At 64.4% G+C, this 56340-nt stretch carries 46 protein-coding genes, 2 tRNA genes and 2 riboswitches; of the genes, 27 read left to right on the top strand and 21 right to left on the bottom strand.

Annotated elements, in window-relative coordinates; genetic code table 11:
* The first annotated feature begins 331 nt into the window (after window positions 1–331).
* Both DMX12_RS22775 and DMX12_RS22770 read left to right on the top strand, forming a co-directional pair.
* On the top strand, window positions 332–1639 hold the full coding sequence (locus DMX12_RS22775; protein ID WP_110679508.1) for a substrate-binding domain-containing protein: 1308 nt from the start codon (window positions 332–334) through the stop codon (window positions 1637–1639).
* A gap of 178 nt (window positions 1640–1817) precedes the next feature.
* Window positions 1818–2858 carry a TerC family protein gene (locus DMX12_RS22770; RefSeq protein ID WP_110679507.1) on the top strand — a complete coding sequence of 347 codons (1041 nt, stop codon included), beginning with the start codon at window positions 1818–1820 and terminating at the stop codon, window positions 2856–2858.
* A gap of 22 nt (window positions 2859–2880) precedes the next feature.
* Here the strand turns inward: DMX12_RS22770 and DMX12_RS22765 are convergent, their stop codons facing one another.
* On the bottom strand, window positions 2881–4110 hold the full coding sequence (locus DMX12_RS22765) for an acyl-CoA dehydrogenase (RefSeq protein WP_054914005.1): 1230 nt from the start codon (window positions 4108–4110) through the stop codon (window positions 2881–2883).
* A gap of 139 nt (window positions 4111–4249) precedes the next feature.
* Here DMX12_RS22765 and DMX12_RS22760 point away from each other — a divergent pair, with 139 nt between their 5' ends.
* The gene (locus tag DMX12_RS22760; protein ID WP_009686428.1) at window positions 4250–5176 is read left to right on the top strand and encodes a LysR family transcriptional regulator; all 927 of its coding nucleotides are present in this window, start codon (window positions 4250–4252) and stop codon (window positions 5174–5176) included.
* A 210-nt stretch (window positions 5177–5386) separates the two neighbouring features.
* On the top strand, window positions 5387–6541 hold the full coding sequence (locus tag DMX12_RS22755; protein WP_110679506.1) for a cysteine desulfurase family protein: 1155 nt from the start codon (window positions 5387–5389) through the stop codon (window positions 6539–6541).
* Between the two features lie 441 nt (window positions 6542–6982).
* On the opposite strand, the gene nfsB is transcribed toward DMX12_RS22755, so the two are convergent.
* Window positions 6983–7636 carry an oxygen-insensitive NAD(P)H nitroreductase gene (gene nfsB, locus DMX12_RS22750; RefSeq protein ID WP_110679505.1) on the bottom strand — a complete coding sequence of 218 codons (654 nt, stop codon included), beginning with the start codon at window positions 7634–7636 and terminating at the stop codon, window positions 6983–6985.
* Between the two features lie 104 nt (window positions 7637–7740).
* Here nfsB and DMX12_RS22745 point away from each other — a divergent pair, with 104 nt between their 5' ends.
* Genes DMX12_RS22745 through DMX12_RS22735 form a run of 3 tightly spaced genes read left to right on the top strand, consistent with a single transcriptional unit; the run spans window position 7741 to window position 10177 of the window.
* Window positions 7741–8664, top strand: a complete 924-nt coding sequence (locus DMX12_RS22745; RefSeq protein WP_009683964.1) for a LysR family transcriptional regulator — start codon at window positions 7741–7743, stop codon at window positions 8662–8664.
* 48 nt (window positions 8665–8712) lie between these two features.
* Window positions 8713–9543 carry an AraC family transcriptional regulator gene (locus DMX12_RS22740; protein WP_009683965.1) on the top strand — a complete coding sequence of 277 codons (831 nt, stop codon included), beginning with the start codon at window positions 8713–8715 and terminating at the stop codon, window positions 9541–9543.
* A 49-nt stretch (window positions 9544–9592) separates the two neighbouring features.
* Window positions 9593–10177: a LysE family translocator gene (locus DMX12_RS22735; RefSeq protein ID WP_110679504.1), complete on the top strand. Its 585-nt coding sequence runs from the start codon at window positions 9593–9595 to the stop codon at window positions 10175–10177.
* Between the two features lie 52 nt (window positions 10178–10229).
* On the opposite strand, the gene DMX12_RS22730 is transcribed toward DMX12_RS22735, so the two are convergent.
* Window positions 10230–11429 carry a sugar transporter gene (locus tag DMX12_RS22730; protein WP_110679503.1) on the bottom strand — a complete coding sequence of 400 codons (1200 nt, stop codon included), beginning with the start codon at window positions 11427–11429 and terminating at the stop codon, window positions 10230–10232.
* Window positions 11430–11631: 202 nt separating this feature from the next.
* On the opposite strand from DMX12_RS22730, the gene DMX12_RS22725 reads away from it, so the two are divergent.
* On the top strand, window positions 11632–12948 hold the full coding sequence (locus DMX12_RS22725; RefSeq protein ID WP_110679502.1) for a hypothetical protein: 1317 nt from the start codon (window positions 11632–11634) through the stop codon (window positions 12946–12948).
* Between the two features lie 70 nt (window positions 12949–13018).
* Here the strand turns inward: DMX12_RS22725 and calA are convergent, their stop codons facing one another.
* Window positions 13019–14071 (bottom strand): vanillin reductase, encoded by a 1053-nt coding sequence (gene calA, locus DMX12_RS22720; protein WP_029884986.1) that lies wholly within the window; start codon window positions 14069–14071, stop codon window positions 13019–13021.
* Window positions 14072–14251: 180 nt separating this feature from the next.
* Between calA and DMX12_RS22715 the strand changes: the two genes are divergently transcribed.
* Window positions 14252–15157 carry an AraC family transcriptional regulator gene (locus DMX12_RS22715; RefSeq protein ID WP_029884985.1) on the top strand — a complete coding sequence of 302 codons (906 nt, stop codon included), beginning with the start codon at window positions 14252–14254 and terminating at the stop codon, window positions 15155–15157.
* 25 nt (window positions 15158–15182) lie between these two features.
* Here the strand turns inward: DMX12_RS22715 and thpR are convergent, their stop codons facing one another.
* The gene (thpR, locus tag DMX12_RS22710; RefSeq protein ID WP_110679501.1) at window positions 15183–15749 is read right to left on the bottom strand and encodes an RNA 2',3'-cyclic phosphodiesterase; all 567 of its coding nucleotides are present in this window, start codon (window positions 15747–15749) and stop codon (window positions 15183–15185) included.
* A 159-nt stretch (window positions 15750–15908) separates the two neighbouring features.
* Here thpR and lpxO point away from each other — a divergent pair, with 159 nt between their 5' ends.
* From lpxO to DMX12_RS22670, 8 genes are all read left to right on the top strand, one after another.
* On the top strand, window positions 15909–16808 hold the full coding sequence (gene lpxO, locus DMX12_RS22705; RefSeq protein WP_110679500.1) for a lipid A hydroxylase LpxO: 900 nt from the start codon (window positions 15909–15911) through the stop codon (window positions 16806–16808).
* Between the two features lie 136 nt (window positions 16809–16944).
* Entirely contained in the window at window positions 16945–17289 is a 345-nt protein-coding gene (locus DMX12_RS22700) for a carboxymuconolactone decarboxylase family protein (protein WP_029884982.1), read from the top strand.
* 75 nt (window positions 17290–17364) lie between these two features.
* On the top strand, window positions 17365–17934 hold the full coding sequence (locus DMX12_RS22695) for a GNAT family N-acetyltransferase (protein WP_029884981.1): 570 nt from the start codon (window positions 17365–17367) through the stop codon (window positions 17932–17934).
* Window positions 17935–17978: 44 nt separating this feature from the next.
* Window positions 17979–18187: riboswitch (cobalamin riboswitch) on the top strand.
* Window positions 18188–18297: 110 nt separating this feature from the next.
* Window positions 18298–20424, top strand: coding sequence for a TonB-dependent siderophore receptor (locus DMX12_RS22690; protein ID WP_110679510.1), 2127 nt, complete (start codon window positions 18298–18300; stop codon window positions 20422–20424).
* Window positions 20425–20560: 136 nt separating this feature from the next.
* Window positions 20561–21727 carry a DUF1624 domain-containing protein gene (locus DMX12_RS22685; protein WP_110679499.1) on the top strand — a complete coding sequence of 389 codons (1167 nt, stop codon included), beginning with the start codon at window positions 20561–20563 and terminating at the stop codon, window positions 21725–21727.
* A 28-nt stretch (window positions 21728–21755) separates the two neighbouring features.
* Window positions 21756–21954: riboswitch (cobalamin riboswitch) on the top strand.
* A gap of 109 nt (window positions 21955–22063) precedes the next feature.
* Window positions 22064–23074: an ABC transporter substrate-binding protein gene (locus tag DMX12_RS22680; protein ID WP_110679498.1), complete on the top strand. Its 1011-nt coding sequence runs from the start codon at window positions 22064–22066 to the stop codon at window positions 23072–23074.
* Window positions 23074–24090, top strand: a complete 1017-nt coding sequence (locus tag DMX12_RS22675) for an iron ABC transporter permease (RefSeq protein WP_029884977.1) — start codon at window positions 23074–23076, stop codon at window positions 24088–24090. The genes DMX12_RS22680 and DMX12_RS22675 overlap by 1 nt, the downstream gene beginning before the upstream one ends.
* On the top strand, window positions 24087–24875 hold the full coding sequence (locus tag DMX12_RS22670) for an ABC transporter ATP-binding protein (protein WP_054905220.1): 789 nt from the start codon (window positions 24087–24089) through the stop codon (window positions 24873–24875). Before DMX12_RS22675 ends, DMX12_RS22670 begins: the two co-directional genes overlap by 4 nt.
* A gap of 41 nt (window positions 24876–24916) precedes the next feature.
* Here DMX12_RS22670 and DMX12_RS22665 read toward each other — a convergent pair whose 3' ends face one another.
* Window positions 24917–25414 (bottom strand): GNAT family N-acetyltransferase, encoded by a 498-nt coding sequence (locus tag DMX12_RS22665; protein ID WP_009683983.1) that lies wholly within the window; start codon window positions 25412–25414, stop codon window positions 24917–24919.
* Window positions 25415–25544: 130 nt separating this feature from the next.
* Between DMX12_RS22665 and DMX12_RS22660 the strand changes: the two genes are divergently transcribed.
* The 3 genes from DMX12_RS22660 (at window position 25545) to DMX12_RS22650 (ending at window position 29178) form a co-directional block, all read left to right on the top strand.
* Window positions 25545–26024 carry a hypothetical protein gene (locus DMX12_RS22660; protein WP_110679497.1) on the top strand — a complete coding sequence of 160 codons (480 nt, stop codon included), beginning with the start codon at window positions 25545–25547 and terminating at the stop codon, window positions 26022–26024.
* 58 nt (window positions 26025–26082) lie between these two features.
* A complete protein-coding gene (locus DMX12_RS22655; RefSeq protein WP_110679496.1) occupies window positions 26083–27654 on the top strand; it encodes a sensor domain-containing diguanylate cyclase in 1572 nt (523 codons plus the stop codon).
* Between the two features lie 186 nt (window positions 27655–27840).
* On the top strand, window positions 27841–29178 hold the full coding sequence (locus DMX12_RS22650) for an MFS transporter (RefSeq protein ID WP_110679509.1): 1338 nt from the start codon (window positions 27841–27843) through the stop codon (window positions 29176–29178).
* Between the two features lie 919 nt (window positions 29179–30097).
* Here the strand turns inward: DMX12_RS22650 and DMX12_RS22645 are convergent.
* The 3 genes from DMX12_RS22645 to DMX12_RS22635 are packed head-to-tail and all read right to left on the bottom strand — an operon-like array spanning window position 30098 to window position 35706.
* Window positions 30098–33244, bottom strand: a complete 3147-nt coding sequence (locus DMX12_RS22645) for an efflux RND transporter permease subunit (RefSeq protein ID WP_110679495.1) — start codon at window positions 33242–33244, stop codon at window positions 30098–30100.
* Between the two features lie 16 nt (window positions 33245–33260).
* A complete protein-coding gene (locus DMX12_RS22640) occupies window positions 33261–34460 on the bottom strand; it encodes an efflux RND transporter periplasmic adaptor subunit (RefSeq protein ID WP_054911915.1) in 1200 nt (399 codons plus the stop codon).
* Window positions 34453–35706: a TolC family protein gene (locus DMX12_RS22635; RefSeq protein ID WP_110679494.1), complete on the bottom strand. Its 1254-nt coding sequence runs from the start codon at window positions 35704–35706 to the stop codon at window positions 34453–34455. Before DMX12_RS22635 ends, DMX12_RS22640 begins: the two co-directional genes overlap by 8 nt.
* A 237-nt stretch (window positions 35707–35943) precedes the next feature.
* Here DMX12_RS22635 and aroQ point away from each other — a divergent pair, with 237 nt between their 5' ends.
* Window positions 35944–36393 (top strand): type II 3-dehydroquinate dehydratase, encoded by a 450-nt coding sequence (gene aroQ, locus DMX12_RS22630; protein WP_029884970.1) that lies wholly within the window; start codon window positions 35944–35946, stop codon window positions 36391–36393.
* The gene (locus tag DMX12_RS22625; RefSeq protein WP_009682786.1) at window positions 36390–37238 is read left to right on the top strand and encodes a shikimate dehydrogenase; all 849 of its coding nucleotides are present in this window, start codon (window positions 36390–36392) and stop codon (window positions 37236–37238) included. Before aroQ ends, DMX12_RS22625 begins: the two co-directional genes overlap by 4 nt.
* A 54-nt stretch (window positions 37239–37292) precedes the next feature.
* On the opposite strand, the gene DMX12_RS22620 is transcribed toward DMX12_RS22625, so the two are convergent.
* The 4 genes from DMX12_RS22620 to DMX12_RS22605 all read right to left on the bottom strand — a co-directional run bounded on the left by DMX12_RS22620 (window position 37293) and on the right by DMX12_RS22605 (window position 47132).
* The gene (locus tag DMX12_RS22620) at window positions 37293–37844 is read right to left on the bottom strand and encodes a DUF4174 domain-containing protein (RefSeq protein ID WP_009682785.1); all 552 of its coding nucleotides are present in this window, start codon (window positions 37842–37844) and stop codon (window positions 37293–37295) included.
* A gap of 206 nt (window positions 37845–38050) precedes the next feature.
* Window positions 38051–42478 (bottom strand): NEL-type E3 ubiquitin ligase domain-containing protein, encoded by a 4428-nt coding sequence (locus tag DMX12_RS22615; protein ID WP_110679493.1) that lies wholly within the window; start codon window positions 42476–42478, stop codon window positions 38051–38053.
* 78 nt (window positions 42479–42556) lie between these two features.
* Window positions 42557–44917 carry a DNA polymerase II gene (locus DMX12_RS22610; protein WP_110679492.1) on the bottom strand — a complete coding sequence of 787 codons (2361 nt, stop codon included), beginning with the start codon at window positions 44915–44917 and terminating at the stop codon, window positions 42557–42559.
* Between the two features lie 106 nt (window positions 44918–45023).
* Complete coding sequence (locus DMX12_RS22605; RefSeq protein ID WP_110679491.1) at window positions 45024–47132, bottom strand: TonB-dependent receptor; 2109 nt, start codon at window positions 47130–47132, stop codon at window positions 45024–45026.
* Between the two features lie 151 nt (window positions 47133–47283).
* On the opposite strand from DMX12_RS22605, the gene DMX12_RS22600 reads away from it, so the two are divergent.
* Complete coding sequence (locus DMX12_RS22600) at window positions 47284–47526, top strand: DUF1654 domain-containing protein (protein ID WP_009682781.1); 243 nt, start codon at window positions 47284–47286, stop codon at window positions 47524–47526.
* Window positions 47527–47605: 79 nt separating this feature from the next.
* Here the strand turns inward: DMX12_RS22600 and DMX12_RS22595 are convergent, their stop codons facing one another.
* From DMX12_RS22595 to DMX12_RS22575, 5 genes are all read right to left on the bottom strand, one after another.
* Complete coding sequence (locus DMX12_RS22595) at window positions 47606–48388, bottom strand: EAL domain-containing protein (RefSeq protein ID WP_009682780.1); 783 nt, start codon at window positions 48386–48388, stop codon at window positions 47606–47608.
* 87 nt (window positions 48389–48475) lie between these two features.
* On the bottom strand, window positions 48476–48901 hold the full coding sequence (locus DMX12_RS22590) for a hypothetical protein (RefSeq protein WP_009682779.1): 426 nt from the start codon (window positions 48899–48901) through the stop codon (window positions 48476–48478).
* Window positions 48902–48998: 97 nt separating this feature from the next.
* On the bottom strand, window positions 48999–49568 hold the full coding sequence (locus tag DMX12_RS22585) for an SPOR domain-containing protein (RefSeq protein ID WP_029884966.1): 570 nt from the start codon (window positions 49566–49568) through the stop codon (window positions 48999–49001).
* Window positions 49569–49700: 132 nt separating this feature from the next.
* Window positions 49701–49777, bottom strand: a tRNA-Val gene (locus tag DMX12_RS22580).
* Between the two features lie 155 nt (window positions 49778–49932).
* Window positions 49933–50009 (bottom strand) — tRNA-Val (locus DMX12_RS22575).
* Window positions 50010–50210: 201 nt separating this feature from the next.
* Between DMX12_RS22575 and DMX12_RS22570 the strand changes: the two genes are divergently transcribed.
* Window positions 50211–51494, top strand: a complete 1284-nt coding sequence (locus DMX12_RS22570; RefSeq protein ID WP_110679490.1) for an FAD-binding oxidoreductase — start codon at window positions 50211–50213, stop codon at window positions 51492–51494.
* Window positions 51495–51601: 107 nt separating this feature from the next.
* Here DMX12_RS22570 and DMX12_RS22565 read toward each other — a convergent pair whose 3' ends face one another.
* Window positions 51602–52333, bottom strand: a complete 732-nt coding sequence (locus DMX12_RS22565) for a peptidase C39 family protein (RefSeq protein ID WP_110679489.1) — start codon at window positions 52331–52333, stop codon at window positions 51602–51604.
* A gap of 166 nt (window positions 52334–52499) precedes the next feature.
* Between DMX12_RS22565 and DMX12_RS22560 the strand changes: the two genes are divergently transcribed.
* Window positions 52500–52679: a hypothetical protein gene (locus DMX12_RS22560; RefSeq protein WP_110679488.1), complete on the top strand. Its 180-nt coding sequence runs from the start codon at window positions 52500–52502 to the stop codon at window positions 52677–52679.
* 52 nt (window positions 52680–52731) lie between these two features.
* Here DMX12_RS22560 and DMX12_RS22555 read toward each other — a convergent pair whose 3' ends face one another.
* Both DMX12_RS22555 and DMX12_RS22550 read right to left on the bottom strand, forming a co-directional pair.
* Window positions 52732–53484, bottom strand: a complete 753-nt coding sequence (locus tag DMX12_RS22555) for a TerC family protein (RefSeq protein ID WP_009682773.1) — start codon at window positions 53482–53484, stop codon at window positions 52732–52734.
* 28 nt (window positions 53485–53512) lie between these two features.
* The gene (locus tag DMX12_RS22550; RefSeq protein ID WP_054905235.1) at window positions 53513–53752 is read right to left on the bottom strand and encodes a hypothetical protein; all 240 of its coding nucleotides are present in this window, start codon (window positions 53750–53752) and stop codon (window positions 53513–53515) included.
* Window positions 53753–53885: 133 nt separating this feature from the next.
* On the opposite strand from DMX12_RS22550, the gene nhaR reads away from it, so the two are divergent.
* A complete protein-coding gene (gene nhaR / locus DMX12_RS22545; RefSeq protein ID WP_110679487.1) occupies window positions 53886–54779 on the top strand; it encodes a transcriptional activator NhaR in 894 nt (297 codons plus the stop codon).
* A gap of 129 nt (window positions 54780–54908) precedes the next feature.
* A complete protein-coding gene (sstT, locus tag DMX12_RS22540; RefSeq protein WP_029884964.1) occupies window positions 54909–56120 on the top strand; it encodes a serine/threonine transporter SstT in 1212 nt (403 codons plus the stop codon).
* Window positions 56121–56340: the final 220 nt, after the last annotated feature.

Here is a 56340-nt window from a genome sequence, read left to right as displayed (position 1 = left end):
GCGCCGTACAAACAAGGCGGCCGCGCGCGCCTGTCACAGGCGTTACTGGCCCGAAACAAACGTAGGAGCGAGCGCAGCTCGCGATTGCGCCGCGCGGGCGGCGCTCGATCTCACAGGCGCTGAAGATACTGCGGCTACCCTTGCCAGAAACCATAGAATCTCCCACAACGTACAGCACAGGTCTTGAGAACATTGCTATCGGTGTGGGAGCCGGCTTGCCGGCGATGGGCTGCACAGCAGCCTCGACAGCCTCAAGCCCATTGACTGTCACATTATCATCACGCCCCTGTCGTAATCTGCCGGCCAACTCTATGCCACAGGGCCACCCGGCATGCCGCGCCTGCTTGTGCTACTGCTCACCGTGCTACCACTGGCCACCGTGGCCGAACCGGTTCATTTGCGTGTGCAAGGCTCCAATACCATTGGCGCAGCCCTGCTGCCGGCGCTGGTGGAGGGCCAGCTCCGTGCGCAGCAAGCCAGCGCGATCGAACGCCGGGCCGGCAAGCTGCCCAACGAAACCGTGATCACGGCCCGCGACACGCAGGGCCAACCGGTACGCATCGACATCGCTGCCCACGGTTCCAGCACCGGCTTCACCGCCCTGGTTGAGGGCGAGGCCGACCTGGCGGCCGCCTCACGGCCGATCAACGACAACGAAGTACTCCAGTTGCGAGCGTTGGGCGACCTGCGTGCTGCCGCTTCCGAGCAAGTCATTGCCCTGGATGGTGTGGCGGTCATTGTCCACCCCGATAACCCGCTGCCGCAGCTCAGCACAGGGCAACTGGCGCAAGTTTTCTCTGGTCAGATCCAGCGTTGGGAAGAATTGGGCATTTCCGGCGGGGCCATTCACCTGTACGCCCGTGACGACCGCTCCGGCACCTTTGAAACCTTCAAGGCACTGGTACTGGCGCCACAGCACGCGGCACTGTCAGCCCAGGCCCGGCGCTTCGAATCCAGTGACGAACTGGCCGCAGGGGTGAGCACCGACCGCCAGGCCATTGGCTTCAGTAGCCTGGCCGCCATTCACGGGGCCAAGGTGCTGGCGGTGGCTGAAGGGGACGCCCCGGCCATGCTGCCAGCGCGCGCCCTGGTGGCCAGCGAGGACTACCCCCTGTCACGGCGCTTGTACTTCTATCTGCCGGCCAACCCCAAACCACCCGCCAAAGCCCTGGCGGACTTCGCCCAAAGCCCGGCAGGCCAGGCCATCGTCGCCCAGCAAGGGTTCGTTTCGCAGCAGATACAGGCCCTGCCAGTGCCACCACAGGCAGGCATGCCGCCGCGCTACCGCAACCTGGCCAGGCAGGCACAACGGCTGAGCGTGAACTTTCGCTTTCAGGCAGGCAGCGCCAACCTCGACAACAAGGCCCTGCGTGATGTGCGAAGGGTCGCCGATTACCTGCACCAGGCCGGCAAGCTACAAGGCAAGACAGTGCTGGTTGGCTTCGGCGACCCCAAGCTGACCCCAGGCCGCGCTGCGCTGCTGTCGCGCTTGCGGGCGCAGGCGGTGCGCCGCCAGTTGGCACGTAACGGCGTCGCAGTGCTGCAGGTGACCGGCATGGGCGCTGAATTGCCTGTGGCCGGCAACGAACGTGAACAAGGGCGGCTGCACAACCAGCGTGTGGAGGTGTGGGTGTACTGAGCAACAGGGTGATGCTGTTCACGGCCGCCTGGCAAACAAATGTAACAGCTCCGGATTCGGCAGCGCAGGCAAACAGGTCTAGCCTTAACCCTATGTGATACCGGGCCCCTCTGACGGCTGCCACGCCGTGATGTCGGATCACTGTTGCCACGCAACGTCGACATTCAAGGAGAGGCTCATGACAGCTCTACAGGCGTTTCTCACCACCCCGTTCCTCGGTACCAGCACCTGGCTGTGGCTGGTGTTCATGGCCATCGTCATCGGCCTGCTGGTACTCGACCTCGGCATACTGCACCGTCACGAACGTGAAATCGGCATGCGCGAAAGCCTGCTGTTGTACTCCGGCTACTTCAGCATCGGCGTGCTGTTCGGCGGTTGGGTCTGGTTCCAGCTAGGCGCGCAATCGGCGCTGGAGTTCTACACCGGCTTCCTGGTCGAGCAATCACTGTCGATGGACAACGTGTTCGTCATGGCCATGATTTTCAGCTATTTCGCCATCCCCCGCCGTTACCAGCACCGCGTGCTGTTCTGGGGCATCCTCGGGGTGGTGATCCTGCGCGCGATCATGATCGGGGTGGGCGCAGCACTGGTGCAGAACTTCGCCTGGGTGCTGTACCTCTTCGGGGCCTTCCTGCTGTTCACCGGGGTGAAGATGGCGCTGGCCAAAGAAGACAGCCATCCAGACCTGGCCAACAACCCAATCCTCAAGTTCGTGCGCCGGCACCTGCGGGTGACCGACGAGATCCATGGTTCGCATTTCTTTGTCCACCAGACACCCCCGGGGCAGAACAAGGCCCTGCGCCATGCAACGCCGCTGTTCCTGGCACTGGTGCTGATCGAGCTGGCCGACCTGGTGTTCGCGGTGGACAGCGTACCCGCGATCTTCGCCATCACCCAGGACCCGTTCATTGTCTACACCTCGAACATCTTCGCCATTCTTGGCCTGCGCTCGCTGTACTTTGCCTTGTCGGCGCTGATGCACCGGTTCGTATACCTCAAGTACGCATTGGCGCTGGTGTTGATCTTCATCGGCTGCAAGATCTTCTACCATGGCATGGTCGGCAAGGTGCCGGCGTTGCTGTCGTTGGGTGTGACGTTCGGGCTGTTGCTGGGTGGGGTGGTGGTTTCGCTGCTCAAGACGCGGGGGCAGAAGCCGGCTGTGGTGGGTCAGCCGCCGGCACACGGCACCCCCCAAGCCAATGCCGGCCACAAAGAGTAGGCCTGACGAGAATCAGCCTGCCTCACCGCCCGCTGCGCAACATCTCTGCCGGCACATACTTGCCAATCTCATACTTGCCGATCGCCGCCCGGTGCACTTCATCGGGTCCGTCGGCCAGGCGCAGGGTGCGTTGCATGGCGTACATGTACGCCAGCGGGAAATCGCCGCTCACCCCTGCCCCGCCATGCAGCTGGATCGCCCGGTCGATCACCTTCAGCGCCACGTTCGGCGCCACCACCTTGATCTGCGCGATCTCGCTGCGCGCGACCTTGTTGCCGACCGTGTCCATCATGTACGCCGCTTTGAGCGTGAGTAGCCGGGCCATGTCGATTTCCATGCGCGAATCGGCAATCTTGTCGACGTTGCCCCCCAGGCGTGCCAGAGGCTTGCCGAAGGCGGTGCGCGCAACCGAGCGCTTGCACATCAGCTCCAGCGCCCGTTCGGCCATGCCGACAGAACGCATGCAGTGGTGGATACGCCCAGGGCCCAGGCGCCCCTGGGCGATCTCGAAGCCGCGGCCCTCGCCGAGGATCACGTTTTCGTAAGGCACCCTTACGTTCTCGAACAGCACCTCGGCGTGGCCATGCGGGGCATCGTCGTAGCCGAATACCGGCAGCGGGCGAACAATCTTCACACCAGGCGTATCGGTTGGCACCAATACCATCGAGTGCTGCTGGTGACGCGGGCCTTCCGGATTGGACAGGCCCATGAAGATCATCACCTTGCAGCGCGGGTCGCACGCACCAGACGTCCACCATTTGCGCCCATTGATCACCCACTCGTCACCGTCACGCACCGCGGTCGCGACCATGTTGGTCGCGTCCGAGGAAGCCACATCCGGTTCGGTCATGGCGAAGGAGGAACGAATCTCACCCCGCAGTAGCGGCTCCAGCCACTGGCGTTTCTGCGCCTGGCTGCCGTAGCGCACCAGCACCTCCATGTTGCCGGTATCCGGGGCCGAACAGTTGAACGGCTCCGGGCCGAGCAGTGAGCGGCCCATGATTTCGGCCAGCGGCGCGTACTCCAGGTTGCTCAGGCCAGCGCCGTACTCCGACTCGGGCAGGAACAGGTTCCATAGCCCCTCGGCGCGGGCCTTGGCCTTGAGCTCTTCCATGATCGCGGTGGGCTGCCAGCGGTCACCCTCGGCGACCTGGCGGTCAAACACCGCCTCGGCGGGGTAGACATAAGCATCCATGAACGCAGTGACACGCTCGCGCAGTGCCTGGACCTTGGGCGAATAGGCGAAATCCATCGGGGTTACCTTCACGGTTCGAAGAACATGGCCAGAGCCTAGAGCAGCGCAACCCGATCCACCTAGTCTATTTTCAGCGTGTATGAACATTCATAACCGATATATGATCGGCAGATAACTCCAACAAAGAGCGGCGCCCATGAACCTCAGCAAGGTCGACCTCAACCTGTTCATCGTGTTCGATGCGATCTACACCGAAGCCAACCTCACCCGCGCCGGGCAGATCGTCGGCATCACCCAGCCGGCGGTGTCCAACGCCCTGTCGCGCCTGCGCGAAACCTTCAACGACCCGCTGTTCGTGCGCACTGCGCAAGGCATGGTGCCCACGCCCATGGCGCAGAACATCATCGGCCCGGTGCGCAACGCCCTGGCGCTGCTGCGCACCTCAGTACAGGAAAGCCGCATTTTCAACCCGCAACAGGCCAACAAAACCTTCCGTATCAGCATGACCGACCTGACCGAAGCGGTCATTCTGCCGCCCCTGTTCCAGCGGCTGCGCCGCCTGGCGCCGACGGTGCTGATCGAGAGTTTCCTGTGCAAGCGCCGTGAAACCACCAAGGAGCTGGCCGCCGGCCGCCTGGATTTCGCCATCGACGCGCCGTTGAACACCGACCCCCAGGTCCGCCACGTGAAGTTGATGCAAGACCGCTACGTCTGTGCCCTGCGCCAGGGCCACCCGCTGGCGGACAGCAAACTGACCCTCGACAGCTACCTGGGCATGACCCATATCCACATTTCCAGCCGCCGCAACGGCCTGGGGTATGTCGACCTGGCGTTGGGGAAGATGGGCGTGCAACGCAAGGTCGCCCTGCGCTCGCAGCACTACCTGATGGCCTCGCAAGTGTTGCAGCAGACCGACATGGCAATGACCGTCCCGGAGCGTTTCGCTCGCCGTCATCAGCTGCGCTACCACCCGCTGCCGGTGGAGGTCCCGGCTCTGGAAACGCACCTGTACTGGCACGAAAGCACCGACCAGGACCCGGCCAACCGTTGGATGCGCGAGCAGATCACCGAGCTGTGCCAACGTGTGGTAGCCGACGAAGAAAAAGCGCTTGAACCTGCCTAAAATGCGCGCTGAAACCGGTCGATGCGTATCACGGTGTGCTGTGCGAAAGAATGAATCGAGAAAAATATTCTCCAAAAAGGCAATCAAATAGAACAAGCATGCAAATACGCCACAAATAGCTCAGCGGGAAGCGAAAAGCATCTTTCGACCGCACGATAGGCTGATGCCAACGATCGCCGACCCCACGGCGACAGACATGGACATGCCCCGATGCCTAACGCCCCGCTGTACTTCGATTACGCCGCCACTACCCCGGTCGATGACCGGGTGGTCGAAACCATGCTCGCCGGCCTTGGCCGCCAGGCCAACTTCGGCAACCCGGCCTCCAGTGGCCATGCCTACGGCCAGGCCGCCCGCAGTGTGGTGGACCAGGCCCGCCAGCAAGTGGCCGAGCGCATCGGCGCCCCGGCCGAAGCGCTGGTATGGACCTCTGGTGCCACCGAGTCGAACAACCTGGCGCTCAAAGGCGTTGCCAACGGCATCGACCACCCGGGGCACCTGGTCACCAGCCTGCTGGAACACAAAGCCGTACTCGACACCGTGGCCGAACTGGAGCGCCAAGGCTGGGCGGTCACGCGCCTGGCACCTGATGCCCGTGGCCTGATCCAGCCCGCGGCCGTACAAGCCGCGTTGCGCGCCGATACCCGCCTGGTATCGCTGATGGCCGTCAACAATGAACTCGGCACGGTCACCGACGTTGCCGCCATTGGCGAGTGCGTTCGCGCGCATGGCGCCCTGTTGCACGTGGACGCCGCACAGGCAGTGGGCAAACTGGCGATTGACCTGCGCGCGATGGCTGTCGACCTGATGTCGTTCTCGGCGCACAAGGTCTATGGGCCCAAAGGCATCGGCGCCCTGTACGTCGGGCCTCGCGCCCGCCCGGTACTGCGCGCACAGATCCACGGCGGTGGCCATGAGCAGGGCCTGCGTTCCGGGACCTTGGCCACCCACCAGATTGCCGGCATGGGCAGTGCGTTCGCCCTGGCCGGGCAGCCCGGCGACAGCGAGTACCTGCGCCTAGCGCAGCTGGCCACGCGGCTGCAGGAAGGCTTGCTGAAGTTGCCCGGGGTCAGCCTCAATGGCTGCGCCACGCAACGCATCCCGCACACCCTGAACCTGTGCATCGACAGCCCGGGCTTCAACAGTGCGGCGCTGGCCAGCGAACTGGCGTTGTCCACCACCTCGGCGTGCAACTCGGCCAGCAACATGGCGTCCCACGTGCTGCTGGCGCTGGGGCTGAATGAGCACCAGGCGCGCAACAGCGTGCGCCTTAGCATCGGCCGTTTCAGCACCGACGCCGAAGTCGACAAGGCGCTGGAGGTGTTTGCCAGGGTAGTGGCTGCGGCGTCGGCAGCCTTGTGGTAACCCGCCTCTTGCGCGGGCCCTGTGGGAAATTCTATGGTTTCTGGCAAGGGTAGCCGCAGCATCTTCAGCGTCTGTGAGATCGAGCGCCGCCCGCGCGGCGCTTCGCGAGCTGCGCTCGCTCCTACGTTTGTTTCGGGCCAGTAACCCCTGTGCCAGATGCGCGCGGCCGCCTTGTTCGTACGACGCGATTTTGAGGCATGCGCCAAGGCGTTCGCGCGCAAATCCCACAGGAATAATTGGCCCGAAACAAACGTAGGAGCGAGCGCAGCTCGCGATGCGCCGCGCGGGCGGCGCTCGATCGCACAGGCGCTGCATATCTTGTGACAAACACCTGTCAGCCCTGATGCGCCCCCTGTGGGCTGGCTTGCCGGCGATGGGCTGCAAAGCAGCCCAATGGCTGCCACCAAGGCTTGACTGACAGGCATTACCCGGCTGCCGCGCTTACAGGAAGGTGAATACCTGCGCTGCCGGCAAGCGCGACTTGCCCAGGCCGGCATTGAAGTCGGCCTCACTGCGATAGCCCAGGCAGAGCATCACCACGCTGGTGAACCCCCGCTCGCGCAAGCCCAGTTCGGCATCCAGCAGCTTGCTGTCGAAACCTTCAATGGGCGTGGCATCCAGCCCCAGCGCCGCAGCACCCAGCAACGCCGTGCCCAGGGCCAGGTAGGTCTGTTTCTCCATCCAGTGCTGCACGTCCTTCAGATCGAAGCGGTGCAGGTCAACGTAGTGACGGCGGCTCTGGTTTTGCGCCGCGCGCGCCTGGTCGTCCCGGAAACGCCCGTCGGCGGCCTCCTGGTCCAGCACGCTGTCCAGGTGCGCTTCAGTCATTTCGGTACGGGTGCAGAACACGATCACGTGCGAAGCATCGAGCAGCTTCGGCGTGTTGTAGGCGTAGCCCTGCGAGGTGCTCTTGGCCAGGCGGGCCTTGCCTTCGGCGCCGTCGGCGACGATGAAGTGCCAAGGCTGGGAATTGACCGAGGACGGGCTGTGGCGCAGTTGCTCGAGCAAGGCATCGACCGTGGCCTGGGGAATACGGCGTGAGGCATCGTAGGCTTTGGTGGTGTAACGGCGCTTGGCCAGCGAGACGGTATCCATGCAACGACTCCAGGTATGAGCAGTGAATTTGCCGCTCATCTTATCTTTCCTGCAGAAAAGAAAAACCGGCACAATGCAGCAACACTTTCGGCCCTGGAGTGAAAATGCTGCGCATCGCAGACCTTGAGCTGTTCGCCCGTAGCAGCGTGCTGGGCAGCTTCACCGCCGCTGCCCACGAAGCGGGCTTGCTGCCTGGCCAGGTGGCTGCGGCCATCAAGCGCCTGGAGCGCGACCTGGACGTGCGTCTGTTCGCCCGCACTACCCGCAGCCTGCGCCTGACCGCAGAGGGCGAGCGCTACCTGCCGACCGCACTGAATGTGCTGGAGAGCCTGCGCCAGGGCCACGAAGACCTGCATGGCAACCCTGACACCCTGCGCGGTACGCTGCAGGTGTCGGCGCCCTCCGACATGGGCCGCAACATGCTGTTGCCATGGCTCAGCGCCTTCCGCCGCGAGCACCCGGCGTTGCAGGTGCGCTTCTTTCTCTCTGACCAGATCGCCGACCTCAACCGTGACCCAGTAGACGTGGCCATCCGCTATGGCCACAACCAGGACGCCAACTACATCGCCCTGCCGCTGGCTGCCTGGAACCGCCGGGTGCTGGTCGCCTCGCCCGACTACCTGGCCCGGCACGGCCGCCCACTCACCCCCGATGCGCTGCAGCAGCATGCATGCCTGTTGTACATGCAGCACAACCGGGTGTACGACAAATGGCAACTGGGCAACCGCACCGTGCAGGTGCGCGGGCCGCTGGTCAGCGACGACGCCGACGTCATCCGCCGTTTGGCCGTACAGGGTGAAGGCATCGTGTACAAGTCGTGGCTGGACGTCAGCGCCAACATTGCCACCGGCGAACTGGAGGTCGTTCTCCCCGGACTGCTCGGCGAATCGACCCCGGTCACGCTGGTTTGCCCGCATCGCAAACAGCTCACCCCGGCGGTAACCCAACTGCACCTGTGGCTACGCGAGCGCTTCGAGGCGCTGCGTGAACCGGCACTGGCCAGCGGCTGCACAATTGTTCCAGACTGAACTCAACCGTTACGCTAGGTTGGCGTTTTGAATCGGCGGCATGCCTCCATGAGCAACTGGATAGACTTCAAGCAGGACGCCGACACCGGCATCGAGTCGGTGCGGGCGCATTTTGTCGGGCATGCCTACGACCCGCACTGGCACGACAGCTTTCTGGTGGGCGTCACCGAACAGGGGGTGCAGCAGTTCAATTGCCGCCGGGTGCGCCACCGCAGCACACCCGGGCAGGTGTTCTTGCTCGAGCCTGGCGATATTCACGATGGCCTGGCCCCCACCGAGGAAGGCTTCACCTACTCCACGTTGTACCTGGACCCGCTCTGGCTCGACCAGCAATTGCGGTCGCTGTTCGAGCACGCGCCGGGCGGCAGCCTGCCGAGCTTTGCCGACACCCTTTGCCATGACCAACGTTTGGCAAGCGCTACCGCCCTCGCCTTCCGCGCGGTTCACGACCAGGACTTGCGCATCGTCCGGCAAACCGCCACCGACGAACTGCTTGCCCGCCTGACCTGCCACCTGCACTGGCGCCGGCGCATCAACCCCGACCCGCGCCTGCCGCTGAGCGCGCAGCGCGCGCGGGACTACCTGCATGCCAACCTGGAACGTGACATTGGCCTCGACGACCTGGCCCAGGCCTGCGGCATCGACCGTTTTCGCCTCACCCGGGCGTTCAAGGCCGCCTTCGGCATTGCCCCGCATGCCTACCTCATCCAGCTGCGCCTGACCCGGGCGCGGCGGCTGCTCGCCCAAGGCCAGAGCTCGGCGCAAGTGGCCGTGGCCTTGGGCTTTGCCGACCAGAGCCACCTGGGCCGCTGGTTTCGCCGTGCCTACCAGCTGACGCCGGCCGACTACCGCAGGCGCTGCTCAAACCTTCCAGACTGAACCGCTTGGCAACAGCGAGCATGGGGCTTTGATGCTCTGGAGCGTTCCCATGTCTCAGTCGATGCTGCCCTTCATCCTGTTTGCTTTGGTCGCCAGCCTCAGCCCGGGGCCAACCAACCTGTTGATCCTGGCGCACGGCGCCCGCCTGGGCGTACGGGCCAGCCTGTTGCCGATCCTGGCGGCCTGCTGCACGGCAGCGACAATTGTGCTGCTGGTGGGCCTGGGGCTGGGCGAGCTGTTGCTGCGCCACCCACTGGCACAGCAACTGATGAGCTGGGCCGGAGCGCTGTGGTTGAGCGGGCTGGCGTGGAAAATGCTGCGCAGTGCCGGGGCACCGCTGCACGCGGGTACGGCGCAAGGCTTCAGCGCCCTCAGCGCCGCCTTGCTGCAGGCGGTCAACCCTAAAGTGTGGTTGATGGCCGTGGCGGTGGTGGGGGTGTTTGCCGCCCCCAGGTTACCGGAATGGCAGCTGGCGTTGGTGTTCTGCCTGGTTGCCCTGCCGTGCATGGGGGCATGGGCGGTACTGGGGGCAGGCAGCGCCCGCTGGTTGCAGGCGCCGCAGCGGTTACGGGTGTTCAACCAACTGTTGGCGGGGCTTTTGCTGATTTCAGCATGGGCGGCTGTGCTGGCCTGACGCCCTGCCACCGGTTTGGGCTGCCGCGCAGCCCATCGCAGGCCCTGACCGGTCAGTGCGGTAGCGCCTCCCGCAAGCGCCGGGCGCTGGCCACGGCCAGCAACAACCCGACCACCGCCACACTGCCACCCACCAGGCCGATGTACGCCACATCCAGCCGGCTGCTGACAATGCTGCCCAGCAGGGCCCCACCCCCGATGCCGATGTTGTAGATACCCGAGAACAGCGCCATGGCTACGTCGGTCGCATCAGAGGCCAGCTTCAAGGTCCTGGACTGCAACGCCAGGCTGAAGCTGAGGATCGCTACCCCCCACAACATGCTCAGCACCGCGAACACGTAAAAGTTGCCTGACAGTGGCAACAGCAACAGCAGGCACGCCGCCAACACCCCCATCGAGCCCAGCAGGAAACCCTGCGGGAAGCGCTCGCTGTAGCGGCTGAACAACACTGAACCCAGTACCCCTGCCCCCCCGAACAGCAACAGCAACAGCGTGGTGCGCTCGCCGCCGATCTGCGCCACGTGCAGAGCGAATGGCTCGATATAGCTGTACGCGGTGAATTGCGCAGTAATCACCAGGGTCACCAGCAGATAGGTGATGACCAGCGCCGGGCGCCTGAACAGGACCGGCAGGCTGCGTAGCGACCCGGAGTTCTGGCTGGGCAGCAGCGGCAACGACTTCATCAGGCACACCATGGTCGCCAGCGCTACCACGGCAATGCTCAGGAAGGTGATGCGCCAGCCCAGTGCCTCGCCCACCACACGCCCGAGCGGGATGCCAAGCACCATGGCCAGGGTGGTGCCGGTGGCCAACAGGCCCAACGCCTTGGCCTGCTGCCCGGGCGGCGCCACGCGCACCGCCAGCGAAGCGGTAATGGCCCAGAACACCGCATGCGCCAGGGCAATGCCGATGCGACTGACCAGCAGCATGGCGAAGCTTTGCGACAGCCAGGACAACAAGTGGCTGACGATGAACACCATGAACACCAACAACAGCAAGCGCCGCCGTTCGATGTTGCGGGTCAGCAGCATCATCGGCAGAGACGCCAGCGCCACCACCCAGGCATAGATGGTCAGCATCAGGCCGACCTGGGCAGTGCTCATGTCGAAGCTGCCGCCAATGTCACTGAGCAGCGCCACCGGAACGAATTCGGTGGTATTGAAAATGAAGGCCGCCAGGGCCAAGGCGATGACGCTAAGCCAACTGCCGCTGCCCGTGCCGGGTGGCAGGTGGCTGGGTACAGGTCCGTTCATTGTAGAAAGAGAGTCTCCGTGAAAAAGCAACAGGTCGCGCGCCAGGGCCCCGGTCTATGGGGTTGCCGACGTACGCATTGTCATGAATAGGAATGCCGGCATGGTACGCGTCACACCCGGGGCCAACAACCGCAAGTCGGGCATAAGGAGTACCATGCCCACTTGAAGTGAAACACGTTGCAGCAAGGAGCCCGATCCACTCATGGACAAGCAGTACCCCCAGCAGCAATGGCAGCAGGCGGTCATCGCCTATGCCCAGGCCGTCAACGACTACGTTGCACAAGGCCGCGCCCAAGGCTGGGACAACCTTCAAGCGCCACAAGTGCCCGCGACCGACCACCTGCTCGACGCCTGGCTGGCAGCCCTGCAGGCAGCCAACCGCCCGGGCTGCAGTGAGCAGCAACGCCAAGACTTCCGCCAAGCCTGGCCGCCTGCCCACCAACCGCTGGTACCGTTGCTTGATGAGCATGGCCAGGGCATCAGCAATGTCCTGCTGCTGGACGACGGTAGCCTGCTGGCGCGCATCGGCATGCCGCACGAAAAAGGCCAGGTGCTGCGTATCGATCGCCATGGGGTCACCCCGGTGATCGGCGTCGAGTACTTCGGCCGCTGCCCGGCCCGCCGCTACTTTGCCCTGGGCAATGCCGAAGGCGTCCGGGTGACCGCTGGCTGGGGCGGCCCGCAGGTACAGCGCCTGGCCTGGCCGACCGGCCTGGAAGGGTTGCCGGCCGGCTACCCGTTCGAGCCGTTCGACCTGCCACCCGCGCCCACCGCATTGATCCCTTTCCCGGACGGCCAACGCGTGCTGCTGGTCAGTGCCGATGGCACCTTCGTGTTGGCCAGCGACGGCGCAACCCGCCTGCTGCCGCACCAGGCGCGGGTACTCGACGCCCTGGCCGAAGGCACCGAGCCGGAGGACATCAGCCTCGGGCTGAGCATGGAGCACGGCGCGGTGTCGGCCGATGGCCGCTGGGTCGTGGTGGGTGAGCAAGGCAGCCGGCACCTGGTGCTGGACGACCGGCTCAGGTTGGTGGCCGAGATTGGTCCCGGCGGCGAATACCCGCATTTCGCGCTGTTCAACCAGCGGGGTGACCAGTTGCTCCTCAACGCCTGCCACTTCTACAGCGGTGCCACGCTGGCGGTACGGGTAGCCGACCTGCCGGGGCTGCGCACCGATTACTACAGCCAGGACCCGCGCACCCCACTGGTGCAGGATGGCGCGCGTGTCTATGCCGGGGTGGCGCGCGCTGGCGAATACATCATCGGTGATGCCTACGGCTACCTGCGGGCCTTTGGCGAAGATGGCCAGGAGCATTGGCAGCACTACCTGGGCTCGACCATCAGCGCCATGGACATCAGCGCCGACGGGCGTACCCTGGTGGCCGCCAGCCATGCCGGGATTGTGGCGGAGATTGCCCTCGACAGCGGCCGGCCGGCGTGGCAGATCGGTACCGGCGCGCATGGGGAGGTGCGCCGGTGGCTGTTCTGGAAGGGCTGGGACAAACCGCTGGCCTGGTAGCCAAGCCTGCCCCGGCCTGCCAGCCGGCCGCTTCGCGGCTTGCCCGCATAGCGGCCGACGCAGGCCCCGATCAGGCCTGCAGCGTGGCCATGTCGATCACGAACCGGTATTTCACATCACCGGCGATCATGCGCTCGTACGCCTGGTTGATATTGCGGATGTCCAGCATCTCGATATCGCAGCGGATATCGTGTTCGGCACAGAAATCCAGCACTTCCTGGGTCTCGGCGATACCACCAATCAACGACCCCGCCAGCACCCGACGCTTCATGACCAGGTTGGCCGCATGCACGGCCGGGTCGATCGGCTCGATCAGGCCGACCAGAATGTGCACCCCGTCGAACTTCAGCGTTTCCAGGTACGGGTTCAGGTCGTGCTGCACCGGAATGGTATCGAGCAGGAAATCGAAACGGTCGGCCGCAGCGCGCATCTGCTCGGCATCGGTGGACACGATCACATGGTCGGCGCCCTGGCGCCGCGCTTCTTCGGCCTTGGCCTGGGAGCGGGTGAACAAGGTCACTTCTGCGCCCAGCGCCTTGGCCAGCTTGATGCCCATGTGGCCCAGCCCGCCCATGCCCAGGATGCCGACCTTGTGCCCCGGGCCGACACCGTGGTGCTTGAGCGGCGAATAGGTGGTGATACCGGCGCACAGGATCGGCGCGGCGCTGGGCAGGTCCATGCCGGCCGGAATGCGCAGCACGAAGTGCTCGCTGACCACGATGCTGCTGGAGTAGCCGCCCATGGTGTTGCTGCCGTCGACCCGGTCCGGGGTGGCATAGGTCATGGTCGGGCCTTGCTGGCAGTATTGCTCCAGGTCCTTGGCGCACGCCTCGCAGTGGCGGCAGGAGTCGACCATGCAACCCACGCCTACCAGGTCACCTACCTTGTAGGCGGTGACCTGGTCGCCCGTGGCGGTGACGCGGCCGATGATTTCGTGGCCAGGCATCAGCGGGTATACGGCAATGCCCCATTCGTTGCGCGCCTGGTGGATGTCGGAGTGGCACACGCCACAGTACAGGATCTCGATGGCGACATCGTCCGGGCGCGGGCTGCGGCGCTCGAAGGTCATGGGCGCCAGGGGGCTGGTAGGGGTTTGGGCGGCGTAACCGATGGCGGTATACATGCTGGACCTCGCTGTAGAATGAAACGATTCAGTGGGGCAATTGTGCCCACCATTCGCCCTCGCGCCCACGGCTGATTCTCCGGCATGCATGCCTGATTCTCCGAACCTGCCTTTGTGCCACTGGCGCTATGCCGTCAATCTGCGATCATTAGGCTGTCTGATCCTCTGCCCTGGTTCATCATGCAACTGACCCGCCACGTCGATGCCAACGCGCCCCTCTGCGCCCTGATCCGCTGCCTGGCCACGCGCCCGGGCTTCGTGCCTACGCACCTGCCACAGGTGCAAGTACTGAGCTGGGACCACTATGTCGCCAGCAGCCCGCAAATCTACGAGCCCAGCCTGATGATCCTGGCCCAGGGCAGCAAGCTGGCGCGCCTGGGGCCACGCACCCTTGAGTACGGTGCCGGCCACTACCTGGTGCAGGCGTTGTCGGTGCCCTTCATGTGTGAAACCTTCGCCACCCGCGAGGCGCCGTTGTTGGGCGTGGCGGTGGACATCGACCGTGGCGTGCTGGGTGAACTGGTACAAAGCATGGATCTGGCGCCAGACCCTGCCGTGCAGGCGCAAACACCGCAATCGATGACTTCCGCAGCACTGGATGCGCCCATGCGCGACAGTGTGGAGCGCCTGCTGCAGTGCCTGCAGGACCCACTGGATGCCAAGGTCCTGGGCCCGGCGAGGGTGCGTGAAGTGCTTTACACCGCGCTGCGCGGCCCGCAGGCTGGGGTGTTGCGGGCGCTGGTGGAACAACAAGGGCACTTTGCCCGTATCGGCGCCGCCCTCGCCCACTTGCGCGAGCACTACAGCGAGCCCCTGAGCGTGGAGGCGCTCGCGGCGCGGGCCAACATGAGTGTTTCGACCTTTCACGAACACTTCAAGCGCTGCACCGACATGGCGCCCATGCAATACCTCAAACGCCTGCGGTTGCTCAAGGCCCAGCAAATGCTGATCGGCGAAGGCCTGGGTGTTGCACAGACGGCGCACCGGGTGGGCTACCAGAGCACCTCGCAGTTCAGCCGTGAATACAAGCGCCAGTTCGAACGCAGCCCAGGGGATGAACTGCCCTACCAGAGCTTGCCGGTTTGACTGAAGGGCGGCGGGCAATCACCCGTCAGTCACCAGGCGTGGCACTTGAGGGCGCCAGTGGCCATTGCGCCAACGGCCAGTAGGCGCCCTTGCGCGATTCATACAACGTGAAGTGCGGGGCGCCGAGGAAAAACGCCGGCGCACTGCCGGCCTCTGGCAAATCGCCGCGATAATCCCTGGCAAGCGTCAGGTGCGGGCGGTAGTCGCGCTTGTCAGCTTGCCCGGCAAAAGGCAGCAGCGCCTGCTGCAGGCCGTACACCAGGCGCATCAGCGCTGCTGGCACCTGCTGCGCCTCCAGTACCAGGGCGCTGGAGCGCTGCCACACCTGCAAGCGGTCAAGTGTCAACCGGGGTACCCTGCCCGGCAGCGCCAGTTGATCGACCGTCGCACAGATTGCCGGCACCAGGGCGGCATCCACATCGCCCAGGAACAGCAACGTGACATGAAAGTTGGCGGCCGGCACCGGTTTGCCGCTGCGCAGGTTCAGGCCGCGACGGAACTGGGCCAGAGCGCGGCGCTGGACATCGCTGACCGGCAAGGCGAAAAACAGCCGCTTGAACGGGCTGCCGCTGGGGCGTACATCATGAACCATGGTGACTCCTGGGCATGAAACGTTTGCGCACGACTGTAGGGCATTACACCAATGTCGGCCCACGGTTTCGTAACAATAAGTACAAACTGCCCACATGATTGTTTATGCTGGCGGGCTTATGCCATGGCGCATGGCCTTATTTTCGACAAGTAACCGTCCATGAAAATTGCACTCGTCCTCCTCTTCGTTCTCTCGATCGCGTACGTTCACCTGCGCGGTCGGGTCCGTCACAAGCTGACCCGCCAACTGGGCGACCACTCCAGCTTTCTGGCCCCGATCAACAGTTTTCTGTACCTGTTTTCCAAACACCCGGCCAAGCCGTACTTGCCGGTGGATGCCTTTCCCGAACTGAAGCCGCTGCAGGAGCACTGGCAGGAAATTCGCGAAGAAGGCCGGCAATTGCTGCAGGTAGGCGAAATCAAGAAGTCCGAAAACTACGACGACGTGGGTTTCAACTCGTTCTTCAAAACCGGCTGGAAGCGCTTTTACCTGAAGTGGTACGGCGAAAGCCACCCGTCGGCAATGGCCCTGTGCCCACGCACCACCGAACTGCTGCAAGGCATCGGCACGGTCAAGGCGGCCATGTTCGCCACCCTGCCGCCGGGGGCCAAGCTGGTGCGCCACCGTGACCCGTATGCCGGCTCCTACCGCTACCACCTGGGCCTGGACACACCGAACGACGACGCCTGCTACATCGATGTAGACGGCGAGAAATACTCATGGCGCGACGGTGAAGGGGTGGTTTTCGATGAAACCTACATCCACTACGCGGCCAACAATACCGAGCACAACCGCATCATTCTGTTCTGCGATGTCGAACGCCCGCTCAAGTACCGCTGGGCCAGCGCGTTCAACCGCTGGTTCAGCCGCAATGTCATGGCGGCTGCCGCAGCCCCCAACACCGCCGGAGACAAGACCGGCGGCATCAACCGGCTGTTCACCCGGATCTACAAGATCCGGGAACGCGGCAAGGCGTTGAAAAAGCGCAATCGCACGCGCTACTACCTGGAGAAGTGGGCGGTGGTGGCTGCGTTGCTGCTGGTGTTCATCTACATCTGAGTCCGTGTGTTGCCAGCGGCCTGTGCGAAGGTGCAGCCAAAGGCATGACTGGGCATGCACCAAAGTACAAGCCGCACGTTCGCCACGCTTCGACTAGCCTGAAAGCTCCATTCGCAACCACCCCAAGGTGACGACGATGAGCATGATGGACTGGGATGCCTACCGAAAGCAGTTGATGGCCGGCATCGGCGATCTGAAGCAACTTTCCCCCGACACCGTGGCCGGCTACATGACCGCCAGCGGCGCCGGGGCCAAAACCGGTCATCTGGACGCCAAGACCCGCGAACTGATCTCCCTGGCCGTGGCGGTAACCACCCGTTGCGACGGCTGTATCGCCGTGCATTCGCAGCAAGCGGTGAAGCATGGCGCCACCCGTGAGGAGATTGCCGAGGCGTTGGGTGTGGCGGTGGCGATGAACGCGGGTGCCGCGCTGGTCTACTCGGCCAGGGCCCTGGATGCAGTGGGCAAGGCCAACGGTTGAACCCGAACGGCGCCGCCCTTGCGCGACGGCGCCGTGCCCCGCAGACTGGGCGGCTCAACCCGCGCAGGAACCCGCATGATCCACATCCGCCCCATGACGGCCGAAGACTTCGAGCGCTTCTGGCCCACCTTCCAGGCCACTGTCCAGGCCTGCGAAACCTATGCCTACGACCCGGCCCTGAGCTTCGAACAGGCCCGCCACCTGTGGCTGGAGCTGCCTTTGCGCACCTTGCTGGCCGAAGAAGAGGGTCAACTGCTGGGCTCGTACTACCTCAAGCCCAATGCGGCGGGGCCCGGTGCGCATGTCGGCAATTGCGGCTACATGGTCTGCGCCCAAGCGCGCGGGCGCGGCGTGGCCAGGTTGATGTGCGAGCACTCGCAGAAACTGGCGCGCCAGGAAGGCTTTCTGGCCCTGCAGTTCAACTCGGTGGTGGCCACCAATGAAGTGGCAGTCGCCCTGTGGCACAAGCTGGGGTTCGAAACGGTTGGCCGGCTGCCCAAGGCCTATCGCCATGCCCGGCTGGGGCTGGTGGACTGCCTGGTAATGTACAAGTGGCTGGCCGATGAGCCAGTGGCAGAAAAGCCGCCGCTGCTGATCGGGCGCAAGAATATCGAAGCCCGGGTTTCGCGGCGGCGTGGGCGCTGATCGTTCTTCACGATCTGCCTTGACGAAAGCACCGCCAGGTGCTCAGATGCGCGCCAGTTTCAGGTGCCCTACGCCGCCGCGCGCAGGGTGAAACGGGAAGCCGGTGCGTCGTATTGATCACGACAAGTCCGGCGCTGCCCCCGCAACGGTAAGTGAGCGAACCCTTCGAGATACCACTGTGCTCAGGCATGGGAAGGTGAAGGTTTCATGCCCCTCGCAAGCCCGGAGACCGGCCTGAAGCTTCACTTGGCACCCCGCGGTGGGCGGGCGCAGGCCGGTATCCGTGCGCGCGCCAGCCTGTACGGAGCCCTCCTTTGCGTGTTTTCCACCGGGATCCATTCATTCCTGCAGCAGTGGAACGACATGTCCCGTATGTTCAAGCTTCACCCCCTGGCGGCCTGCCTGGCCGTCACGCTCCCGGCCCTGGCCGATGACCGCGGCCCGCAGCCCCTGGCATTGCCCTCCACGGCCATCACCGACACCCTCGACAGCCATGCCAGCGACTTGGCCACGCCGACCCAGGCCGGCTCGCGCCTGGGGCTCAGCGCCCTGGAAACGCCAGCCAGTACCAGCAGCATCAGCGCCGAGCAGATCCAGCAGCGCAACAACCTGACCGTGCAGGATGCCGTAACCCGCTCGCCGGGCATTACCTTCATCGGCTCCCCCGGCGACGGTGGCACCGGCCTGTCCGCCCGTGGCTTTGCCGGGCACGGCTCGGTCATGACCTTGTTCGATGGGGCCCGCCTGTTCACCGGAGCCGGCACCCAGACCTTCCCGGTCGACCCGTGGATGGTCGAACGTATCGATGTGCTTCGCGGCCCGGCATCGGTGCTCTACGGCGAAGGCGCCACCGGCGCGGTGGTCAACGTCATCCCGAAAAAACCGGTTGCCGGTACGGTGCGCAACCAGCTGCGGCTTGGGTATGGCAGCTGGGACCGCCAGCAACTCGGCCTGGACAGCGGTGGCAGCCTCAGCGAGCGCCTGAGCTATCGCCTGACGCTGAACCAGCAAGCCGGTAATGGCTGGGTGGACCGCACCCCCTCACGCAGCCTGGCGCTCAGCGCGGCCCTGCGCTTCGATGCCAGTGACGACCTCAGTTTTACCCTGGCCCATGAGCGCGGTGCGGCGCAGCCTGCCAACTACTACGGCACGCCGCTGATCGACGGCCATTACCGCAGCAGCCTGCGCAAGAAAAACTACAACCTGCAGAACGACGTGCAGCGCTACGACGACCAGTGGACCCGCCTGACCACCGACTGGGCACTCAACGACCACCTCAGCGCCAGCAACCAGCTGTACTACATCAGTAGCCGCCGCCATTGGCGCAACGCCGAGCAGTATGAATGGGACGCCGGGCGCCAGCAGTTGCTGCGCGGCAGCTACCTGGAAATCAAGCACGACCAGGAGCAGTTCGGCGACCGCCAGACCTTCACCCTCGACCATTCGCTGTTCGGCCTGGCCAGCAGAACCGTGCTCGGCGCCGAGTACAACAAGGTGCGCTTCAACGTCGACAGCAACAGCCCCTACAACGACGTAGGCGGTGACTACATCGACCCGTGGCAGCCGCAGCGGGGCGTATTCCACAGCGGGTCGCCGCTGCGCCCGCAAAGCCTGTCCACCACCCATACCTTTGCCCTGTTCGGCGAAAACCGCTTGCAACTCACTGAGCGCCTGTCGCTGGTGACCGGGGTGCGCCGCGACCAGCACCACATCGACCGCGACAACCTGACCAATGCCAGCCGCAGCGACCGCAGCCTGCAAGGTGGCAACTGGCGTGCGGGGCTGGTGTATGCACTCAGTGACGCGCTGTCGCTGTATGGCCAGTACTCCACCAGCGAGGATGGGGTCAACAACCTGATAAGCCTCAGCCCCAACCAGATGCACTACGACCTCACCCAGGCGAAACAGACCGAGGTGGGCCTCAAGCAACGTTTCTGGGACGGGGATGGCGAATGGACCTTGGCGGCCTACCACATCGTCAAGCAGAAGCTGCTGGTAGACGACCCCCTCACGCACCAGCCCCAACAGGCTGGCCAGCAGACGTCGGATGGGCTGGAGGCAACCGTGGAACTGGCGCTGGCCCACCAGTGGCGGGTGTCTGCCAACGCAGCGCTGCTGCGCGCCCGGTATGACGCGTTTGACGAACAGGTGGGCGCAGCGGTGCAGGACCGTGCCGGCAACCGCCCGGCCAACGTGCCTCGGCGCACCGCCAACCTGTGGCTGAGCAAAGGTATTGGCCAGCAGATCGAGGTGGGGGTGGGCGCGCGCTATGTGGATGAACGTTACGCCGATAACGCCAATACCCAGAGCGCCCCAGGCTATACCGTGGTCGACGCCACGATCGGCTGGCAGGTTCTGCCGCAGGTGAAACTGGGGTTGCAGGTGAACAACCTGTTCGACCGCGAATATGTGCAGGCGGCGTTCAGCGGCCAGCAATGGCTGATGGGAACGCCACGTTCCTACTTTGCGACGCTGGACTACAGCTTCTGAAGTGAGCAGCACGGGTTGGCGTAGCGCAGCTTCACCGCGACAAGCCAACCCGGCGCTGAGCAAAAAACCTACCTGTCCATGGCTATATGGATATAACATAACATTTCATTCAGACTTTTTTCACCAGCGACCTTCCATGACAAGCGCCAGCCCCACCCCCACCCAACTCAACCAGCGCCTGCAGAGCATCGACGCCCTGCGCGGTCTGGTAATCCTGTTCATGCTCCTGGACCACGTGCGCGAAACCTTCTTCCTGCACCGCCAGCTCAGCGACCCGATGGCCATCGATACCACCGAGCCGGCACTGTTCGCCAGCCGTACCCTGGCGCACCTGTGCGCGCCGGTGTTCGTGCTGCTGACCGGGCTCTCGGCCTGGCTGTATGGCGAAAAGCGCCAGGGCCGTGGCGATGTCGCGGCGTTCCTGTTCAAGCGCGGGCTGTTTCTGGTGGCGCTGGAGTTCACCCTGGTCAACTTTGCCTGGACGTTCCAGCTGCCGCCCACGGTGATCTACCTGCAGGTGATCTGGGCCATCGGCATCAGCATGCTCGCCCTGTCGTTGCTGGTGTGGCTGCCACGCCCGGCGCTGCTCGGCCTGAGTGCCGTCATCATTGCCGGGCATAACCTGCTCGACAGCCTGCACTTTGCCCCGGGGTCGGCCCTGCACGTGCCCTGGGCGATTCTGCATGACCGCGGCTGGCTGACGTTGTCCGACACGCTGCGGCTGCGCATGTCCTACCCGGTACTGCCGTGGATCGGGGTGATCGCCCTGGGCTACTGCATTGGGCCATGGTTTGCCCGCGGCAGCCAGGCCGGGCCACGTCAGCGCTGCCTGCTGCTTGGCGGGCTGCTGGCGCTGCTGGGCTTTTTCGTGCTGCGCGTGTTCAACGGCTATGGCGAAGCCGCGTGGAGCAGCTACCCCACGCACACACACACCCTGATGAGCTTCTTCAACCTCACCAAGTACCCGCCTTCGCTGTTGTTCCTGGCACTGACCCTGGGCTGCGGCCTGCTGTTGCTGCGCGCATTCGAGCGCGCCGGCCAGGCCCGCTGGATCAGCACCCTGGCGGTGTTCGGTGCAGCGCCCATGTTCCTCTACCTGCTGCACCTGTATGTGCTGAAGCTGCTGTACCTGGCCTGCGTGGCGCTGTTCGGCAGCAACCACGGCAGCTATTTCGGCTTCGACGGCGTCGCGGCGGTATGGTGCATGGCGCTGTTGCTGGCGGCTTCGCTGTACCGGCCGGTGCACTGGTTCGCCCGGCTGAAACAGCGGCGGCGCGACATCCGCTGGCTGAAGTACTTCTGAAAAGCGTTTTCACCCGGCGGCGCGATGGTCTACCATGCGGGCCGCCGGTTTCCATCACGGAATCAATAGGGAATCCCCGGCCCGCCAACACGGGCCAAACGGAACTGCCCCCGCAACTGTAAGTGCCGAGCCTGCTCCATCGACGCCACTGGGTGTACTACCCGGGAAGGCCGGAGCCGGGCCGTGACGCACCAGTCAGGAGACCTGCCGGCCAACATTCACCAACCGGCGGGGTGCCCGGGATTGGCCATTGTGTTGCCTTTGCCGCTGGCAAGGGCGCGGCGATGTCTGTCCGTGCGTTCATTCCGTGAACTGTCCGATAGGAGATCGCCCAGCATGCTGCCCCGCTTCGCCACCCTGCTTGCCGGCCTCGGCCTCAGCGGCCTGGCCCAGGCCGCCGCCACCCAGTACCCGCTGACGGTGGACAACTGCGGTAAGCCGCAGACCTTTGCCCAGGCGCCACAGCGCGCCGTGACCATCGGCCAGGCCGGCACCGAGATGCTCTATGCCCTGGGCCTGGGTGACAAGCTCGCGGCGAGCTCGCTGTGGTTCAACAATGTGTTGCCCGAGTACCAGGCCGTGAACGCCACGGTACCGCGCCTGGCCGACAACGAACCCAGTTTCGAGGCGGTGGTTGGCCAACGCCCGCAACTGGTGGCCGTGCAGTTCGAGTGGATGGTCGGGCCGCAGGGTGTGGTCGGTACGCGCGAACAGTTCGCCGAACTGAACATCCCCACCTACCTGTTGCCCTCGGACTGTGAAGGCAAGGACAACCTGATCGGTGCCGACGGCACCCGCCTGCAGGCGTTCCAGGTCGACAGTATCTACAAGAGCGTCAGCCAGCTGGCGGAGATCTTCGATGTACAGGCGCGCGGCGTGGCCCTGAACGCCGAGCTCAAAGGCCGCCTGGACAGCGCCCGCGCGCAATTGGCGGGCAAGGACCTGTCGGGCACCTCGGCACTGTTCTGGTTCTCCAGCGCCAACCTGGTCATCGACCCTTACGTCGCGGGCCGCCAAGGGGTCGCCGACTTCATGCTGCGCACCCTGGGGGTGCGCAATGTGGTCGAGTCCAGCGAGGAGTGGCCCACCGTAGGTTGGGAAACCCTGGCCAGGGCCAACCCCACCTGGCTGATCATCGCCCGCATGGACCGCCGGCGTTTCCCCGCCGACGACTACCAGAAGAAGCTGGCATTCCTGCGCAGCGACCCGGTAACCCGCAACATGGACGCGGTGAAACACGACCGCATCATCATCCTCGACGCCGACGCCATGCAGGCGGGTATCCGCCTGTTCCGTGGCGTGCAAACGTTGGCGGCCGCTTTTGCCAGCGGTAAAGCCAGCCAGTGATCAGTCGACTGTCAGCCTGTATCGGCCTGGCCGTGGCCGCACTGCTGGCGGCCCTGCTCGCCGGCACAGCCATTGGCGAAACCGGCCTGGCACCGCGCGTGGTCGGCCAGGTGCTGGCCAACCAGCTGTGGCAAGCCGGTTATCCGGTCGACCCGATCGATGCCGGGATCATCTGGAACTATCGCCTGACCCGCACACTGGTTGCGGCGGCCTGCGGTGCCGGCCTGGCCACCTGCGGCGTGATCCTCCAGGCGCTGCTGCGCAACCCCCTGGCCGAGCCCTACCTGCTGGGGCTGTCCGCCGGCGCTTCGACCGGTGCCGTACTGGTTGGCCTGCTGGGCCTGGGCAGCCTGGCTTTGAGCATGTCGGCCGGCGCCTTCATCGGTGCCCTGGCGGCCTTTGCCCTGGTGCTGGTGCTGGCCCGCGCGGCAGGCCCTGGCAGCAATAACGCCCAGGTGATTCTGGCCGGTATCGCCGGGTCGCAACTGTTCAATGCCCTGACGGCATTCCTGATCACCAAGTCGGCCACCGCCGAGCAGGCACGGGGCATCCTGTTCTGGCTGCTGGGCAACCTCAGTGGCGTGCGCTGGCCCGCAGTATGGCTGGCCGTACCAGTGGCACTGTTCGGCTTGCTGGTGTGCCTGTGGCATCGCCGCGCGCTGGATGCCTTCACCTTCGGCGCCGACTCGGCAGCTTCGCTGGGCATACCGGTGCGGCGCACCCAGTTACTGCTGATCAGTTGCGCGGCGCTGGTAACGGCCGTGATGGTGTCCATCGTCGGCGCCATCGGTTTCGTCGGGCTGGTCATTCCACACGCCCTGCGCCTGCTGCTCGGCCCCGGACACAGCCGCCTGCTGCCTGCCAGTGCATTGGGCGGGGCACTGTTTCTGATTGCCGCCGACATCCTCTCGCGCACGCTGATCAGCGGCCAGGTCATACCGGTGGGCGTGGTCACCGCGCTGCTTGGCGCGCCTGTCTTCGCGCTGATACTGGTCAGCCGCCGGGGGCGCCCATGACGGTCATGGCTGCATTCCAACTGGCGCCGCTGAGCTGCCAGGATCTCGGCCTGCAACTGGCCGGCAAACGGGTGCTGCACGACATCCACCTCAACCTGGTGGCGGGTGAAACACTCGCGATCGTCGGCCCCAACGGCTCAGGCAAGTCTTCGCTGCTGAAGGTGCTGGCCGGCCTGCGCCCGCCGGCCTGCGGCAGCGTGCAGTTGATGGGCGAGCCACTGGCAGGCATGCCTCGCCGGCGTGTGGCCCAATGCCTGGCACTGGTTGAACAGCAGGCCGACACCCTCGATGCAATCAATGTGTTCGACGCGGTCGCCTTGGGCCGCACGCCGTGGCTGTCAGCCATTGCGCCGTTCTCCAGTGCGGACCGGGCGATTGTCGAGCAGGCACTGGCCGACCTCGACGCCTTGCACCTGCGCGCTCGCCTTTGGGGTTCGTTGTCCGGTGGCGAGCGCCAGCGCGTGCATATCGCCCGCGCCCTGGCCCAACGGCCGCAGGTGCTCCTGCTCGACGAACCGACCAACCACCTGGACATCCAGCACCAGCTGAGCCTGCTGCAACAGGTACAAGCCCTGCAGGTGACCACCCTGGTGGCCCTGCACGACCTCAACCAGGCGCTGACCTGCGACCGCGTTGCAGTGCTCGACAAAGGCCGGCTGGTCGCCCTCGGCACGCCGTTCGAGGTACTGACCCCCGAGTGCCTGCTGCACACCTTTGGTGTTCATGGCCATTACCTCACCGACCCCTGGGACGGCACACGCATCCTGCGCTTTCGCGCCCCCTGAGCTACCGGCAGAAGCCTGGGTAGCCCAGGCGCCTGGCCTGCTCAGCCCAAGCGCAGTTGCATGTGCGTGGTTTGCCAGACCGGGTCTGGCTCCACGTCCACGACAGCGAAGCCTTGCCGCTCCCAGAACGTGATGGCCCCCGGCAGGAATGGGTGGGTATGCAGGTAAAGGCAACCGATGCCAGCCTGCAGCGCCTGCTGGCGCAAGGCGCCGAACAACGCGGCGGCAAGCCCGCGCCTGCGGTACGCCGGCAGCACGAACAGGCGCACCACTTCAACGACGCGCTCGCCAGCATAATCAAGCTGGCTGAAACGGTGGTCGTAGGGCAGGTAGCCGATCACCCCGACCAGGCGCTCATCAACCCGGGCTTCCAGGAAGCAGCCCTCGCCTTCAAGGTAGGTTTCGCTGAAATGCGCCAGGTCCCGGGGCAACGGTGCATTGGCCAGCGCCGGAAACAGCTCGCGGCGCGCGCTGTCGACAAACGCCAGCACTTGGCCAATGGCATCGCGGGTAACAGGTTGCAACGTCCAGTTCGGCATAAGGTTCAAGCCTGAGTGTTGGGTGCACGGTTCTAACCCAGCCGGCCGTACAAGGCAAATCGCAGGGCTCGTCGCGGCAGGGCTGACCTCGCTATAATCGGCAGCCTTCACTGCCCGACCAGGCCACGCCATGCCTCGCATCCAGAAGTTGCTGTTGCCGCTGTTGCTGATTGCTGCCGTTACCGCCTGCGACCAGAAGCCCTCCCGTGAAGAGCAGATTCTTGCCCAGCTGCCGCTGCAGGATGCCTACGACCACAACATCCAACGCATGGCCGGGCTGCTGGCCCGCCAGCACCCACGGCTGGCGCGTGCCACCATTGAAGATGTGCTGCGCAAGCACCTGACGGTAGAAGACCAGCGCCAGGACCTGTTCCGCCTCTACAGCAAAGAGCATTTCAGTGACGCCGAGTTCGCCACCATTGTCGCGGCCACCCAGGACCCGGCCAAGGCCCGTGCCCTGGAAGACACCGATGCTGGCCGGCAACTGAGCGACAAACTCACCGGCCTGATGCGTGAAACCGCCCGCGACCCCAAGGTGCAAGCATTGGCCGAGCAGCGCATGCAGCAGGTGCAAGACGAACTGAACGCCTTGGACAAGGCAGGTTCATGAGCGCGACCGGCACGGTCGCTTCCGTTTCGTAGCCCTATTCGAACACTCGAGGTCAGGATTGCCACACGCCAAGCACGGACTGCGCCTGGATCTACGCACACTCATTCTGGTGCTGTGCGCCCTTACTGCCGTGGTCATGCTGTGCGCCAGCTATTTCGCCAGCTACCGGGTACAGCGCCAATTGCTGATCGACCACGCGCTGGAAGCCAACCGGGTGTATGCGGCCAAGCTGGCCAGCATCACCGATGCATTCATCGGTAATGCCTTGCAGCAACTGGCGTTCAGCGCCAGCGAGCAAGGCCGGCAACTGAACGATCCCGCCGCCTTGCAGCGCGAGACCGACCGGGTGCTGGGCCAGAGCATGGCGTTCAATTCCACGTTCGTGATCGATGCCAATGGCGTGCTGCTGGCGATATCCCCCGCCCCGCTACGCCACATGGTCGGCACCCGGATGCAATCGCCAGGCGTGCAGGAGGCATTGCAGGAGCGCCGCGCGCTGGTGTCGACACCCTACCTGTCGGCGGCCAACAACCTGGTGGTGGCGTTGACGCAACCGGTCGTCGACGCCAACGGCCGCTACCTGGGGTATGTCGGTGGCAGCCTTTACCTGCGGGAACGCAACATCCTCAACCGCCTGCTCGGCGAGCACTTCTACAAGGACGGTTCGTACCTGTATGTGGTCGACCGCAATCGCCGGTTGCTCTACCACCCCGACAGCCAGCGGGTGGGTACCGTCGTGCAGGGCAATGAGCTGATCGACCAACTGACCACCCTGGGCAACGGCACCCGCCAGCTGACCAACAGCCAAGGTGTGGAGATGGTCGCCGGCTTCGCCACCGTGCCCAGCGCCGGCTGGGGCGTGGTGGCACAGCAGCCACTGGCACAAACCATGATGCCGCTCAGCCGCCTGGTGCTGAACGTGGTCGGTACTTCCGCGCCGCTGGCCCTGATAGGCTGCTTGCTGCTGTGGTGGCTGGCCCTGATCATCGCCCGCCCACTGTGGCAACTGGCTGCAGGTGCCCGCTCGATGGACCGCCCCGGCACCGCTGAGCGCTTGCATCGCGTGCGGGCCTGGTACTTCGAGGCCGCAGAGCTCAAGCGCGCCTTGCTGTTCGGCTTGAACTTGCTGCAGGCGCGCATCGGCAGGCTCAACCGCGATGCCCAGACCGACCCCCTGACAGGCCTGGGCAACCGCCGCAGCCTGGAGCTCAACCTGTCGCTGCTGGAAGCCGAAGGCCGGGCATTTGCAGCCATCGTGCTGGATATCGACCACTTCAAGCAGGTCAACGACAAGCATGGGCATGTGGTCGGTGACCAGGTGCTGCAGCGGCTGGCCGAGCTGATGCGCGGCTGTTGCCGCGAGGGTGACCTGCTTTGCCGCACCGGCGGTGAAGAGTTTCTCATGCTGCTGCCTGGGGCCAGCCTGGAGGTGGCCGCCGCGGTCGCTGAGCGCCTGCGGGTGACGGTGCAGGAAACGCCGATCCAGCCGGTGGGCTCGGTGACCCTGTCACTGGGGGTGGCCCACTGGAACGGCGAGCCGGGGCGCGAGCCGGAAACCGTGCTGAGCGAGGCTGACCTGGCGCTGTACCGGGCCAAGCAGGATGGGCGCAATCGCGTCGCTGTCGCCTGATTGCCTGGCGCCCGCTGCGCTGCCGGGCACACGCCGTGTCGATGGCGGTTGATTCAGGTATCCCGAGGTCGTCCTCGACAAAGCGCTTTGCGCTGCCCGGTTATCTACTGGCAGGCATAACAATGATGGCGCGGCCAGACCGCACCACGTTCATCATGCCTGCCAATGGAATCGGAGAGCACCCGCATGTCCGCACCTCATGAGGTATCCCCCGCCACCCTGCGCAGGGTGATCGCCGCCTCGGCCATCGGCAACTTCGTCGAATGGTTCGACTTTGCCGTATACGGCTTTCTCGCCACGCTGATCGCCAGCCAGTTCTTTGCCAGCGAAGATTCCAGCGTCGCCTTGCTCAAGACCTTTGCCGTGTTCGCGGTGGCCTTCGCCTTGCGCCCCCTGGGCGGTATCGTGTTCGGCGCCCTCGGCGATCGGCTGGGGCGCAAGCGCATCCTCTCTCTGACCATCTTGCTGATGGCCGGCTCCACCACCCTGATCGGCCTGTTGCCGACCTACGCCAGCACCGGCCTGGCCGCGCCGGTATTGCTGACCTTGGCGCGCTGCCTGCAGGGGTTTTCTGCCGGTGGCGAATACGCCGGGGCCTGCGCCTACCTGATGGAACACGCGGCCAACGACAAGCGGGCTTTCTACGGCAGCTTCGTACCGGTTTCGACCTTTTCCGCGTTCGCCTGTGCGGCGGTGATCGCCTATAGCCTGGAAGCCAGCCTGTCCAGCGAAGCCATGGCTGCCTGGGGCTGGCGCATTCCGTTCCTGATCGCCGCGCCACTGGGCCTGGTCGGCCTGTACCTGCGCTGGCGCATGGAAGAAACCCCGGCATTCCGGGAAGCCGTGGCCCAGGGCAAGGAGCACGAGCATTCGCCACTCAAGGAAACCCTGCGCCACCACGGCCGGGCCATTCGCAACCTGGGGGCGTTCATTTCGCTGACGGCGTTGTCGTTCTATATGTTCACCACCTACTTCGCCACCTACCTGCAACTGGTCGGCAACCTGACCCGGGCGCAGTCGCTGCTGGTCACCACCGTGGCCCTGCTGTTCGCCGCCATCGGCTGCCCGCTGGCGGGGGCGCTGTCGGACCGGTTCGGGCGGCGCAAGACCATCGGCTTCACCTGCCTGTGGGTGATGCTGTGCGTGTTCCCGGCCTACTGGCTGGCCAGCTCCGGCTCGATGCCGGGGGCCCTGCTGGGGGTGATTCTGCTGGCGGTCGGCGCGCTGTGCAGCGGGGTGGTGACTGCGGCATTGCTGTCGGAGAGCTTCCCGACCCGGACCCGCTACACCGCTTCGGCCATTACCTACAACGTGGCCTATACGCTGTTCGGTGGCACCGCGCCGCTGGTTGCGACCTGGCTGATCGGGCAGACCGGCAGCAGCCTGGCGCCGGCGTTCTACTTGGTGGTGATTGCGTTGGTGGCTTTGCTCGGCGGGCTGGCGTTGCCGGAAACGTCCCGGATATCGCTGCATGATGAACCCAACGCCGAGGGTGTAGGCCAAGGCGTTCAAGGCTCGGTTTGAGATCCTGGGGCTGCCGTGCAGCCCATCGCGACACAAGGCCGCGTGTGTCTTGAGAGGGGATTAGAGTCTGGAGTGAGAGCGGCGAATGACAAGCTGGATGCCGCAGGTGCCTAGAGCCCGCTCCCACAACGAATCGCGCAGGCTTTTCAAAATTTGAGAAAGACAGTTGCTCCTGCAAGTACGGCGGCAACTCCAAGCCAGCGCAGCCCCCATGGAGGGAGCGGGCATGCCCGCGAACACCGGCGCAGCCGGTGCCAGACACCGCGTCGCCTGCTTCGCGGGCTTGCCCGCTCCTACAGGTGAATCGCGCAGGCTTTTCAAATTTTGAGCAAGACAGTTGCTCCTGCAAGTACGGCGGCAACTCCAAGCCAGCGCAGACTCACCCTGTGGGAGCGGGCATGACCGCGAACACCGGCGCAGCCGGTGCCAGACACCGCGTCGCCTGCTTCGCGGGCTCGCCCGCTCCCACAGGTTGAATCGCGCAGGCTTCAAATTTTGAGAAAGACAGTTGCTCCTGCAAGTACGGCGGCAACTCCAACCCAGCGCAGCGCAGCCCCTGTGGGAGCGGGCATGCCCGCGAACACCGGCGCAGCCGGTGCCAGATACCGCGTCGCCTGCTTCGCGGGCTTGCCCGCTCCCACAGGTGAATCACGCAGGCTTTTCAAAATTTGAGAAAGACAGCTGCTGCTGCAAGTACGGCGGCCACTCCAAGCCAGCGCAGAGCCCCTGTGGGAGCGGGCATGCCCGCGAACACCGGCGAAGCCGGTGCCATCCACCGCGTCGCCTGCTTCGCGGGCTTGCCCGCACACAGGTGAATCGCGCAGGCTTTTCAAATTTTGAGCAAGACAGTTGCCCCCACCAGGCACACCCTGCAGGGTGGAGGTGTGCCGCGATGGGCCGCCCCAGCGGCCCCAGGGCTTTACCCCTCCTGCGCCTCTTCGCGTCGATAAGCCCATTGGTACAACGCCGGCAATACCAGCAAGGTCAAGGCGGTCGAAGACAGGATTCCGCCAATCACCACGGTCGCCAATGGCCGCTGTACCTCAGCCCCGGTGCCCGTCGCCAAGGCCATGGGAATGAAGCCCAGTGACGCCACCAGCGCGGTCATCAGTACCGGCCGCAAACGGGTCAGCGCGCCCTCCTCGACCGCCGCACGCAGCGTTCGCCCCTGCTCCCGCAACCCGCGGATGAAGGCAATCATCACCAGGCCATTGAGCACGGCCACCCCCGACAGGGCAATGAAGCCCACGCCAGCGGAAATCGACAAGGGAATGTCGCGCAACCACAGGGCCAGGACGCCCCCTGTGAGGGCGAACGGAATTCCAGTGAACACCAGCAGGCCATCCCTGAGGTTGTTGAACATCATCAACAGCAACGCCATGACCAGCAGCAAGGCCACTGGCACCACCACTTGCAGGCGCTCGGCCGCCGATTGCAGCTGTTCGAACTGGCCGCCCCAGCGTGTCCAGTACCCAGGCGGTATCGGCACCTGGCCGCGCAATACCTGCTCGGCCTCCTGCACGAACGAGCCCAGGTCGCGCCCCCGCACGTTGGCGCTGACCACCACCACCCGCTTGCCGTCTTCGCGGCTGACCTGGTTCGGCCCCAGTTGCAGGTCAAGGGTGGCCACCTGCGACAGCGGGATGAAGCCGATCTGCCCGGTGCCCGCAGCCCCACTGGCCGGCACCGGGATCAGCAGGCTGGCCAGCCCATCCACGTCGGTACGCAAGGTTTCCGACAGGCGCACCACCATATCGAACCGCCGGTCACCTTCGTACAAGGTGCCCGCCTTGCGGCCGCCCACCGCGGTGGCGATGGCATCCTGCACATCGCCCACGTTCAGGCCATGGCGGGCGGCCTTGTCGCGGTCGATGTCGATGGTCAGCACCGGCAGGCCCGTGGTCTGCTCGACCTTCACCTCGGACGCACCGGGTACGCCCTGCAGGCTGCCGGCGATCTGTGCGGCAGTACGGTTGAGCACCTGCATGTCGTCACCGAACAGCTTCACCGCCACGTCACTGCGCACACCGGAAATCAGCTCGTTGAAACGCAACTGGATCGGCTGCGACAACTCATAATTGCTGCCGGGAACACTGGCGGCGGCACGTTGCACGTCGGCGATCAGCGCCTCGCGTGACTTACCGGGGTCGACCCATTGCTCGCGCGGGCGCAGCATCACATAGGCATCGGAAATATTCGGCGGCATCGGGTCGGCAGCGATCTCGGCGGTACCGGTACGGGCAAACACCCGCTCCACCTCGGGCACCTGGGCGATGATGGCCTGCTCCAGGCGCTGCTGCATGTCCACCGATTGCGACAGGCTGGTGCCCGGCACACGCAGGGCCTGCAGGGCAAAATCACCCTCGCTGAGGCTGGGGATGAATTCGCTGCCCATGCGGCTGGCCATTACCCCGGACAACAGCACCAAGGCCGCTGCCCCGGCAAATGCACGCCGGCGCCGGCCCAGCACCCAGGCCAGCACCGGCGCATAACGCTGCCGCGCGGTGCGCATTACCAGGCCCTCTTCTTCCTTGACCTTGCCGGTGACGAACAGGGCGATCGCAGCGGGTACGAAGGTCACCGAAAGAAGCATCGCGCCAAGCAGGGCGATGACCACGGTGAAGGCCATGGGGTGGAACATCTTGCCTTCGACCCCGGTCAGGGCAAAGATCGGCAGGTACACCACCATGATGATCAACTGCCCGTAGATCAGTGGCCGCCGTGCTTCGCGGGCGGCGGCAAACACCTCGTGCAGGCGCTCGCTGCGCGTCAGCATGCGGCCATGCCGTTGCTGGACATGCGCCAGTCGGCGGATGGCGTTTTCCACGATCACCACCGCGCCGTCGACAATGATGCCGAAATCCAGCGCGCCCAGGCTCATCAGGTTGGCGCTGACCTTGTTGGCGAACATGCCCGTGAAGGTGAACAGCATCGACAACGGAATGACCATGGCGGTGATCAGTGCCGCGCGAATGTTCCCCAGGAACAGGAACAGCACGGCGATCACCAGAATGGCCCCCTCGATCAGGTTCTTCTTCACCGTGGCGATGGCCTTTTCCACCAGGTTGGTGCGGTCGTACACGGTCACCGCCGACACCCCTTCGGGCAGGCTGCGGTTGATCTCCACCAGCTTGGCAGCCACTGCCTGGGATACCGTGCGGCTGTTTTCGCCGATCAACATGAATACCGTGCCCAGCACCACCTCGCGGCCGTTTTCGGTCGCCGCCCCCGAGCGCAACGCTTCGCCAAGGCCTACCTGGGCAATGTGGCTGACGCGGATCGGGGTGCCGTCCACGCTGGAGATGACGATGTTGGCGATATCATCGGCCGAGGCCACTTGGCCAGGCGCGCGGATCAGCAACTGCTCGCCGTTACGTTCGATGTAACCCGCGCCGACGTTGGCGTTGTTACGCTCCAGCGCCGCGACCAGGTCGTTGAGGGTGAGCTTGTAGGCCGCCAGGCGCTTGGGGTCCGGCGCAATCAGGTACTGCTTGGCGTGCCCGCCAATGCTGTTGACCTCTGCCACCCCGGGCACGTTGCGCAACTGCGGCTTGATGATCCAGTCCTGGATCACGCGCAGGTCGGTTGCGCTGTAGGGGGTGCCGTCTTCCTTCAGGGCCCCCTCTTCGGCTTCCACCGTCCACAGAAAAATCTCCCCCAGCCCGGTGGAGATCGGCCCCATGCCAGCCTCGATGCCCTCGGGCAGTTGCTCGCGCGCCACTTGCAGGCGCTCGTTGACCAACTGGCGGGCGAAGAACAGGTCGGTGCCGTCCTCGAAGATCACCGTGACCTGTGACAACCCCGAGCGCGACAGCGAGCGCGTCTGCTTGAGCCCGGGCAGGCCGGCCATGGCGGTTTCGATGGCGAAGGTGATGCGCTGCTCGGTCTCCAGGGGCGAGTAACCGGCTGCGGCCGTGTTGATTTGCACCTGGACGTTGGTGATATCCGGTACGGCGTCGATCGGCAACTGCCGGTAGCTGTGAATGCCCACCGCGGCCATCAGGACCACAGCCAGCATCACCACCAGGCGCTGCTCGATGGCAAATTGGATCAGGCGTTCGAACATGCAGGCGTACCCCTGGTCAATGGCTGTGCTCGGCCGAGCCTTTGCCCAGCTCCGACTTGAGAACGAAGCTGCCGGCGGCAGCCACCTGGGTTCCGGCGGCCAGGCCGCTGGTGATTTCCACCTGCCCGGCATCGCGACGGCCGGTGGTTACGGGTCGGGCCTCGAAGCCCTGCTCGGTACGGGCAAATACCACGGTCTGCGCGTCCAGGCTTTGCAGGGCGATTTCAGGCACCACTACCGCAGCCTCGAAACGTTCGATGCTGACCGCAACATTGACGAACAAACCGGGGCGCCAGGCGCCGTCAGGGTTGGCCAGGCTGGCACGGACGGTGGCGGCACGGTTCTGCTCGCCGAGCAGGCTGCCAACGTAATTGACCTTGCCTTCGACCTGGGCCCCCAGGTCTGGCGCGCTGACCATGACCGTACGGCCGGTGCGTACCTTGTCCAACTCACGCGGTGCCACGGCGAAAGTCGCCCACACCCGGCTCAGGTCAGACAGGGTGAAGGCGTTGCTGGTCGCGTCGACCACCTCACCCACGCTCAGGTGTTTCTCCACGACCACGGCGTCGAACGGTGCGCGCAGTTCATAGCGGTTGCCGGCACCTGCCGGCCCTACCGCCGCGACCTTCTGCCGGGCATTGGCCAAGGCGATTTCGGCCTCCTGCAGCGCCTGGCGCGCCTGCAGGTAATCCTGCTCGGCGCTGATGCGCTCCTGCCACAGCTGTTGTTCGCGGCGCAAGGTCAGGCGCGCCAGCTCAAGGCGGCGTTGGGCAGCCTGCTGCTCGCTGCGCAGGTCAGAGATCTGCTGGCTGGCGATTACCGCCAGCACCTGCCCGCGCTTGACCGCCTGGCCCAATTCGGCCTGGACTGCCTCGACCACACCCGGCACCCGCGGTACCACGTGGGCGGTGCGGTCCTCGTCAAAACGGATTTCACCGGGGAAGTTTATGGCTGTACCCAGCGCGCGCGGCCCGGCAGCAACCAACTGCACCCCGGCAGCCTCGATCTGGGCGATGGACAGGTGCACCTGCCCTTGTTCATCGTCGTGCTCTGTTTCTGCATGGCCTTCGGCGGCGTCCGCCTCGCCATGCTCATGGCTGTCTTCAGCTGGCTGGGCAGTGGCTGCCTGGCCGAGCGTACCGGTCCAGGCCAGGCCACCGAGGCCTAACGCGGCCAGGGTGGCTGCCAGAAGGGCCAACTTGCGTGGGTTAGTCATTGCTGCTCCTGCTGATCATTGGGTTGCCCAGGTCATCGAGGTCGCCGTAGATACGCTCGACCCGCGCGCGTGCATCGGCCGCCGTGGCCAGGGCCTCGAGGTACAGGCCACGGGCCTCGATCAGCGTGCGCTGGGCATCGAGTACATCGAGAAAAGCGAACTTGCCCATTTCGAAACCACGGGTGGCGGTGTCCACGGCTTGCTGTGCAGCCGGCAGGATGGTGCGGTCGTAGGCCGCCAACTCCTGCATGGCCGTGGCCCATTGGTCGACGGCGCTGCGGGTTTCGCTGCGCAAGCGCAGGGCCACGGCATTGCGCAAGTCACGCGCCTGGTCGGCACGGCGCGCAGCCGCCAGCACGTTGCCCTGGTTACGGTCGAACAACGGCAGCGGCATGGACAGGCCAACCACGTTCACCCGCTCGCGCTCTTCGCGGCTGTACTGGCTGCCAAGGCTGACGGTGAGGTTGGGACTGCGCTGAGCCTTTTCCGTGCCCAACGCCGCATCGCCACGCTCGACCTGGGCGGCGGCCAGGCGCCACTCGACCGTTTGCTCGACGCGGGCGAGCAAGGTGTCAGGACTGGGCGCGGCCCCAGGCGAAAGGTTGGCCGCCTGCAAGCTGTCGAAGCTGGCCAGCGGGCTGCCGGTCAAACGCGCCAGGGCCTGGTAGGCCACGCTACGCTGGGTTTGCGCGCGGCGCAGTTGGGCCTCGGCCTGGGCCAGTTGCACCTGGGCGCGGGTGGCCTCCACGGGCGATGACTGGCCGGCAGTGACCCGCCCCTGCACCACCCGCAAGCCGCGGGCGGTCAAGGCCTGGGATTGCTGCGCCAGCTCCAGCGCGGTCTGTGCCCGCAAGGCGGCATGGAACGCCTGGACCACATCGGCACGCAGGCCATTGCGCTGGCGTTCCAGGTCAAGCTGGGCGATCGCCTGACCGACGCCGGCCGCGGCGATGCGTGCAGCGCGCTTGCCGCCCAGTTCCAGCGGCTGGCTGAGGGTGATGGTGGTGGTGCTGGTGTCCCGGCGCGTGTCCTCCACCTCCCACGCCAGCTCGGGGTTGGGCAGTAACCCGGCCTGGCGCCGCTCGCCGTCGGCAATGCCGATTTCGCGGCTGGTGGCAGCCAGTTCCGGGTTCTGGGCAAAAGCGGCGGCCAGCGCCTGGGGCAAGCTCAAGCGCTGGCTGGCGTGGGCGCTCGTGGCGCCAACCAGCAGCAGGCAGAGCAAGGCGAACTTGCGGGGGATGAGCACGGAACCGGTCCTCGTCGACGAAGGGTGGCGAGGGACTGTAGAGAGGGCTGGTTATCGGGGTGGTGGCATGAAAATTACAATTCTGTAAGGCGTGCAGCCTGTGCGCCAACGCGCCTTGGCGGCGAACGCGGTTCGATAATCGCCCACTTTCCCAGGACGGCGGCTCCCCTCAATTGACGGAACTAACCAGTCAGTACAAAACTAGGCACATCCAACAACAACAAAGCGAAGCCCGTCATGACGCCCCTCATTCTCGTGCTCAACGGCCCCAACCTGAACATGCTGGGCACCCGAGAGCCGGCCCAGTATGGTTACGAAACCCTTGCCGACCTTGGCCAACACTGCGCCGACACTGCCAATGCCCACGGCCTGGAAGTCGAATTCCGGCAAACCAACCATGAAGGTGAACTGATCGACTGGATTCACGCCGCGCGCAATCGCTGCGCCGGAATCGTGATCAATCCAGGTGCCTGGACCCACACCTCGGTAGCCATTCGCGATGCGCTGGTGGCCAGCGAAGTACCGGTCATCGAAGTGCACCTGTCCAACGTGCACAAACGTGAACCGTTCCGCCACGTGTCGTTCGTTTCGTCGATCGCGGTCGGCGTCATCTGCGGCCTGGGAAGCCACGGCTACCGCATGGCCATCAGCCACTTCGCCGAACTGCTCAAGGAGCGTGCAGCATGAGCCAGCCTGCCATCCTTGCCGGCCTGATCGGCCGGGGTATCCAACTGTCGCGCACCCCGGCCCTGCACGAGCACGAAGGCGATGCCCAGGCCCTGCGCTATCTGTACCGGCTGATCGACGCCGACCAGTTGCAACTGGACGACAGCGCCCTGCCCGGCCTGCTCGACGCTGCGCAGCACACGGGTTTTACCGGCCTGAACATCACCTACCCGTTCAAGCAGGCGATCCTGCCGTTGCTCGACGAGCTGTCGGATGAAGCGCGCGGCATCGGCGCGGTCAACACCGTGGTACTCAAGGACGGCAAGCGGGTTGGCCACAACACCGATTGCCTGGGCTTTGCCGAAGGTTTGCGCCGCGGCCTGCCCGATGTGGCCCGCCGCAAGGTGGTGCAGATGGGGGCTGGCGGCGCGGGCTCGGCGGTGGCGCATGCCTTGCTGGGCGAAGGGGTTGAACAGCTGGTGTTGTTCGAAGTGGATACCGCCCGCGCTCAGGCACTGGTCGACAACCTGAATGCGCATTTCGGTGCGGGGCGGGCAATGCTTGGCGGTGACTTGGCCACGGCACTGGCCGATGCGGACGGGCTGGTCAACACCACCCCGGTCGGCATGGCCAAGCTACCCGGCACGCCGCTGCCAGTGGCGCTGCTGCATGCACGGCTGTGGGTGGCTGAGATCATCTACTTCCCGCTGGAAACCGAACTGCTGCGCGCTGCACGGGCGCTGGGCTGCCGCACACTGGACGGTAGCAACATGGCGGTGTTCCAGGCTGTGAAAGCATTCGAACTGTTCAGCGGCCGGCAGGCTGACGCCGCGCGGATGCAGGCACATTTCGCCAGCTTCTCCTGACTGAGCCAGGCCTGCGTGGCAACGGCCCTGAGCAAGCTCAGGGCCGCCACGCGGTCAGTCTTCCAGCGGCTTGGGCGGGGCGGCAGGCTTGGCCGGTTTGGCAGGTTTGCTGTCCTTGGCCTTGGTTTGCGGTGCGGCCGCCACCGGCTCTGGTGCGGTTACCGCCTTCTCGCTCGCGGGCAGCGCATCGACTGCCTCGAAGATCACCTGGGGATCGAGGGCGGTGTTGTCTTCGTCATCCTTGAGCACATGCCGCTCACCATCCTTGCCCACCAGAATCACCTTGGTGCCTTTGCTCGCCCCCAGCTTCAGTTCGCGGATCAGCGCCATGGTGGTTTGCTGCTCGAGGTTCTTGTCCTCCCGTTTGCCCATCATTTGCGCCACGCTGTACAGCACCAGGCTGCGCTCCTTGAATTTTGCCTGGGTAGCCGGGTCTTCGAGCGCTTTGTTGAGCCCACGCAGGGTGGGGTCGGCGCTGCTCGGCGCAATGACCACCAATGGCCGCGCCTTGCCCAGTTCCTTGGCCAACGGTGCGTCACTGTCAGCGGCATGCAAAGGGCCGGCAAGCGCGAGCAGGGTGGCGAGGGTCAGTGAGCGGACGAGCATGCATATCTCCTTATTCTCTCGATAAACCAAAGACTACAGATCATGGAGAAAGATCCGACGCGGGAGCCTAAACCAACCGCCCATGGCGTGCTTGCCACAAAGGTAACTTCCGATTTCCGTGACCGGGCGGCGAGGCCTGTGCAAACATCGCCGCCTGCTCTGAGCATAGCGCATAGCCACCGGCCGGCAGCGCTGCGCTGGCCGTTTTACCCCGTCGTGCTGTCGCCGGGCGCGTTTCTGTCCAGGGCTTCGAGGGTCAGTTGCAACAGCAGGGCATGCTCACGCTGCTGATTCCGAATCTGCAGCCGCTCGACCTGCACTTCCTGGTTGCCCAGCGCCATCAGCCGCTCCAGTTCATCATGCATGTCCTGCGGCACTTGCAGGCGATCGGGGAAACTGCCCCGCAGGTAGTCCTGCCAGAAGCGTTGCCTGGAAAGGTATTCAGCCATGCCGTCGCGGGTCTGCGCTGCCAGCACGAAGGCACGCGCCGAACGAAGGTCGGTGTCCTGCAGCCTGGCAATATCGGTATACAACATCTCCCCGGGCTGGGCGGGCAAATCCAGGGCCGTGCGCAAGGCAACACGGTAAGCCAGGGCGAATTCGAGTGACTCACTGCCGGCCCCCAACCGGCGGGCATGTTCTGCCGCGAACTGATCGAGCAACGCCAAGCGCCATAACTGCCCGCCGAGCCACAACAAGCCCTGCTCCGGGGGGCGCCCACCCTGCTGGCGGCGCGTACGCCATATCATCAAGCGCACTTCCAGGTCAGCGAAACGGGCAGTGGCGTTGTCCTGGCAATCCGTCGCCGCGGCGTGCCTGAACAGCTCCAGCCGCAGCGCAGTGTCTTCACTCATTGCTTCGAACATTTCCAGTACCCGGGCTGCCAGCGCGCAGGCGGTGGAGGAAAACTTGAATGCGCCGGAGGTGGTCAGTACGGACAACGTCTTGAAGAAGTCGTCCGATACCTCATCGGCTTCCAGATGTACCCACAACGCGGCCATTTCATCGCGACGTTCTGCCGCCACCAGGTCCAGATAACGGAACCGATACGGCACGCGACTCGCTTCGAGCCAATGCCAGCTGGAAGACGCCTGCGATGCAGCCGCCAGCAGGTTGCCCGACAGTTCGACCCGGCCCGCGCGCCACAGGTGTGACTGATGCAGGTCGTCAGGCAGCACTGAAATACTGTTGCCACTGAGGTCCAGCGTGTGCAGTTGCGGCGCGTCCAGCGTGCCGTAGGGAAACTCCGGCAGTTGCGTGCGTGACAGGTGCAAGGCGTTGAGCTCGGTCATGGCGAACACGGAAAATGCCCGGCGCAAGGGGTTGTCCGAAAGGTTCAGGTACACCAGGGAGCGGCAACCGGCCAGGACCAGCGCCTGGCTTTCGTCGAGCGCGATCTGATTGCCTGACAGGTCGAGCACCTCCAGCCTTTGTGCCAGCATCTGAGGCAGCGGCAGGCGCCTGAGCCGGCAATTGGTGATTTCCAGGTTGCGCAAGTTGGGAAACGCCTGCAGGAAATCGTCGGGCACCTGCTCCAGCCGCATGGCGCGCAAGGCCAGTATCGACACGTGCGCGAAACTCACTTGGGCCGGCAGGCCAGGCAATTGGCGCAAACGGCTGCGGGTCTGGGTCAGCATGAAGCGCCCGCCCTGCACAGATGCCTGGTCCTGCAACTCGGGGACGAGCAAGCGCCAGCAGTCGATCAAACCTTTTCTGAATTCACGTCGGGCAGTCAGTTCAGGTGTGGCAACCGCATTGAATACCCACCTGTCGAGGTGGCTGTTGAGCTGTCGGTATTGCGCCTCCAGGCCGTTCAACCTGGCCCGGGCGTCGGCTGACGCCAACCATTGGCCAACCTGCTCGTCGCTGAAGGCCGGGTACAGGTCGCGCAGGCGTGCCTGCAGCGCCCGCGGCCTGAGCCGCCCGAACGCTGCCCATAACCTGCCGCCGGCCATGGGGTAGCCAATGCGGCCGTCAGCGAGCCGCAGCGGTGCCACGAAGGCGACACGGCGCTGGCCCATGCCAAGGGCGACCAGCACGGCTGGCCGCTGGTTGAAGGCGAGGTCTGCCACCGCCTGGCGCAGGACGGGTGCGAACACAGCAGGCCGCCGGCTGGCCGCTCGTGCCTCGGCGTCATACGCCGCCGCCAGTGTTTCGAACAGCTCCCCGGCAGCCGCGGCGTCGGCCTGGGCACGGTCGTGCAAGCGAAACACCCCATGCTGGTGCAGCAGATCGAAGGTTGGGCCCGCGCCTTCGATCGTAAGCAGCGGCTCGCTGGCCTCACCGTCGAACAATCGCCAGCCTGGCCCACCGGCCCCCGGCACCTGCCCCAGCAGGTTCAGCACAACCCGCGCCAGGTCGAGATTCTGTGGGGTATCGATGCGCAGCGCCTCAAAGACCCGCGCGGTTCGAATCCGCGTGACCTGCAGCCTGGCCGCCTCGGCCATGAACAGCGGCACGCGCCCGGTCTCTTGCAGGTGCTGCAGGTCGTCCTCGCTGGCATTGCGCATCACTTCCCTGGCCGCCAGGCGGTGCAGGCTGGCGAAGGCCCGTTGCAACGGGCAAGGGGTTTGCGGGCCGGTGTTGTGCTCCTCGTACATGGCTTGCAGCAGCTCCCGGCGCCCGGCCCAGGCCACTTCGGCCAGCGCGCGCCCGTGCAGGCCTGCCGCCTGGGGAAGGCTCAGCACTCGCGCCAGCAGTTGCTGATCGGCGGTGGCGGCACCTTCGCGCAGTTGACCGACCAACGTGTGGATCCGCCCGGCGAACAGCAGCCGCTGCACCGTGTCAGCCAGCGCTGCCTCAGGTGCTCGGCCATACACATGCCATGCCCGCAAGTGCTGGTCGTCCAGCCCGTGGATGGCCAGCGCCTGGTCGATCTGCAGGTCATCGAGGTCGCTGTAGGGCTTGCCCAGGCGGCGGAACAGCTGGCGCGCGTCTGCCCATTCGGCGGGCTGCTCGCACCACAGCCGCCACGCACCGGCGCCATTGTGGCGGAGCAAGGGGGCATAGCCCTGGTAAGGGAGCAACTGCCATTGTTCATCGTTCTTGCGCCACGCCACTTCGTACCAGTGACCGTCCATGCTGATCCAGCAGCGCTCGGCCAGGCGATACACCCCCTGCTCGTCCCGCACTGCGGTAGGCGGCGGGGTGCCACAACGGTAGGGTTCCAGGTCGGTGTTCCACAGTTTTTCCTCGCCACCCGGCAGCTGCGCCGGCACCAGTGGGTCTACCACGCTCCAGGCACGTCGCGCCGCCGCCACAACAGCAACGGTTGCACCGACGGTCAACAACCCTTTGCCCACATTCAGCAGGTGGGCCAGCGCAGCATTGCGTTCGTTCTGTTGCCAGTCACTGACCGCCTGGAAGCTTTGCTCAAGCAGTTCCCAGGCCATCACACCCAGCATCACCGCGCCAATTGCGGGCACGAAAAGCCCTGCGATGCCGAGCAGGGTTTGCCCTTCAGCCTGTAAACGGCGGGCATGCTCGGCCTGAGCCTGGCGATCGAGCATCGCCACTGGCGGGGCGATGATCGCCGCGTCATCCTTGACCTGGCCAATCCAGTCATCAGCCAGGGCATCGAACAGCGGTAAACCATAGGCATGCGTCTGTTCATCAAGGCTGCGGGTCGCCCAGTGGGTGACATCGTCGAGCCGCTCACCCACGGCAGAGAAAAACCGCTGGCTGTCGCGACGGCGCACGAAGCGGCTGAAGAAACGCCGGTAGTCGTTCTTGCGCAAACGCTTGCCAAGCACCCGGCGGGCGTAGTGTTCCAGGTCGTTGCACACGCTCCAGGGGCCTGCGGGGTCGCCAGGTACATACACCAGGACGAACTTGCTGGTGTTGTAGAACGTCCCCTCGGCAATGACATCCAGCACCACGATCTGCTGCATGCGGCAACCAAACAGTTCCAGCCGGCGGACGCTGACCGGCGATCCCGCTAGGGTGCCAAGCGTGTCATGCATGCACAGTTGCACCACCCAGTGCAGCTGGGCCGCGCTCAACACGCCCTGTGCACTGGCTGCAAGCGCATCGGCCAGCATGCCATAGCGTTGGCGGCGAACCAGCAGCTCGCGCACGCTTGGCTGAAAAACACCCGCCAGGTGCGCCTGGTACTGCTGGCCAAGGTCCAGCGTGCGGCACAGCCTGACGAAAGCCGCTGCCGATAGCTCGGCATGCGTGGCGCCCAGCGCATCCACCAGGCAATTCTTGCGGGGCTGATCATGCTGCTCGGCCTCGGTGAAGTTGCCCAGCGCTGCCTCCAGCAGCGGCGTATCGTAGTAATCGCTGTCGGCCACCGGAAGCCGACCGGTCACATAACTGATGGTCGGCGACGTGAAGTAATACCATTGCCGCAGGCACACGCGGTCGGCATCCAGGGTGCCAAAGCGGGCCAGCGCCTGCTGCAGCAAAGGCCGGCTGAAATCATCCAGGTTGCGCACCTGTGCCAGGGCTTGCGTCAGCCCTTCCCGGCAAGCCAGCAACTGCGACAGTGCCTGGCTCAGCAGCCGGTAGTCGGCCACCGTCAGCTTCGCCATCCAGGCCGGCAGCCGCTGTGCAATGTAATGGTCCTGGCAGGCTTGCGCGATGGCAAGCGCGTCGACCGCATTCGAAGGTGAAGTGGATTTGCCCTGCATCTGTGCCTCCGCGATGGCGTTGAGGCTAGAGTTTGTGCAGGTTCAGGGCATGCCGACGGCTAGCTATCTACTACCCGTTCAGAACAGCAGCAGTTGATGGTCGATCAGCCGCGCGAAGTCGTCGCCGACAAAAGGCAGGATGGCATCAGCCACCGGCTGCAACTGCCGGCTGATGTAATGATCATGGTCGATGGGGGCTTGCAGGTTTTCCAGCGGCTCTGGGCCTGAGGTGGTGATCACATAGCTGATCCAGCCGCCGCGCTGGTATTGCAGCGGGCGGCCCAGGCGCTTGTTGTAGTCGTCGGCCAGGCGTGCGGCACGCACATGGGGCGGGACATTGCGCTGATAGTCGGCCAGTGGTCGCCGCAAGCGCTTGCGATAGACCAGCAGCTCGTCGTTTTCACCCGCCAGCGTGCGCTGTACATAGTCACACAGGTAATCACGGTACGGCTCACCACGAAACACGCGAGCGTAGAGTTCCTGCTGAAACTCCCGGGCCAGCGGTGACCAGTCGGTGCGCACCGATTCCAGGCCCTTGAACACCATTTCTTCTGTGCCATCAGCCCGCTGCCTGAGCCCGGCATAGCGTTTCTTGCTGCCCTCGTCGGTACCACGGATGGTGGGCATCAGGAAACGCCGGTAATGCACCTCGAACTGAAGTTCGAGGGCGCAGTCCAGGTTCATGCTTTCGCGCAGGTGCGTTTGCCACCACTGGTTGACCTCGGCCACCAGCTCGCGACCGATGCGCACGGCGTCTTCCTCGGCATGGGCACCCTTGAGCCAGACGAAGGTGGAGTCGGTATCGCCATAGATCACGTCGAAACCCCGGGCCTCGATCAGCGCCCGGGTCTGGTGCATGATCTGGTGCCCACGCAAGGTGATGGACGAGGCCAGCCGGGGGTCGAAGAAGCGGCAACCGCTGGAACCCAGCACACCGTAGAACGCGTTCATGATGATCTTCAGTGCCTGGGACAAGGGCGAGTTACCCTCGCGTTTGGCCGCCTCCCTGCCCTGCCACACACGCTCGACGATGGCCGGCAGGCAATGCTGGCTGCGGGAAAAGCGCCCGCCACGGAAACCCTCCACCGAGTGCTCATCGTCAGGACGGTGCAAACCTTCCACCAGGCCCACCGGGTCGATCAGGAAGGTGCGAATGATCGAGGGATACAGGCTTTTGTAATCCAGGACCAGTACCGAGTCGTACAAACCTGGGCGCGAGTCCATGACGAAGCCGCCAGGGCTGGCTTCGTCCGGGCGGCTGCCCAAGTTGGGCGCCACGTACCCCAGGCGGTGCATGTGCGGAATGTACAAGTGGCAAAACGCGGCGACCGACCCGCCGCTGCGGTCCACCGCCAGGCCGGTAACCGATGAGCGTTCCAGCAGGAACTCGAGCAGGCGGGTGTGGGCGAAGATCCGCGTCACCAGCTCACAGTCCTTCAGGTTGTACCGCGCCAGGGCCGGTTTGTCTTCGGCGAAGCGCCGGTTGATTTCGTCCATGCGCTGGTAGGGTGTGTCGATGGCTTTGCCTTCGCCGAGCAGCGTCTGGGCGACGTTTTCGAGGCTGAACGACGGGAAACTCCAGGTGGCCGAGCGCAGCGCCTCGATGCCATCGATCAACAAGCGCCCCGGGGCGTCGGCGAATACGTGGCCACCGCCGCCCTGGCTTCGCAAGGTCATGGCTGCGCCTCTGCGCCCCAAGGCCAGCGCTACCTGCAACGCCTTGGCGTGCTCATGCAGCACGCGCAGGTCGAACTGGATCAGGTTCCAGCCAATGATCGCGTCGGGGTCGTGCAGCGCCATCCACTGGTTCAGGCACACCAGCAGCTCGGCGCGGTCGGCGCAGTAGTGCAGATCGAAGTCCACCCCCGCCGGGTCGCCGTTGGGTTTGCCAAGCATGTACACCTGACGCTGGCCACAGCCCTCCAGGGCAATGCTGTACAACTCCCCACGTTCGCTGGTTTCGATGTCCAGCGACACCAGGCGCAGCGGTGGGCGGTAACCTGCTAGCGGCCTGAGCTGAGCTTCGCAGAGCACGCCCTGTGCATCAGGCTTGCCGGTGAACTGCACGGGGGCGGTGATGAAGCGCTCCATCAGGTAGCGTTCGGGCGGGCGAATGTCGGCTTCGAAAACGTCGATACCAGCGTTGCGCAGGCGTTGCTCCAGTTGCATCAGCTGCCGGTGCTGGCGGCAATACAGCCCCATTACCGGGCGCTGCTCGAAGTCCTTCAACTGCAAGGGCTTGAGCTGTACACCTGGCTCTTTGGCCAACAACACCCGGGCATGTTCAGCCTGCGCCAGCGGGATGAAAGCTACCGAGTCCTGAGGGGCAAGGCGCAATTGTCGGGGCCCCTGATCGGTAGCCAGCCAGAATTCCACGCAGGTCCCTTCGGGCGTGTCATGCCAATGCCGGGTCAGGACGAAGCCCTGCTGCAATTCCACCGCATCTACCTCTGAAGCGTATGATCAGGTGCTGATTCTACCGCTACCGGCACTGCAAGCGGTGGCTGGGCAGCCCCTGCAGGCGCCACCCGGCCCCTGTAGCCCGTCACTGGAACCGGTACGCCAAACCCGCCCCCGCATACCATGAGCGCCCAGGCGCGGCCTCGTAGTAACGCCCGTTGCTGTCGCCGACGATCACCGACCCTACATATTGCCGGTCGAACAGGTTGTCCAGGCGCACCAGCTGGTGGAATATCCACGGGCCGACATGCTGCTCGAAGCGCGTACGCCAATTGAACACGGCATAGGCCGGCGCCGCCTTGGCAGCGTTGCTGTCGTCGACATACACCTTGCTGCGGTACTGCCCTTCCAGGCCCATGCTGACCGCCGCCACCGGCTTCCACAGCACCTCGCCATACAGGTTGTCCTGGGGCACACCTGGCAGGCGGTTGCCACGTGCGATGGCCTGGCTGACGTTTTCGGCATAGCGCGCGTCGGTGCGGGTGTACACCACAGTGGCCTGCCACTGGTCGTTCCAATCCTGCTGCAGACGGGCCTCGAAACCACGCCGAAGGGTACGCCCGGCATTGCGATAGCTGGTTCGGCCGTCCGTCGCACGGTCCACGACGATTTCGTCTTCGGTCTGGATCTGGTAAACGGCGGCGTCCAGCCGCGTGCGCTCGCTCAGCCGGTACTTCAGGCCCGTTTCATACTGCATGCTGGTGGCAGGCTCGAGCCCGAAGTTGAAGCGTTCGTCCGCTCCCGGTGCATAGGCCATCTCGGCCTGCGTGGGGGTTTCGAAGCCTTTGCCGACACTCACGTAACCACGCAGATCAGGGGTGAAGGCGTACATCACAGACAGCGAAGGGGTAGCTTGCTGATACCGTTTGGAGCCGCTGGCGTCACCGTTGGCCAGGTAATGGTCATCGACGCGCATGTTCATGCTGCTGTAGCGCAAGCCCAGCTCGCTGGTCCAGTTACCGATTTCCCAGTGCGCCTGCAGGTAAGGGTCCAGGCTGGTGGCGGTGTCCTGCTCGTCACGTCGCAACTCGCCTTTCACACCCAACTGGTCAGCGCTGAAGTTCTGGTAGCCACGGCGGTCATCCTTGCTCTGGTCGTAATCGGCGCCAAAGGTCAGGGTGAGATTGCCGGGCACCTGGGCAACCGGCTGGATCCAGCGCAGCGTACCGCCCTGGAACTGCCGATCGAAATCGACCACGCCACCCCCGCGCTGGCTGTTCGAGACCACCGTCCTGGGAATGGACAGGTACTGCACCACCCGGCGCTGCCCGGCGTACAGGTTCAGCTGCAACGTGGCGTCACCTACGTAGCGCTCATAGTTCATGCCCAACTGCTGGTGGTCGATGCTCTTGCGCGTGTCATAGGTTTGCGCCACTGCCGCGCTGGAGCGCGGGTCGTGCTTGTAGGCTTCCCAGGTCTGCCCTAGTGGGTCCTGGGTGCCGTTCTGTTCCAGGCTGCTGTAGATCAGCGCCAGGCGCGATTCGCTATCCGGCTTGAAATGGACCTTGGCGAAGGTCTGGTCACGGCGCGCCGCGCTGTGGTCACGGTAGCCGTCGGTGTCCATGCGCGACGCATCCAGCAGGAAACCGGCCGTGTCGTTACCGCCCTCGGCGCTCAGGTGGTTCTTGTTGAAACCGTCGCTGCCGAAGGTGGTTTCGGCACCTACCTGGGCAGGGCCCTGACCGTCGCGGCTGAACATCTGGATAACCCCACCGGCGTTGCTGCCGTACAGGGTGGCGGCCGGGCCGCGCAACACCTCGATGCGCTCGGCCACATCCAGGTTGAGCGTGGCCGCTTGCCCTTGACCGTCGGGAGTACTGGCCGGGATCCCATCGCTGATCAGCTTGATGCCCCGCACCCCGAAGGCCGAGCGGGCGCCATAGCCTCGCGAAGAAACCTGCAGGTCCTGGGCGTAGTTCTGGCGGTTCTGCACCACCAGCCCTGGCACCTTGCCCAGCACTTCCGACAGGTTGACGCCCAACTGGCCGTCAGTGCCACGGGACAAGTCGATGGTATCGACCGAGAACGGCAGGTCGAACGTACGGGTGGGCAGGTAGGCACCGCTCACCACCAGCGGCTCGATCACCACGGCAGTGGGGGCATCGGCCCAGGCATCGTCAAGCGCACCAAAGTCGCCGGCAATCAGCAGGACCAGGCCTGTAGAGGTAGGAAAACGAGAAAGAAATCGATACATGCGCAGCTTCCGAAAATGGCGCCATTACACCAGACCCGCACCTACAGTGCGAACCCTCTGGCCAGCCTCGCCGGATTTTCCCTGACAAGCTGTTGCGAAATTGCTTACGCTGAAATACTGTACGCACATACAGCACAACAAGGATATTCCTGTGTCCAGCACCGCCTCCGCCACCCCAAGCAGCTACGTTCAGCTGGGTGTTCGCATCCAGAAGATCATCAACAGCCCCACCGCCCAACGCAGCCGCGCGGCGCTGATCTTCCGCCTGGAACAGGAAAGCCCGGACGACTGGGAAACCCTGCTCGGGGAAATTGCCGAGAACGACAACGTCACCCTTGCCCACCGTGACGATGGCGGCGTGCAGATTTTCTGGACGGTGCCGAAGGAAGACTGACCAGGCATGAGCGTGGCGCTTTTCGCTGCTACCGGCCTGCGCCTGCTGTGCCGCCCAGGGGAGCACCATCAGGCCAAGGTCAAGACAGCCGCTCAAACAACGGCAACCCATTCACCTGCGGCCGAGCGAACAGATACCCTTGCATCAAATCAATTCCCAGCGCCGCCAGTGCTTGGCACTCTTCGTCAGTCTCGATCCCCTCGGCAATCAGCGTAATGCCCAACCGCTCGGCCACCAATACGATACCGGCCACGATGGCTTGGCGAACCACATCCTGATTGACTCCCCGAGTGAGAGCCATATCCAGCTTGAGCACAGCCGGCTGAAATTCTGCGAGCAGATTCAGCCCTGAGTAACCCGACCCAAAATCATCTATTGCAGTGGTGAAGCCCTGTCGCTCGTACTCCTTGAAGATCGACTTCAAGTGCTCGGTGTCCTCGATCCGCTCGCCTTCGGTCACTTCGAACATCAGCAGATTGGCGGGGAAGTCGAATGTGACTGTGGCCTCCAAGGTAGCCCGGATGCAGGTGCTGGCACGGTAGACGGCATTGGGCAGAAAATTGATGCTCAATTTACAGTCTTTCTGCCGTCCCAAGCCCAGCCCAGCCGCTTGCTCGATGGCCTTCACGCGGCAGGCCTGATCAAAGCGGTACAGGTTGTCGGGAGTTACCTTGGCCAAAATTTGCGCAGCGCTTTCACCGTTCACACCGCGAACCAGTGCCTCGTAGGCGAACGGCCTGCCTGAAGGCACATGGATTATGGGCTGGAACGCCATGGTAATGTCGAAACCCAGGCTAGCGAGGTCACGACATTGGGAGCAGCCAATCGCTAGAAAGGGCTGGGGGAACACTGGCTTGCTCATGGGCTATGTCGAGGTCACGGAGTATGGCGGTTCAGAATGCTTGAATCTGCATCTTATGCCAAGTCAACCTCAAGGTTTGCGGCTGAACTAACGAAGTGCCTGCAGGTAAGCGCTGGCCTCGCGATAGCGCGCCAGCCGCGCCAGGTCGGCAGGGCCTGGGCAGGGAATACGCGAAAGGTCACTGTTGTCGGCCAGGTCAGCCAGTTTGACCGTGCGCGCCAGCGGGTCGTCACCCAGGCGCACGACAAAGTCCTGATAAGCTTCGCCTTCACGCCGGCTGAGCGCCAGCAGGGCTGCGAGAATTTTCAGCGCGAAGCCCTCCCGCGCCAGGTCGGAGAGGGTCAGCGGGGTATCCTCGATCACATCGTGAAGCACCGCAACAATGCGCTGTTCCGGTGTGGCAACCCGCAGCATCACACGTAAAGGGTGAAGGATATACGCCGCCCCACCCTTGTCGTATTGCCCTTCATGCGCCCTGGCGGCCACGGCTATGGCCCGCTCCAGTGTCGACATCAGGCGCCCCCCATTTCAGCCTCTCCCTACCCAAGCATAGCCAATGCTGGGCGCAAGGTGCCTATCATGCGCCTTGGGAGCGGGTTGGCCGCGCAGGTCAGCGCGCTGCGCCGTGCTGGATGACCACCGAGTCGGTGCCCAATTTGGCCATGACTTCGTCGCGGCGGGCCTGCGCCTCTTCGCGAGTAGGGAACGGCCCCATCAGCACCACCGGCTTGCCATCGCGGTATTCCACCGACGACGGGATGCCCTTTTCGATCAGGCGGGCCGTCATGTCGCTGAGGGCGCCCATGTTGGCGCCCTGCACCACCTCCACATCCCAGCCTTCGGGTGCCGGCTGGTCGGCCAGCGCTTCGGCACGACGCTGCAGGTCGGCACCGCCACACAGCTCGCGGATACGCAGGTTGTTGCCGGTTTCGTCCACGATGATGTCGTACTGGCCATCGCGCTTGAACGCCACGTAGCTGCGGTAGGCCTCGTACTGCCCGGCATCGTCCTTGCCACGGACCTGGCCGCAGATGGTGCCCTGGGTGTCGATCCGCACGTTGCCGAACTTGGCCGTCTTGGGGTTGTGCAAGTGTTCAGCCACCTGCTTGTGCACGCCCTCGACCTCGTTCTCACAGCCCGCCAGGGCGAGCACTGCCATTACCACAGCCAGTTTACGCACGCATGTACCTCCCGTTTCGAAGGGGCGGATTCTAGCATGCTGCGCGCTGGCCGAAGCGTGACCAAAGGTTACAGGCTGCTTCACGCGCACATGCAAAAAGGGCGATCATTGCTGATCGCCCTTTCTGGAGTTTGGTAGGCACAATTGGACTCGAACCAACGACCCCCACCATGTCAAGGTGGTGCTCTAACCAACTGAGCTATGTGCCTGTCGTGTGGTGCGCATCTTAGTGATCAAGTGCGCACCTGTAAAGCGTTTTTTTCAGAAAAATCAAAAACTTTCGCAGTTTCCCGGTGTTGCAGCCAACCGCCGGAAAAACCAATGAAAAAAGGGGTGACCCTTGCGGATCACCCCTTCTTCGATTTGGTAGGCACAATTGGACTCGAACCAACGACCCCCACCATGTCAAGGTGGTGCTCTAACCAACTGAGCTATGTGCCTGTCGTGTGGTGCGCATTCTACGCAATTGGAAAAGCCTGTCAACACTTTTTTTCGCGCTAAGCTACTGAATCTAAACCTCTTTATAGAGAAGGGTCGCTTGCGACTGTGTGAGGGATTTTCAACAGACGACTAGCGGGTGTTTATTATTATTGATAGCATCGCTACATTCGTTAAAAATATAAAACACGAGGTTCCTGCAGCATGGCTAACACCCCCTACCCCCAGTCCTACTACGCCGCCTCGGCCAACCCGGTGCCGCCACGTCCGGCGCTGCAGGGTGAGGTGGAAACCGATGTATGCATCATCGGCGCCGGCTACACCGGCCTGTCCAGCGCCCTGTTCCTGCTGGAGAACGGCTTCAAGGTGAGCATCGTCGAAGCCGCCAAGGTCGGCTTCGGTGCCTCGGGCCGCAACGGTGGCCAGATCGTCAACAGCTACAGCCGCGACATCGACGTGATCGAACGCACTGTGGGCCCTGAACAGGCCCAGTTGCTGGGCCACATGGCCTTCGAAGGCGGGCGTATCATTCGCGAGCGCGTGGCCAAGTACAACATCCAGTGCGACTTGAAGGACGGCGGCGTTTTCGCCGCGCTCACCAGCAAGCAGATGGGCCACCTGGAATCGCAAAAGCGCCTGTGGGAGCGCTTCGGCCACAACCAGCTGGAGCTGATGGACCAGAAGCGCATCCGCGAGGTGGTGGCCTGCGACAGCTACATCGGCGGCATGCTCGACATGAGCGGCGGTCACATCCACCCGCTGAACCTGGCGCTGGGCGAAGCAGCAGCGGTCGAGTCGCTGGGCGGCATCATCTATGAGCAAACCCCGGCCGTGCGCATCGAGCGCGGCGCCAACCCTGTGGTGCATACCCCACAGGGCAAGGTCCGCGCCAAATTCATCATCGTCGCTGGTAACGCCTACCTGGGCAACCTGGTGCCAGAGCTGGCCGCCAAATCCATGCCATGCGGCACCCAGGTGATCACCACCGAACCCCTGGGCGAAGAGCTGGCGCGCACCCTGCTGCCGCAGGACTACTGCGTGGAAGATTGCAACTACCTGCTCGACTATTACCGCCTGACCAGCGACAAGCGCCTGATCTTCGGCGGTGGCGTGGTGTACGGCGCACGTGACCCGGCCAACATCGAAGCGATCATCCGCCCGAAGATGCTCAAGGCCTTCCCGCAACTGAAGAACGTGAAAATCGACTACGCCTGGACCGGCAACTTCCTGCTGACCCTGTCGCGCCTGCCACAGGTAGGTCGCATCGGCGACAACATCTATTACTCCCAGGGGTGCTCGGGCCACGGCGTGACCTATACCCACCTGGCGGGCAAGGTGCTGGCCGAAGCCCTGCGCGGCCAGGCCGAGCGTTTCGACGCCTTCGCCGGCCTGCCGCACTACCCGTTCCCAGGCGGCCAGATGCTGCGCGTGCCGTTCAGCGCTATCGGTGCCTGGTACTACAGCCTGCGCGACCGCCTGGGCTTCTGATGTAGCAGGCCTCCTCGGGGCGGGACCCGCTCCTCCATGGGGCTGTGCGGTGCGCACACGCTCGTGGAGGGTCGGGTCTGCCTGCGAAAAGGCCATGATGGGAACGATCATTTGTTCAGGCTGTTCACCGCCTGCTTCGCCGCGATTTCCTGCCCCGCCCGCGATAACTCTTCCGCCGCCTGCAACCAGCGTTGCCTATCCACTTCAGCCGGCAATTGCCGTGGCGGCTGCACCAGCACTGCCCAACTGCCCTGCTCGGCCCACGCCGAAGCGAACGCGTCGAATGCCATCATGTGCCGGCGGTGCATGCCCGAGCGCAGCAGCACCCGCTGCTTGTAGCGGTCATAACCGATCAGCACCGCATAGCGCGGCTCGCCCCACCAGGCGGAACCGTCTTCGTAGCGCAAGAGTACCGGGTTGCCCGCCGCCACTTGGGTCAACAGCGCATCCAGTTGCTTGTCCAGGCGGTACACCACCATGCCGTAATCCCGCGCCACGCTAGGGATGGCGGTACCCAGTGCGTCGGCACCCTGTGGCAGGTTCAGGGGCTTGTCCAGCAGCCCCGGGGTAATCGGTGCCCCCTGTTGCGACAACACTGCTGCTAGGGCCATGGCGCCGCTATGGTTGGCGTTGCCCCGGTAGAATGGCACGCTGCTGATTTCGACCCGTTGCGGCAGGCCTTTGAGATTGGCGGGCGGCGCACTGGCACAGCCCGCCAGGCTGGCTGCCACGATGAAGACCGACAGCAGCCGCCGGGCGCTCTTGAAGGAAGATAGCTGCATGGACACTCGCTTGTTCCAACGCCGGGCAGGCAGCGCCCAGCTCTGGCCACTGATCATAGGTCCGACGACGGCGCGGGTATAGTCCGACAGCGGCTTGGAGCGAATCGGACTCAGAGATAGACCTTTGTTCGATGGAACGTCCCAGGCGAAAGGCTAGACTAAAGCAGTGTCTGGAACGCAAACGCCGGTCACTCTGGCGTTTGCCGCAGCGATGGAGGCACAGATGAGCCTGACCCTGGCAATCCTCATGCTGGTCGGCATGTGGCTGAGCGTCGCAGCCGCCATGCTATGGGGTGTACTACGTATCGTGCGGCGTCATGCACAGCCCAATCAACAACCGCCGCAGGTGCCGGTCAAAACCCGGCACGTACAGCGCGCACGGCGGCCTGCGGGGGTGCACTGACCGCGCAGCATTCAGCAGCCAAACGGGGCGCAAAGCGCCCCGCTGCCCACCGTCAATGCTCAGCTGCCTCACGCTTGAGCCGCGCCCTGCGTGCGAGAATGTTGAGGATCTCGATCGCGGTGGAGAACGCCATCGCAGCGTACACGTAGCCTTTGGGCACATGGGCACCAAACCCTTCGGCAATCAGCGTCATACCGATCATGATCAGGAAGCCCAGGGCCAGCATCACGACAGTCGGGTTGTCGTTGATGAAGTTGGCCAGTGGGTCGGCCGCGACCATCATCACGATCACGGCAGTGATCACGGCGATGATCATGATCGGCAGGTGCTCGGTCATGCCCACGGCGGTGATGATGCTGTCTACCGAGAACACGATATCCAGCAGCAGGATCTGGAAGATCGCCGCAGCGAAGCCCAAGGTCACCGTGGAGCCCACCTTGGCCTCTTCCTTGGCACCGTGCGGGTCGACGTTTTCGTGAATTTCCTTGGTAGCCTTCCACAACAGGAACAGGCCACCCGCAATCAGGATCATGTCTTTCCACGAGAACGCATTGCCGAACACTTCGAATACAGGGTCGGTCAGCTGGACGATCCAGGCCACCGTGCTGAGCAACGCCAGGCGCATGATCAGGGCCATGCTGATGCCAATGCGCCGCGCCTTGGAACGGTACGCCACCGGCAACTTGTTGGTCAGGATCGAGATGAAGATCAGGTTGTCGATGCCCAGTACGATTTCCATGGCCACCAGCGTAGCCAGGGCAATCCAGGCGGTAGGGCTAGCGGCGAGTTCCAGCAGATATTCCATTGTTCACATCCTGCAACGGCGGTTGGGGTCAAATTTCCTGGCTTTTTTCGTTCTTTTCAGCTTGCACGGGCTTCTGCCCTTCACTGCCAATGGCTTCGCTCAGCGCCTGCTGGGCGGCCTTGTTGGTGTCGTCGATGGCCTGCTTGGCCGATTGAGCAGCTTGGTCGAGCATCTGCTGGGCGGACTTCTCGGCCTGGTCGCAACCAGCCAGGGCAAACAGCGCCAGGGCCAGTACCAGCGGCGTGCCGATGGATTTCAAGTGCAGCATGGGTTCCTCGCTTGTGGTGACTTCAGCAGCGCACAAGGCGCCTGATAACGAAGGATTCTAGACACGCCGATACATCAGGAAAATTCGTATTTTCAACGGTTATACTTCGGGTTTTACGAATCGGGAAAACAGTGTGCTCAACTACCGCCAGTTGCACTACTTCTGGGCAGTGGCCAGGACCGGCAGCATCGCCCGCGCCAGCGCACAGCTGAACCTGACCCCGCAAACCATCAGCGGGCAGATCAGCCTGTTCGAACACACCTACGGCCTGGAGTTGTTCCAGCGTGTGGGGCGGCAGCTGGAGCTGACCGAAACCGGCCGCCAGACGCTGGCTTATGCCGAACAGATGTTCCAGCTTGGTGGCGAACTGGAGGCCATGCTGCGCGCCGGGCCACAGGAGCAGATCCTGTTCCGCGTGGGCGTAGCCGATGTGGTACCCAAGTCCATCGTCTATCGCCTGCTGGCCCCGACCATGGAGCTGGACGACGTGTTGCGCATCAATTGCCGCGAAGACAAGCTCGAACGGCTGCTCGGCGACCTGGCCATCCAGCGCCTGGACCTGGTGATTTCCGACAGCCCCATGCCCAACAACCTGGATATCAAGGGCTACAGCCAGAAGCTTGGCGAATGCGGCCTGAGTTTTTTTGCCACCCCTGCATTGGCCAAGCGCTACCCGGGTGCCTTTCCTGCCTGCTTGCAGGACGCCCCCCTGCTGATTCCCGGCCAGGAAACCGTGGTGCGCAGCCGCTTGCTGCGGTGGCTGGGCGAGCAGCAGGTACAGCCCCGCATTGTCGGCGAGTTCGATGACAGCGCATTGATGCAGGCCTTCGGCCAGTCGGGCAGCGGCATCTTCGTTGCACCCAGTGTGATCGCCGAGGAAGTGTGCCGACAGTACGGCGTGCAACTGATCGGGCAGACCGAGGCGGTCCATGAGTCGTTCTATGCCATTTCGGTGGAGCGCAAGGTCAAGCACCCAGGGATCGTGGCAATCACCGAGGGGGCGCGGCGAGAGCTGTTCCACTGGTGACCGGGCTGGTTCGCACGGTCTGTCCCGAGTTCGCTTGCGGGGCGGCAGTGGCCGCGAAGCGCGCCGGGCCGCCCGGCGAGGCTCTGTGCTAAAGTCCCGCCCTTTACAGAATCCGAGATAACGCTGCACATGACCTCTGTTTTCCGCCTCCTCAACCGTACCAGCCTGGTGACGCAGATCGTCATCGGCTTGCTCGCCGGTATCGCCCTGGCCCTGCTGGCCCCCAGCGTGGCCGGCGACCTGGCCTTCCTCGGCAAGGTTTTCGTCAGTGCCCTCAAGGCAGTGGCACCTGTACTGGTATTCATTCTGGTCATGGCTTCGATCGCCAACCACCGGCATGGCCAGGAAACCCACATTCGCCCGATCCTGTGGCTTTACCTGCTGGGCACTTTCGCCGCGGCATTGGTGGCCGTGATCGCCAGCACGCTGTTCCCCTCATCATTGGTGCTCAGCACCGGCGAAGCCACGCTCAGCGCACCGGGCGGCATTACCGAGGTACTGCAGAACCTGTTGCTGAGCGCGGTCGACAACCCGATCAACGCCCTGCTCAACGCCAATTTCATCGGCGTGCTGACCTGGGCCGTGGGCCTGGGCGTGGCCTTGCGCCATGCGGGCGACACCACGCGCACCGTGGTCGAGGACCTGTCCAACGGTGTCACCCTGATCGTGCGTGTAGTCATCCGCTTTGCCCCGCTGGGCATCTTCGGCCTGGTCAGCGCGACCTTGGCCCAATCCGGCCTGAACGCCTTGCTCGGCTACCTGCACCTGCTGGCAGTGCTGATCGGCAGCATGTTGTTCGTAGCGCTGGTGATGAACCCGCTGATCGTGTACTGGAAAATCCGCCGCAACCCGTTCCCGCTGACCTTGCTGTGCCTGCGCGAAAGCGGCATCACCGCGTTCTTCACCCGTAGTTCGGCGGCCAATATCCCGGTCAACCTGGCACTGTCAGAGCGCCTTGGCTTGCATGAAGACACCTATTCGGTGTCGATCCCGCTGGGTGCCACCATCAACATGGCCGGTGCGGCGATCACCATCACCGTGCTGACGCTGGCCGCAGTGCATACCCTGGGTATCCCGGTCGACCTGCCGACAGCGTTGCTGCTCAGCGTGGTGGCAGCCGTCTGTGCCTGCGGTGCCTCCGGCGTGGCAGGGGGGTCGCTGCTGCTGATTCCGCTGGCGTGCAGCCTGTTCGGCATCCCCAGCGAAATTGCCATGCAGGTGGTTGCGGTGGGCTTCATCATCGGGGTGTTGCAGGATTCGGCGGAGACCGCGCTGAACTCCTCCACCGATGTGCTGTTCACGGCCGCGGCGTGCCTGGCTGAAGAGCGGCGTAACGCCTAATGTCGGTCAGTCAAGCGATTGGGGCCGCTTTGCGGCCCATCGCCGGCAAGCCGGGCTCCCACAGGAGCAGTGCAGAGCTCAAGCTTAGCGTGGTCCTGTGGGAGATTCTATGGTTCCTGGCAAGGGTAGCCGGAGCATCTTCAGCGCCTGTGAGATCGAGCGCCGCCCGCGCGGCGCAATCGCGAGCTGCGCTCGCTCCTACGTTTGTTTCGGGCCAGTA

The sequence above is a fragment of the Pseudomonas sp. MB-090624 genome, from assembly GCF_003205245.1.
Taxonomy (GTDB): domain Bacteria; phylum Pseudomonadota; class Gammaproteobacteria; order Pseudomonadales; family Pseudomonadaceae; genus Aquipseudomonas; species Aquipseudomonas juntendi.
This window is presented reverse-complemented; position numbering and strand designations above follow the sequence as displayed.

Bases quoted from the DNA above. Each gene is read 5' to 3' on its own strand.
- DMX12_RS22570 (WP_110679490.1), top strand. From the start codon at position 50,211: ATGGCTAACACCCCCTACCCCCAGTCCTACTACGCCGCCTCGGCCAAC.
- calA (WP_029884986.1), bottom strand. From the start codon at position 14,071: ATGTATACCGCCATCGGTTACGCCGCCCAAACCCCTACCAGCCCCCTG.
- DMX12_RS22770 (WP_110679507.1), top strand. From the start codon at position 1,818: ATGACAGCTCTACAGGCGTTTCTCACCACCCCGTTCCTCGGTACCAGC.
- DMX12_RS22620 (WP_009682785.1), bottom strand. From the start codon at position 37,844: ATGCTCGTCCGCTCACTGACCCTCGCCACCCTGCTCGCGCTTGCCGGC.
- DMX12_RS22590 (WP_009682779.1), bottom strand. From the start codon at position 48,901: ATGTCGACACTGGAGCGGGCCATAGCCGTGGCCGCCAGGGCGCATGAA.
- DMX12_RS22700 (WP_029884982.1), top strand. From the start codon at position 16,945: ATGAGCATGATGGACTGGGATGCCTACCGAAAGCAGTTGATGGCCGGC.
- DMX12_RS22690 (WP_110679510.1), top strand. From the start codon at position 18,298: ATGTCCCGTATGTTCAAGCTTCACCCCCTGGCGGCCTGCCTGGCCGTC.
- DMX12_RS22745 (WP_009683964.1), top strand. From the start codon at position 7,741: ATGCTGCGCATCGCAGACCTTGAGCTGTTCGCCCGTAGCAGCGTGCTG.
- DMX12_RS22640 (WP_054911915.1), bottom strand. From the start codon at position 34,460: ATGACTAACCCACGCAAGTTGGCCCTTCTGGCAGCCACCCTGGCCGCG.
- DMX12_RS22645 (WP_110679495.1), bottom strand. From the start codon at position 33,244: ATGTTCGAACGCCTGATCCAATTTGCCATCGAGCAGCGCCTGGTGGTG.
- nfsB (WP_110679505.1), bottom strand. From the start codon at position 7,636: ATGGATACCGTCTCGCTGGCCAAGCGCCGTTACACCACCAAAGCCTAC.
- DMX12_RS22730 (WP_110679503.1), bottom strand. From the start codon at position 11,429: ATGAACGGACCTGTACCCAGCCACCTGCCACCCGGCACGGGCAGCGGC.
- DMX12_RS22755 (WP_110679506.1), top strand. From the start codon at position 5,387: ATGCCTAACGCCCCGCTGTACTTCGATTACGCCGCCACTACCCCGGTC.
- DMX12_RS22715 (WP_029884985.1), top strand. From the start codon at position 14,252: ATGCAACTGACCCGCCACGTCGATGCCAACGCGCCCCTCTGCGCCCTG.
- DMX12_RS22550 (WP_054905235.1), bottom strand. From the start codon at position 53,752: ATGCTGCACTTGAAATCCATCGGCACGCCGCTGGTACTGGCCCTGGCG.
- DMX12_RS22595 (WP_009682780.1), bottom strand. From the start codon at position 48,388: ATGAGCAAGCCAGTGTTCCCCCAGCCCTTTCTAGCGATTGGCTGCTCC.
- DMX12_RS22560 (WP_110679488.1), top strand. From the start codon at position 52,500: ATGAGCCTGACCCTGGCAATCCTCATGCTGGTCGGCATGTGGCTGAGC.
- lpxO (WP_110679500.1), top strand. From the start codon at position 15,909: ATGAAAATTGCACTCGTCCTCCTCTTCGTTCTCTCGATCGCGTACGTT.
- aroQ (WP_029884970.1), top strand. From the start codon at position 35,944: ATGACGCCCCTCATTCTCGTGCTCAACGGCCCCAACCTGAACATGCTG.
- DMX12_RS22670 (WP_054905220.1), top strand. From the start codon at position 24,087: ATGACGGTCATGGCTGCATTCCAACTGGCGCCGCTGAGCTGCCAGGAT.
- DMX12_RS22735 (WP_110679504.1), top strand. From the start codon at position 9,593: ATGTCTCAGTCGATGCTGCCCTTCATCCTGTTTGCTTTGGTCGCCAGC.
- DMX12_RS22725 (WP_110679502.1), top strand. From the start codon at position 11,632: ATGGACAAGCAGTACCCCCAGCAGCAATGGCAGCAGGCGGTCATCGCC.
- DMX12_RS22740 (WP_009683965.1), top strand. From the start codon at position 8,713: ATGAGCAACTGGATAGACTTCAAGCAGGACGCCGACACCGGCATCGAG.
- DMX12_RS22650 (WP_110679509.1), top strand. From the start codon at position 27,841: ATGTCCGCACCTCATGAGGTATCCCCCGCCACCCTGCGCAGGGTGATC.
- DMX12_RS22695 (WP_029884981.1), top strand. From the start codon at position 17,365: ATGATCCACATCCGCCCCATGACGGCCGAAGACTTCGAGCGCTTCTGG.
- DMX12_RS22760 (WP_009686428.1), top strand. From the start codon at position 4,250: ATGAACCTCAGCAAGGTCGACCTCAACCTGTTCATCGTGTTCGATGCG.
- DMX12_RS22685 (WP_110679499.1), top strand. From the start codon at position 20,561: ATGACAAGCGCCAGCCCCACCCCCACCCAACTCAACCAGCGCCTGCAG.
- sstT (WP_029884964.1), top strand. From the start codon at position 54,909: ATGACCTCTGTTTTCCGCCTCCTCAACCGTACCAGCCTGGTGACGCAG.
- DMX12_RS22555 (WP_009682773.1), bottom strand. From the start codon at position 53,484: ATGGAATATCTGCTGGAACTCGCCGCTAGCCCTACCGCCTGGATTGCC.
- thpR (WP_110679501.1), bottom strand. From the start codon at position 15,749: ATGGTTCATGATGTACGCCCCAGCGGCAGCCCGTTCAAGCGGCTGTTT.
- DMX12_RS22605 (WP_110679491.1), bottom strand. From the start codon at position 47,132: ATGTATCGATTTCTTTCTCGTTTTCCTACCTCTACAGGCCTGGTCCTG.
- DMX12_RS22615 (WP_110679493.1), bottom strand. From the start codon at position 42,478: ATGCAGGGCAAATCCACTTCACCTTCGAATGCGGTCGACGCGCTTGCC.
- DMX12_RS22775 (WP_110679508.1), top strand. From the start codon at position 332: ATGCCGCGCCTGCTTGTGCTACTGCTCACCGTGCTACCACTGGCCACC.
- DMX12_RS22625 (WP_009682786.1), top strand. From the start codon at position 36,390: ATGAGCCAGCCTGCCATCCTTGCCGGCCTGATCGGCCGGGGTATCCAA.
- DMX12_RS22665 (WP_009683983.1), bottom strand. From the start codon at position 25,414: ATGCCGAACTGGACGTTGCAACCTGTTACCCGCGATGCCATTGGCCAA.
- DMX12_RS22565 (WP_110679489.1), bottom strand. From the start codon at position 52,333: ATGATCAGTGGCCAGAGCTGGGCGCTGCCTGCCCGGCGTTGGAACAAG.
- DMX12_RS22765 (WP_054914005.1), bottom strand. From the start codon at position 4,110: ATGGATTTCGCCTATTCGCCCAAGGTCCAGGCACTGCGCGAGCGTGTC.
- DMX12_RS22660 (WP_110679497.1), top strand. From the start codon at position 25,545: ATGCCTCGCATCCAGAAGTTGCTGTTGCCGCTGTTGCTGATTGCTGCC.
- DMX12_RS22680 (WP_110679498.1), top strand. From the start codon at position 22,064: ATGCTGCCCCGCTTCGCCACCCTGCTTGCCGGCCTCGGCCTCAGCGGC.